This is a genomic window from Stenotrophomonas sp. TWI1183 (assembly GCF_039673115.1).
GTDB classification, from domain to species: domain Bacteria; phylum Pseudomonadota; class Gammaproteobacteria; order Xanthomonadales; family Xanthomonadaceae; genus Stenotrophomonas; species Stenotrophomonas maltophilia_AA.
The window spans coordinates 114266-169471 of record NZ_JBDJKZ010000007.1 but is presented as its reverse complement, the minus strand read 5'-3'; the positions used below and the strand labels follow the sequence as shown (position 1 = coordinate 169471).

Sequence of the window (55206 nt, the reverse complement as noted above, 5' to 3'; positions counted from 1 at the left end):
AGCAGGAGGTTCTTGGTCAAGTCGTTCATCCTCATTGGCTCCGGTGTTCCTCTAATTCCTGACGCGATTCGTATGGTTGAGCTTACTTGATCTGCGCGCGTTTTCCCTGCCCCAAGGCATACACCTCGGGCGAGCGCTTCCGGGACGCTTCAGGCTTGCGGATCACCACTTTGTCGTACCGGCGGCGCATTTCGCGCACGTAGTCGTCAAAGCCCACGCCCTGGAACAGCTTGATCAGGAACGCGCCACCGGGCTTGAGATGGTTGTCGGCAAAATCCAACGCCAACTCCGCCAGGTGCATCATCCGCGGTTGGTCCACCGCGTCCATTCCACTCTTATTGGGGGCCATATCCGAGAGCACAAGGTCCACCGGCTGATCGCCCAGCATGGCTTCGAACTCCGATAGGACGGTCTGCTCCCTGAAGTCCCCGTGAAGGAACTCCACGCCGGCCAGCGGCGGCATCTCCAGGATGTCCAGCGCCAGCACCCGGCCGGTGTCGCCGATCTGGCGGCGGACCTGCTGGGACCAGCCGCCCGGGGCGGCGCCCAGGTCGACCACGACCATGTGCGGCTTCAGCAGCCGATCCCGCTGCAGCAACTCCTCCAGCTTGTAGGCTGCGCGCGAACGCATGCCCTCGGCCTGGGCCTTCTTCACGAAGGGGTCGGCGAAGTGCTCTTTCAACCAGCGTTGACTGCTTTTGCTACGGGTTGCCATTGAGATGCGGGTCGGATGGGGAGGTCATGATACCCTGATCGCCCCAGTTAACCGCTTGTTCCTGAATGGCTATCGCCCTGACTTCTTCCCAAACCCGTTTCCTCCGCGGCCACGCGCATGATCTGAAAGCCCTGCTCCAGATCGGCGGCAAGGGGGTGACACCGGCCTTCCTGGCTGAACTGGAAGAGGTGCTGGAGCGCCACGAGCTGATCAAGGTCAAGGTCGCCGCCGAAGACCGCGAGGCCCGTGACGCCCTCATCGCCGAGCTGGTCAGTGCCAGCGAAAGCGCGCTGGTGCAGCGCATCGGCCACGTCGCCGTGCTGTACCGCCCGAGCAAGGAACAGCGCCAGATCGTCCTGCCGCGCGGCTGATCCCGGAACGCCCATGCAGCTGAGCCACGAAATCCCCGACTACGCCTACGCCCTGCGCGCCGCCGATGGCCGCAGCGCGAAGGTGAATGACCGGATGCTGGCCGCCAGTTTCATCCTGGCCCCGGACACGCTGATCGAAGCCTGGCCGGTGACCGACATCGCCCAGCTTACGCCCGAGCACCTGCAGCCGGTGCTGGCCTTGAACCCGGCGCTGGTCGTGCTGGGCACGGGCGACACCCAGGTGTTCCCGCCGGCCGCGGTCATGGCCGCCTGCCTGACCCGGGGGATCGGCCTGGAAGTGATGAACAACCCGGCCGCGGCGCGGACCTTCAACATCCTCGCCAGCGAGGGTCGCAAGGTGGCGGCCGCCTTCATCCTGAAGGGGTGAGACCGGGATTTCCGTTCAGAAAAGGCCGCCCTTGGGGCGGCCTTTTTCGTTCTTACTTCGGCGGCAGGTACAGCAGCGGATCGACCGGCTTGCCGTTATAGCGGATCTCGAAATGCAGCATGTCGCGCGCAGCACCCGTCCGGCCCATCTCGGCGATCTGCTCGCCAGCCTTGACGCTCTGGCCTTCGTTGACCAGACGCTTGCGGTTGTGGCCATAGGCCGACAGCCACTGGTCGCTGTGCTTGATGATGATCAGCTCGCCGAAGCCGACCAGGCCGGCACCGGAGTACACCACCACGCCGGCGGCCGTCGCGCGGACCGGCTGGCCACTGGCACCGGCGATGTCCACGCCCTGCTTGGTCGCTTCACCCGCGACGAAACGGCCGACGATCGCGCCGTCCGCCGGCCAGCGCCAGCTGATGTTGCTCTTGATCGCGGTGGTCGGCGCCGGGGTCGCGGCCGGTGCGGTCGTGCCCGGACGCGGCGCGGTGACCACGGTGGTCGGCGCGCGGCCGGGGCTGCCGCTGCCGCCCGGGTACAGGCGCAGCGACTGGCCGGGATAGATCGTGTACGGCTCGGCCAGCCCATTCCAAGCCGCCAGATCGCGCGGCGTGATGTTGTGGATGCGGGCCAGCGCATACAGCGTGTCACCGCGACGGACGACCGCCGTCTGGCCCGGTTTGGCCACCGAGCTCTGCGGGGTGCTGTGGGCCACGCCACCGCCCGAGCCCGAGGGCCGCACCACGGTGGCGGTGCCACAGGCGCTCAGCGCCGAGACCACCAACAGCAGCGCGCCGGTGCGCACTCCTTTGCTCAAACGATCAGCACTCATGCGAACTTCGACCTCCATACAAGCCAGGCCACCAGCACGACCACCAGCGCGGTCGCGATCCAGCCCAACGGTTCAATCCAACGGCGCAGCGCAGCTTCCGCGCGCGGCCCGCCAATACGAATGACCGCCGCCAGCACGTACACGCGCTTGCCACGGCCGATCAACATGCTCAGGAAATACTGTGGCAACGGCACGCCGACGATACCCGATGCCCATGTGAAGACCTTCATCGGGATCGGCATGAAACCGCCCAGCACCAGGAAGGTGAACACTGCCCACGGCGACTCGGCCATCTTGGCCTGCACGAGGGCGATGCCGCCTTCGATGCTGGTGAGCATGCCCAGCGCGGCGAAGACCGGCTTGAGCGCTTCGAAGGCGAAGTGACCCAGCGCATAGCCGACCAGCGCACCGGCCATCGAGCCGGACAGGCTGAGCGTGGCGAACCACCAGCCGCGTTTGGGCTGGGCAACGCACATCGGGGCGAGCATCACCTCGGGCATCACCGGGAAGATGATCGCCTCGATGAAGCTCAACACCGTCAGGTAGGTCGGCGCGCGCTCGTGCGCGGCCCACTTCATTGCCCGCTCGTACAGCGGACCGAAAATCTTCATGACGCAACGCTCCTTGGAATCAGTCCAGCATGCCAGACAGCAGCGGCACGAACGTGACCGGTGCCAGTACCTGCTGTTCGACACTGCCGTCATCACGACGGGTCAACTGGATCAGCGACTGCGCGCCCGGGCCGCCGACCGGTGCGACCAGGCGGCCGCCGACGGCAAGCTGCTCGACCAGCGCGTCGACCAGCGCCGGTGCCGCCGCAGTCACCACGATCGCATCGTACGGACCGTGCTCGGCCCAGCCGACGCGGCCGTCGTCATGCTTGCTGCGGATGTTCATGCCCAGGGCGCGGAAGCGCTTGCGCGCCTGGCGCAGCAGATCGCCGATGCGCTCGACCGTGTACACCTCCAGCCCGATCGCGCCCAGCACGGCGGCCTGGTAGCCCGACCCGGTGCCCACTTCCAGTACCGTCTTCGGCGCGGACTGCAGCACCGCTTCGGTCATGCGCGCCACCACCCAGGGCTGGGAAATGGTCTGGCCATGGCCGATCGGCAGTGCGGTGTCCTCGTAGGCACGCGAGGCCAGCGCTTCATCGATGAACAGGTGGCGCGGCACGACACGGATGGCATTGAGGGTGGCTTCGTCGGCGATGCCTGCATCGCGCAGGCGATCCACCAGGCGATCGCGGACCCGCTGCGAGGTCATGCCGATGCCGACGGCTTCGGGCTGCAGGCGCAGGCGTGGGCTCATGCCGGCCGGTCCAGTGCGGCAGTCAGCCCGCCGACCCAGCTGGCCACTTTCTCCAGCGCCTGGTAACGGGTGAGGTCGACCTGGATCGGGGTGATCGAGATGAAGCCGTTGCGCACTGCGTGGAAATCCGTGCCGGGGCCGGAGTCCTGCTCGCGCCCGGCCGGACCGATCCAGAACACCTGGTTGCCGCGCGGGTCGCGCTGCGCGATGCAGCCCTCGGCGCGATGGCGGTTGCCCAGGCGGGTCACTTCGAAACCACGCACCTCGCTCCACGGCAGGTCCGGCACGTTGACGTTGAGGATGGTGTCGGCCGGCAGCGGATCGGCCTTGAGGCGGGTCACGATCTCGACCGCGGCACGCGCGGCGGTCTCGAAATGACGGGGCTCGTGGTTGTGCGTGACCAGCGACATCGCCACGGCAGGCAAACCGAGGAACCGTCCTTCCATCGCCGCCGACACGGTGCCGGAGTAGATGACGTCGTCGCCGAGGTTGGCCGCGTTGTTGATGCCCGAGACCACCATGTCAGGCTCGTACTCGAGCATGCCGGTCAGGGCCAGGTGCACGCAGTCGGTCGGCGTGCCGGCCACTGAACAGGTGTAGTGGTCGATGCGTTTCATGCGGATCGGCAGGTCCAGGGTCAGCGAATTGCTGGCGCCGGAACGATCACGATCAGGAGCGACCACGGTCACTTCATGACCGGCGTCACGCAATACCGTGGCGAGCATCTTGATGCCCGGCGCATCGACACCGTCGTCGTTGCTGACCAGAATCCGCATCTGCGATTTAACCGCTTGATTTTTCAAGACTTCGATTCCATCACTTCCCACTGTTGGCGGCGGTGGCCCTGCCCCTCCCGGGACCGGACGACCGCGCAAGTGCGTCAGCTATTGTGCCGCAAGCAGACAGATCGTCCTACCCCGATAACGGTAGGCATCGCCCTTCCCGCCCATTAGGCTGTACGCATGTCACATCCTGAAGACGAAGATCCCGCGGCGCTGTTCCGGGCCGCCATCGGCGAGGTCACGCCGCTGCGCAAGGCGGTCACCCCGCCGCCGGCCGCGCCGCGGCCCAAGCCGCGTGCGCGGATGGCCGAACAGGATGAACAGGAGGCCCGCGGGGAATTCGCCCGGCTGCTGCGCGACAGCAGCCCGCTGGAGGCCGGCGATACCGCCAGCTACCGGCGCGACAACCTGCCACCGCGGATGTTCCAGCGGCTCAAGCGCGGGCAGTATTCGGTGCAGGACGAACTCGACCTGCATGGCGCGACGGTCGCGCAGGCCGAGGCACTGGTGCGGCAGTTCCTGGTGGAGGCGCATGCGCATGAGTACGGCTGCGTGCGCATCATCCACGGCAAGGGGCTGCAGTCCGACGGGGGTGCGCCGGTACTGAAGAATCTGGTCGATCGCCTGCTGCGGCTGCGCAACGACGTGCTGGCATTTCATTCCGCGCCCGCCCGGCAAGGCGGAACGGGCGCGGTACTGGTGCTGCTGGCAAACCGGTAGAGCCACCCCATGGGTGGCTGCCCGGGGTGCCGATCGTGCGGCAGCCACGCATGGCGTGGCTCTACGCCTCCGGTGCGGCCTGGCTGGCGTCTTCCACCGGGCCCAACTCGTGCAGCACCGCGGTGGCGTAGCAGCCTGGCGGCAACGCGAAGCTGAGTTCCAGCACATCCGCAGCCAGCCACTGGTGCTGCAGCATGGCCGGGCGCAGGCGCAGTGCGCGGCGCTCCTGCTTCAGGCGGGCGCTTTCCAGACCGGCCCGCAGCGCCAGCGATTGCGCGTCCGACACCGCGCCCAGTTCCAGTTCGGCGGCGGCACCGGTGCTGCGCAGCTCGCCCTCGCCCCACAACGGGCCGCTGGGATGGATGTCGAACCGGCCGAGGCGATCGGCCAGCAGATCCGTCCACGGCTCCGGGCCGAACACGCTGCGGCTGCCGTCGAGCATCCAGACCTCGCCGTCCAGCGGCGTGTCCCAGTTGCCCTGCTCCACGCGTGCCGCCAGCACCTGGTTGAACAGGGCTGAACGGGCCGCCGAAAGCAGCAGCGAACGCTGGTCGGGGCGCATGCGACGGCCACCGAACATCGCCAGCGCGGCCGGCACGTTGCCGCCATCGCGGCCGAAGCGCTGCTCACCGAACCAGTTCGGCAGGCCCCGCGAGGCGATATGGGACAGGCGCTCTTCGATGGCCGCGGGATCGCCCTGCACATCGCGCAGCACCAGCTTGAAGCGGTTGCCGGCCAGCGCACCGCGTTGCAGCTTGCGGTTGTGCCAGGTCGACTCCACCACCTCGATCTCGTCCGACGCCAGCAGCGCCGGGTCCGGTGCCACGCGCTTGGGCAGGTGCACGCTGAAGCGCTGCGTGGTGACCGCGTGGCGATCCTTCATGCCGGCGTAGCTGACCCCCATGTCCGGCAGCCCGGCCCACTTGGCCAGCACCTTGGCGACATGCACGGTATTGGCGCCGCGCTTGCGGAGGGTCAGCAGCAGGTGCTCGCCCTCCCCGCTCGGCTCGAACGCCGGCAGTTCGTCGACCTGGAAATCCTCGGGCGTGGTGCGGATCTTCGCGCTGAGCAGCGGCGCGCCGAACGCCAGCGGCAACGGGATCACAGCGTCACCAGCAGCACGCTGGCCTGGGCGGCGATGCCCTCGCTGCGGCCGGTGAAGCCCAGCTTCTCCGACGTGGTCGCCTTGACGCTCACGCAGTCCAGCGCAATGCCGAGCACGGCAGCGATGCGCTCGCGCATGGCCAGGGCGTGCGGGCCGACCTTCGGCCGCTCGCAGATCACGGTGATGTCGGTGTTGCCGACCTGCCAGCCGCGCGCGCGCAGCAGCCCGTTGCAATGGTCGAGCAGGTCCGCGCTGTCCGCGCCCTTCCAGCGCATGTCGGTCGGCGGGAAATGCACGCCGATGTCACCCAGCGCCAACGCACCGAGCATCGCATCGCACAGCGCGTGCAGGATCACATCGCCATCGCTGTGCGCGAGCACCCCGCAGCTGTGTTCGACGCGGATGCCGCCGAGCATGATGTGGTCGCCCTCGCCGAAGGCATGGACGTCGTAGCCCTGTCCGATGCGGAAGGGAGGAAACTGTGGCGTGGTCATTGCAAGAACCTGCGGTTGGGTGCGGCGCGTGCGGACGTCAGGGCGCGCGACGCGACAGCACGAATTCGAAACGGGACAGATCAGCCGGGGTGGTGACCTTGAAATTGTCTTCGCTGCCTTCCACCAGCAGCGGGCGCAGCCCCTGGCGCTCCATCGCCATGGCTTCGTCGGTGATGTCCACGCCGGCGTCGGCCGCCTCCTGCAGCGCGCGCGCCAACTGGTGCCGGCGGAACAGCTGCGGGGTCAGCGCGCGCCAGAGGCGCTCGCGTGGCTCGGTGGCATCGATGCCGCCGTCATCGCCGGCACGCTTGAGCGTATCGCGTACCGGTGCGGCCAGGATCGCCCCGACCGGGTCGGCACGCCCGACTTCCAGCAGGCGACCGAGATCGGCAGCGGCCAGGTTCGGGCGTGCGGCGTCGTGGACCAGCACGAAATCGTCGGCGCGTACGTCATCCGGCAAGGCATGCAGGCCGGCCAGCACCGAGCCGGCGCGGGTCGCGCCGCCGATGCAGGTCCGAATGGGTTTGTCCGCCAGCGACTGCCAGCCCGGCCAGTCGGCATCATTCTCGGCGATCACCACCATCACCCCGGCCACGACCGGGTGCGAAAGCAGTGCCTCGAGGGTATGGGCCAGCAGCACACGGTCGCCGGCGAGCAGATACTGCTTGGGCGTGGCCCCGCCGAAGCGGGTGCCACGGCCAGCGGCGGGAACCACCGCCCAGATGCCCGCCATCAGGGAATATCCTGATGCGGCGCGTCCGGGTCGGTGACCGCCGTCGGCGCACGCGGAGGCGGCACCGGCGCGTCTTCGACCACGCGGTAGAACTTCTCGCCGGGCTTGATCATGCCCAGCTCGCTGCGCGCGCGTTCTTCGATCGCTGCTTCGCCTTCCTTGAGGTCCTTGACCTCGGCAGCGAGCGCGTCATTGCGCTGCTGCAGCCCGGCGTTGTCCCGCTTCTGGTTCTCGACCTGGGCCTCGAGCATCATGACTTCGCCCGAGTTGCCCGGTCCAAACCAGAAACGGTACTGCAGCCATGCGAGCAGCAGCGCGAGCACCAGCAGCAGCCAGCGCCAGTTGCGCATGCGATCAGCGCTTCAGCGACACGAACGCGTCACGACCGGCGTAACGCGCGCCGGCACCGAGGGCTTCCTCGATACGCAGCAGCTGGTTGTACTTGGCCACGCGATCGCTGCGGCACAGCGAGCCGGTCTTGATCTGGGTGGCGGTGGTGGCCACGGCGATGTCGGCGATGGTGGTGTCTTCGGTCTCGCCCGAACGGTGCGAGACGATCGAGGCGTAGTTGGCCGCGTGCGCCATGGCGATCGCTTCCAGGGTCTCGGTCAGGGTGCCGATCTGGTTGACCTTGATCAGGATCGCGTTGGCGGTGCCGGACTCGATGCCTTCCTTGAAGATCTTCGGGTTGGTGACGAACAGATCGTCACCCACCAGCTGCACCTTGTTGCCGATGCGGTCGGTCAGCAGCTTCCAGCCGGCCCAGTCGTTCTCGGCCAGGCCGTCTTCGATGGTCACGATCGGGTACTGCGCGGCCCAGTCGGCCAGGAAGTCGACGAACTGCTCGGAGGTCAGGCGCTTGTTCTCGCCGACCAGGTTGTACTTGCCGTTCTCGTAGAACTCGCTGGAGGCCACGTCCAGGCCCAGCAGCACGTCTTCACCGGCGGTGTAGCCGGCCTTGCCGATCGCTTCCAGGATGGTGTCCAGCGCTTCGACGTTGCTGCGGAAGTCCGGCGCGAAGCCGCCTTCATCGCCCACCGCCGTGCTCAGGCCGTGGCCCTTCAGCACCGACTTCAGCGAATGGAAGATTTCGGTACCGGCACGCAGCGACTCGGAGAACGAGGTGAAGCCGACCGGCAGCACCATGAATTCCTGGAAGTCGACGTTGTTGTCGGCATGCGCGCCGCCGTTGATGATATTCATCATCGGCACCGGCAGGGTCACGTCACGGCCGTTGGCCAGGTGCTGCCACAGCGCCTGCTTCTTCGAGGCGGCCACGGCATGGGCATTGGCCAGCGAAACACCGAGCAGCGCGTTCGCGCCGAGGCGGCCCTTGTTCTCGGTGCCGTCCAGGTCGATCAGGCGGCGGTCGAGGCCTTCCTGGTCGGCGGCATCGAAGCCCTTCAGCGCGGTCGCGATGGTGGTGTTGACGTTGGACACGGCGTTGCGCACGCCCTTGCCCAGGTAACGGGTCTTGTCGCCGTCACGCAGTTCCACGGCTTCCTTGGTGCCGGTCGAGGCGCCCGAGGGCACCGCGGCACGACCGAACGAGCCGTCCTCGAGGATGACTTCGGCTTCCAGCGTGGGATTGCCACGGCTGTCGAGGATTTCACGGGCGTGGATGCTGCGGATCGTGGTCATAGCGGGCCGGTTACCAGTCAGAGGGGGGAGGCGCCGCCAACGCAGCGCCGAAAAATAGATGCCGCGTGATTATCCCTGCACACCCGTCACTTGCCAAATCGGCGTGGGCGCGGACCGCGCCCCAACCACGCTGGCGTTGCCCGGAACCAGCGACGGGATCACCAGCAGCACCAGCAGCAACGCCAGCAGGGCCAGCCCGACGCCGCCGCCAGCCGGTTGCCGGCGCAGCCGGAACGCGAGCACGCTGGCGGTGACGCAGGCCAGTGCGGCGGTGCCGGTCAGCGACAGCGTCGCCAACAGCATGGGCATTACCCCGCGCAGTGCGTTGTCGCCATCACCGGGCGAGCCCATGCTGGTGAACATCAGCACCACCATCAGGAACACCCCGCACCAGGCGGCGATCGCCGCGCCCAGCGCGATCCAGCCCCAGGCCCAGCCGCGCCAGCCGCGGCGCACCGCGGGTGACGCCGGAACGTCGGCCATCATGCGAAGCGCGAGAACCCGTGCTTCTTGGTGACCGCGTCGAGCTCCATCAGGGTTTCGAGCAGTTCTTCCATGCGGTCCAGCGGCCACGCGTTGGGACCATCGGACAGCGCCTTGGACGGATCCGGGTGGGTCTCGGCGAACAGGCCGGAGACACCGACTGCCACCGCTGCGCGCGCCAGCACCGGCACGAATTCGCGCTGGCCACCGGAGCTGTTGCCCTGCCCGCCCGGCAGCTGCACCGAATGGGTGGCATCGAACACGACCGGGCAACCGGTATCGCGCATCACCGACAGCGAGCGCATGTCGCTGACCAGGTTGTTGTAGCCGAAGCTGGCGCCGCGCTCGCAGACCATGATGTCCTGGTTGCCGGTGGCCTTGGCCTTCTCCACGACAGGCTTCATGTCCCACGGCGACAGGAACTGGCCCTTCTTGATGTTGACCGGCTTGCCGGCCGCGCACACCTTGGTGATGAAATCGGTCTGGCGCACCAGAAAGGCCGGCGTCTGCAGCACGTCCACCACCGAGGCCACTTCGTCCATCGGGGTGTATTCGTGCACGTCGGTGAGCACCGGCACGCCGATCTGCTTCTTCACTTCGGCCAGGACCTTCAGGCCCTCTTCCATGCCCGGACCGCGGAAGGCGGTGCCGGAGGTGCGGTTGGCCTTGTCGAAGCTCGACTTGAAGATGAAGTTGATGCCGAGGCGATCGGTGATTTCCTTCAACTTGCCAGCCACGTCCAGCTGCAGCTGCATCGACTCGATCACACACGGGCCGGCGATCAGGAACAGGGGCTGGTCCAGCCCGACGTCGAATCCACACAGTTTCATGGCGTTTCCTTGTTGTCCGGCGGACACTGGACAGGCCAGCCGCCGTGGGTGATTAGCGCTCTGCAATGGGGGCGCGCGGCCCCCACTGCAAGTGCGGCGTGCCGATCAGGCCGCTGCATCCTGGGCCAGCTTGCCACCGGCCTTGCGCTCGCGCGCGGCGCGGATGAAGCCGATGAACAGCGGGTGGCCTTCGCGCGGCGTGGACAGGAACTCCGGGTGCGCCTGGCAGGCCAGGAACCACGGGTGCTGGTCGCGCGGCAGCTCGATGACTTCCACCAGGGTGTCGTCCATCGACTTGCCGGCGATCACCAGGCCCGCATCCTCCAGCTGGGTGCGGTAGCGGTTGTTGAACTCATAACGGTGGCGGTGACGCTCGGACACCACGTCCTTGCCGTACAGCTCGCGGGCCAGCGTGCCCGGCTTCAGGCGCTGCTCCTGCAGGCCCAGGCGCATGGTGCCGCCCAGATCGCTCTTGTCGTCACGCTTCTCGACATCGCCGGTGGCGGTGCGCCATTCGGTGATCAGGCCGATCACCGGGTTCGGCGACTGGCGGTCGTTCTCGGTGCTGTTGGCGCCGTCCAGGCCGGCCACGTGGCGGGCGAAATCGACCACCGCGGCCTGCATGCCGTAGCAGATGCCGAAATACGGCACCTGATGCTCACGGGCGAACTGCGAGGTCAGCACCTTGCCTTCGAAGCCGCGGTCGCCGAAGCCGCCCGGCACCAGGATGCCGTCGACATCCTTGAGCGCGGCCAGGTCGCTGTCTTCCAGCTCCTGTGCTTCGAGCCACTTCAGGTTGACCTTGGTGCGCTGGCGCAGGCCGCCGTGCTTGAGCGCCTCGCCGACCGACTTGTAGGCGTCCTGGTGATCGACGTACTTGCCGACCACGGCGATGGTGACCTCGTCCAGCGGGTGCAGGGTGGCATCCACCGCGGCTTCCCACTCGGCCAGGTCGACCGGGCCGGCCTTGTCGCCGAGCTTGAGCTGGTTGACGACGATGTCGTCCAGGCCCTGCGCATGCAGGCCCATCGGGATGCGGTACAGCACGTCCACGTCCGGCACGCTGATCACCGCGCGCTCGGAGACGTTGGTGAACTGGGCGATCTTGCGGCGCTCCGAATCCGGCACGACCTGCTCGGAACGGCACAGCAGCACGTCCGGCTGGATGCCGATCGAGCGCAGCTCCTTGACCGAGTGCTGGGTCGGCTTGGTCTTCAGCTCGCCGGCGGCGGCGATGTACGGCACCAGGGTGAGGTGCATGAACAGCGCCTTCTCCGGGCCGCGCTCGGTGCGCACCTGGCGGATCGCTTCCAGGAACGGCAGCGACTCGATGTCGCCCACGGTACCGCCGATCTCCACCAGCGCCACGTCGAAGCCTTCGGTGGCCTCGTCCATGCAGCGGCGGATTTCATCGGTGATGTGCGGAATGACCTGCACGGTGGCGCCCAGGTAGTCGCCGCGGCGCTCCTTGCGGATCACGTTCTCGTAGATCCGGCCGGTGGTGACCGAATTCTTGCGGCTCAGGCGGGTGCGCACGAAGCGCTCGTAATGGCCCAGGTCCAGATCGGTCTCGGCGCCGTCGTCGGTGACGTAGACCTCACCGTGCTGGAACGGGCTCATGGTGCCCGGATCGACGTTGATGTACGGATCGAGCTTCATCATCGTCACCCGCAGGCCGCGGGCCTCGAGGATGGCGGCAAGCGACGCGGCGGCAATACCTTTGCCGAGCGAGGACACTACGCCACCGGTTACGAAGATCAAGGGAGTCATGGCTGGGGGTGTCCTGTCAGGAAGGGGGAAACGGCGCCGGCGCGCAGGGCGACGGACGACGTGACGGGGGAAATCGGGGCGATCCGGGCGGCTGCGGGGCGTTCACGCGCCAGGGCCGGGATCAGGGGGGAGACGGTGCGGGAGTGGGTCAGCGACGTCGGGTCAGCCGTGCCGGCCACTGTCTGGACCGTCACCTCCTGCCTACCCTGCTGGCGATCGCGCACGATCAGGCCAGTCCATTCGCTGATGGATGACACGCACTACTCCCGGAAAGCCATAGTTTACAGATTGCCGGCCTCCAGCCCAAGGGGCGGATGACGGTCTTCACATAAAAAGAAGAGCCCCGGCGCGATACCGGGGCTCATGGTGAGTACTTTTTCAGATTCCCAGGTCTCTCTGGTGGAGAGCCCCCTTGGAGTTCAAGGGGGCGCGCCGACAGGCGCGGGGATGTGGAGGAGAGGGTGAGCGGGGCCCACGGTTTGCCGCGCAAACCGTGGGGAAGCGTCAGCGCGAAGCGCTTATCGCTTCTTCCGCGCTTCTTCTTCCTCTTCCTTCTGCGGGGCCTGCTCGCCCCTGGCCTTCATTTCGGCCGTGGCGGCGGCGCGGCGCTTGGCCTTGGCGTCCGCCTCGGCCTGCGCCTTGTCGGCCTGTTCGCCCTGCTGCGGCGTGGGCTGGCCCTGTCCGGCGTTCTGGGCCAGTGCCATGGGCACGGCCACCACGGCGGCGGCGATGGCAACGATGGTCAGCAACTTCTTCATGGGGTGCTCCTCGCGGTATGGCATGGAATGGGTCGCCGGAGGGTCCGGTTTCCCATCCCAGACAGTCTATCGCGCCCCGGTCGGCCGCCCCCTGAACGTGTGGCGTGCAAAAAACCCGTCCAGACCGCAAACTTCGCCGTCGCATTGCGCTTTATGAAGACAGATGAACGCCCGCTATAACGCCGCCGATATTGAAGTCCTGTCCGGCCTGGACCCGGTCAAGCGCCGCCCCGGCATGTACACCGACACCGCGCGCCCGAACCATCTGGCGCAGGAAGTCATCGACAATGCCGTCGACGAAGCCTTGGCCGGACACGCCCGCACGGTCGAAGTCACGCTGTTCAAGGACGGCAGCTGCGAGGTCAGCGATGACGGCCGCGGCATGCCCGTGGACATCCACCCCGAGGAGAAGATCCCCGGCGTCGAACTGATCCTGACCCGCCTGCATGCGGGCGGCAAGTTCAACAACAAGAACTACACCTTCTCCGGCGGCCTGCATGGCGTCGGCGTCAGCGTGGTCAACGCGTTGTCCACCCTGGTCGAAGTGCACATCAAGCGCGACGGCAGCGAACACCGCATCACCTTCCGCAACGGCGACCGCGCCACTCCGCTGGAAGTGGTCGGCAGCGTCGGCAAGAAGAACACCGGTACCCGGGTGCGCTTCTGGGCCGACCCGAAGTACTTCGATACGCCCAAGTACAACCTGCGTGCGCTGCGCCACCTGCTGCGCGCCAAGGCCGTGCTGTGCCCGGGCCTGACCGTCAAGCTTCTCGATGAAGCCACCGGCGAGCAGGACACCTGGTACTACGAAGATGGCCTGAGCGATTACCTGAAGGCCGAGCTTGGCGAGCGCGAGATGCTGCCGGCCGACCTGTTCGTGGGCCACCTGAAGAAAGAAAACGAGATCGTGGACTGGGCCCTGGCCTGGATTCCCGAGGGCGAACTGGTCCAGGAAAGCTACGTCAACCTGATCCCGACCGCCCAGCACGGCACCCACGCCAACGGCCTGCGCACCGGCCTGACCGAGGCGCTGCGCGAGTTCTGCGACTTCCGCAACCTGCTGCCACGTGGCGTCAAGCTGGCCCCGGAAGACGTCTGGGACCGCGTGTCGTTCGTGCTGTCGCTGAAGATGACCGATCCGCAGTTCAGCGGCCAGACCAAGGAACGGCTGTCCTCGCGCCAGGCCGCGGGCTTCGTCGAGGGCGCAGCGCATGATGCCTTCAGCCTGCTGCTGAACCAGAACGTCGCCTTGGGCGAGCAGATCGCGCAGCTGGCCATCGAGCGCGCCAGTGCGCGCCTGAAGACCGAAAAGCTGGTGACCCGCAAGAAGGTCACCCAGGGCCCCGCCCTGCCCGGCAAGCTGGCCGACTGCATCAGCCAGGACCTGTCGCGCACGGAGCTGTTCCTGGTCGAAGGCGACTCCGCGGGCGGCAGTGCCAAGCAGGCCCGCGACAAGGACTTCCAGGCGATCCTGCCGTTGCGCGGCAAGATCCTCAACACCTGGGAAGTGTCCTCGGGCAGCGTGCTGGCCTCCGAAGAAGTGCACAACCTGGCGATCGCGATCGGCTGCGACCCCGGCAAGGAAGACATCGCCGGCCTGCGCTACGGCAAGGTCGTCATCCTGGCCGACGCCGACTCGGACGGCCTGCACATCGCGACCCTGCTGACCGCGCTGTTCCTCAAGCACTTCCCGGCGCTGGTCGATGCCGGCCACGTGTTCGTGGCGATGCCGCCGCTGTTCCGCGTCGACGTGGGCAAGCAGGTGTTCTACGCCCTGGACGAGGAAGAAAAGCGCACGATGCTGGACAAGATCGAGCGCGAGAAGATCAAGGGCCAGGTCAGCGTGACCCGCTTCAAGGGCCTGGGTGAAATGAACCCGCAGCAGCTGCGCGAATCCACCATCCATCCCGATACGCGCCGCCTGGTGCAGCTGACCATCGACGATGGCGAGCAGACCCATTCGCTGATGGATATGCTGCTGGCCAAGAAGCGCGCCAGCGACCGCAAGGGCTGGCTGGAAAAGAAGGGCGACCTGGCCTCGCTGGAAGTTTGATCGACCGGTTGTGACACTGGAAAAACCCGCCTCCCGGCGGGTTTTTTCTTGGGCGCGGGGACACGCCAGGCATGGCTACACGGGGCAGGAGCGGCTACCTTGGCCACACCTCGAGCACAGGAACCCGCATGCCGTTCGATCCCACCCTGCAACTGGAGAGCGCGCGCCTGGTGTTGACACCGATCCGCGCCACGGACGCGCAGGCGTTGTTCGCGATCCAGTCCGACCGTGCCGGCATGCGCTACTGGAACCATCCAGCGTGGACCGACCTCAAGCAGGCCTATCTGCAGATCCTCGACGATCTGGCCGCGCTGGATGCGGGCACGCAGTTGAAGCTGGCGATCCGGGAGCGTGTGGACGGGCCGCTGCTGGGGATCGTGGTGGTGTTCGCGATCGACGAGACGTCCCGGCGCGCGGAGATCGGGTATCACCTGGCGCCGTCGGCGCAGGGCAAGGGCTACATGCACGAGGCGCTGTCACGGTTCGTGGGGTACCTGTTCGATGAACTGCGCATGCGTCGGCTGGAGGCGGAGATCGATCCGCGCAACGTGCCTTCGGCGAAGGTGCTGAAGCGGCTCGGCTTCCAGCGCGAAGGGCTGCTGCGGGAGCGCTGGCGGGTCGCCGGCGAAGTATCGGATTCGGCGGTGTATGGGCTGCTCGCAAGGGAGTGGCAGAGGCCAGGCAGCGCAGTGCCGGGGTGACCATCGCACGAAACTCCCCCGGCCATTGCGGCCTCGGCATCCGCCTTGCCCCACGAAAAAGCCCGCCTTTCGGCGGGCTTTTCGATGTTCAACCGCGTGGACCGATCAGGCCCAGCCGAACATTTCGAACAGACGCAGGATCAGGTACGCACAGCCGCCGGCGGCCGGGATCGTCAGGATCCAGGCCCACACGATGCGCTCGATCACGCCGAAGCGCAGCGAACGCGGGTTCTTGGCGAAGCCCACGCCCATGATCGCGGTGGAGATGCTGTGGGTGGTGGAGACCGGCATGCCGAAGTGCGCCGCCACGGTCAGGATCGTGGCCGAGCTGGTTTCCGCGGCGAAACCGTGGATCGGGTGCAGCTTGACCATCTTGTGGCCCAGAGTCTTGATGATCTTCCAGCCGCCCGAAGCGGTACCGGCGGCCATCACCACGGCGCAGGTCAGCACGATCCACATCGCGATGCCGTCACCGGCGCTCGCGTCCGGGTGCATGAAGGCCAGCCAGGACGGCAGGTCGTTCAACGCACCGGTCGCCTCGGCACCGATCAGGGTCATGGCGATGATGCCCATGGTCTTCTGCGCGTCGTTGTGGCCGTGGGCGAAGCCCATGTAGGCCGCCGACACGATCTGGGCCTTGCCGAAGAACGCGTTGACGATGCGCGGGCGAGCCAGGCGGCCCAGGAAGCCACCGATCTTCGCCATGCCCGCGATCATGCCCCACAGCAGCAGCATCACCGCGATGCCGAGCAGGAAGCCGGCGATCGGCGAGGTGATCATCGGCAGGAACACCTTCCACAGCAGGCCCTTGTTCTGGGCCCAGGTGCCGATGCGCTCGGACCAGATCAGCGCGTCCCAGTTGTTGTGGGCCGCGGCCAGGCCGGCGCCGCACAGGCCGCCGATCAGGGCGTGCGAGGACGAAGACGGCAGGCCCTTCCACCACGTGATCAGATTCCAGATGATGCCGCCCAGCAGCGCGCACAGGATCACCTGCGGGGTCACATCGACCACGTTGGTGTTGAGCAGGCCCGAGGCGATGGTCAGCGCGACGGCGGTGCCGGTCAGCGCGCCGATGAGGTTCATGAACGCGGCGAGCATCACCGCCCAGCCGGGCGAGAGCACTTTGGTCGCCACCACCGTGGCGATGGAGTTGGCGGTGTCGTGGAAGCCGTTGATGAACTCGAAGACGAGCGCGGCCAGGATCACCACCAGGACAAGGGTCAGCATGCTGTGGCGTCCGTCAGCTGTTCTTCAAGACGATCTGGTACGCCACCACGCCGGCCTCGCGGCAACGATCGATGGCCTTTTCCAGGATCTCGAAGAATTCCTTGAGCAGGAACATCTGCAGGCTGTCCAGGCGGCCGGAATAGATGTCGCGGTACAGCTCGAGCATCAGGCGGTCGGCTTCGTTTTCCAGCGAACGCAGCTTCTCGTTGAGCGCGGTCATCCGGTCCAGGTTCATGTGGCGCAGGTCGTTGACCATCTCCACCACCACGTTGGCGGCCTGTTCCAGCATCGCCGCGCGCGGCGCGAAATCGATGTGCTCCAGATGCTGGGTGGCCAGCGAATAGCGATCGGCGAACTTCTCGATCTGCTTGGGAATCTTGTACAGCGCCGAACCCAGCGCTTCGATGTCTTCGCGCTCGATCGGGGTCATGAAGCTGTCGACCAGCGCCTGGCTGATCTTGTCCGAGGCCGCGCGCTCGCGCAGGCGGGCCAGCTTGAAGGCGTCCAGCGCCGGCTGGCGGTCCGCTTCGCGCAGCATGGAGTGCAGCGCCTTGGAGCTGTCCTGGGCGGCCTGGGCAGCCTCGTCCAGCAGGGTGTAGAACTGTTTGCCGGAGCCAAAAATGGTCTGCAGAGAGAACATTGAGAAACCTATTCGCCGTCGAGGAAGGACGGCACCGGGCGGAATTATGACGGTTTGATGTCCAATCCGGGTACTCCCTGTCATCTTCACGCTCTGACGGCCCTGCCTGAACGACCCTGATTGCACCCCTGCCCCGGCCTTTTGTTAAGATGCGCGGGCACCTTCGGGTGCACTCTATGGACGACGACCCTTACCCCCCGCCGCACCGCCGCGCTCACGCGCCCTCCGGTAGCCGACATCGCTTGAACACGCCCTCCCTGCCACCAACCGGGGATGCCGCCCGTGTTTGAACTGATTATTGTCCTCGCCCTGATCCTGCTCAACGGCTTCTTCGCCATGTCCGAGATGTCGGTCATGACCTCGCGCAAGAGCCGCCTCAAGCAGATGGCCGGCTCCAGCAAGCGCGCCGAGCGCGCCCTGGCGCTGTCCGAGAAGCCGGAGAACTTCCTCTCCACGGTCCAGATCGGGATCACCCTGATCGGCATCCTGACCGGCCTGTTCGGCGGTGAGGCCATCGGCCTGACCATCGCCGAGTGGCTGCAGGGCATGTTCCCGGCCTTTGCTTACTCGGGCGTGGTCGGCAAGACGCTGGCCGTGGCCCTGATCACCTTCCTGACGCTGATCTTCGGCGAACTGGTCCCCAAGCGGCTGGCCCTGACCCGTTCGGAGGACATCGCCGGCCTGGTGGCGCTGCCGATGAGCTGGCTGGCCCGCATCGCCGCGCCCGGCGTCTGGCTGCTGTCCCACTCCACCCGGCTGGTGCTGCGCGTGCTCGGCCTGGGCAAGGACGAATCGGCCTCGGTGACGGAAGAAGAGATCCGCATGCTGGTGGCCGAGAGCCACGAGGCCGGCGTGATCGACGCCCACGAGCGCGACATGATGAACCGCGTCATGCGCCTGGGCGACCGCACCGCCGACAGCCTGATGACCCCGCGCAACCGGATCGCCTGGCTGGATACCCAGGCCGATCCGGAGAAGAACATCGCGACCATGCGCGAGAACGAGTTCTCGCGGTACCCGGTGTTCCGCGACAACGACCAGGACATCGTCGGCGTGCTCGAGGTCAAGAGCCTGGTGACCCGCCTGGTGCGCGATGACCATTCGCTGTTCCAGAACCTGCGCGAGCCGCTGTACGTCTCCGAGTCCACCCATGCAATGAAGCTGCTGGAGATCTTCCGCGAGGAACAGCAGTCGATGGCGCTGGTGGTGGACGAGTACGGCGAGATCCAGGGCCTGGTCACCATCAGCGACCTGATGGGCGCGGTGGTCGGCCGCCTGCAGTCGGTGGAGAACGTGGACGAGGACGCGCTGGTTGTGACCCGTGAAGACGGCTCGTTCCTGGTCGACGGTTCGCTGTCGATCGAGGACCTGCGCGAACTGATGGGCAACGCCGAGCTGCCCGATGCCGACGATGGCGACTATTACACGCTGGCCGGCATGTGCATCCACTATTTCGGCCGCATCCCGCATGCGGGCGAGTACTTCGATTGGGCCGGCTGGCGCATCGAGATCGTCGATCTCGACGGTGCCCGGGTCGACAAGCTGCTGCTGCGTACCCTGAGCGAAGACGAGACCGATGACATCACCGGCTGAGCCGACGCCGCCGGACCCGACGCGGCCGCAGTACCGCAACGAGGGTATCCGTACCCTGCTGGCGATGTTCGACCACGGTGACCCGGAGCAACGGCTGCTGCTGGGCCAGATCCTGCAGGACCTGCAGCAGAGTGCGTTCGGTGTGTTCCTGTTCGTCGCGATCCTGCCCGCCTTCATTCCGATTCCCGGGATCGGCGGAGCGGTCAGCGGGCCGCTGGTGGTGCTGATCGGCGCGCAGATGCTGTGCGGCATGCGCCGGCCGTGGTTGCCGGGCTTCATCAGCAGGCGGGGTCCGAAGCGCGGGACCATGCATCGTTTCCTGGAGCGGATCGACGGTCCGCTGCGGCGGCTGGACCGCCTGCTCAAGCCGCGGATGCCCGGACTGCTGGTGCCGCTGCCGGCGCATGCGTTCAGCGGCCTGCTGCTGATCCTGATCGGCGTGCTGTTGTCGCTGCCGATCCCGCTCACCAATTACCTGTTCGGCTTCCAGCTGCTGCTGTTCGCCCTCGCGCTGCTGGAGCGCGACGGCGTGCTGATGCTGCTCAACTGGATCGGCGCCGTGGCCGCCGTGTTGTTCTTCGGCTTCAGTTCGGGGCAGCTGGTGGGCTATACGGTGGATCTGTTCCAGCGCTGGTTCTGACGTACCGACCAACGGTCGGTACCTACCGCATTGCTGACGGTCGGTACCTGTCGTTGAAGTACCGACCAACGGTCGGTACCTGCCGCTGAACTACCTACGCGCCGGGCTTGAGATCCACCGTGCCGGTATCGGACATTGCGCCCGGATCATCGGTGACCGCCGACAGCACGAAGTACAGCGCCTTGCCGAGCAGGCCGCCGGGGCCATCCCAGTACTCAGCCGATTCGGCGCTGACGTGGATCAGGCGCAGGTTCGGGTCGTCCTTGCCGCCGGGGAAGAAGATCTTCATCGCCGGTGACCACAGCTGCTCGATCTTGGCGCGGTCATTGACCACGCGGGCTGTACCCGAGACCGAGACATAGGTGTTGCCCGAGGGCGACGCATAGGCAACGTTGACGCGCGGATTGGCCGCGATCTCGGCGATCTTCGGGCTGTCGGCGCCGGTGGCGAACCACAGGTCGCCATCGAACTCGACTTCCTGCGTGCCCAGCGGTCGACTGAACAACCGGCCATCCGCGCCGACCGTGGTGAACATCGCGATGTCCACGTCGCGGATCAATCCGGCCAGTTGTTTGATGTGCTGCTGGCGATCGTGTTCGGCCATGAGGTGGCTCCTGTAAGGGGAGCCCCCATCACAGCCGATTGGCGGCTACGGCGACGTGAACCGCGCGGTCACACGCTCTTCGCATGCAGCGCCGGGGTCAGGCCTGCAACGCGCGCCATGCCTGCATTGCCAGGCCGAACGAACGCTTGCGTGCGGCATGATCGTAGATGTTGGCGGTGACCAGCACTTCGTCCGGCTTGTGCCGCGCCACGAAGGCGGCGAGACCGTCCTGCACCTGCTTCACGTCGCCGACCACCGCACAGGCCAGCGCGCTCTGCACACCGGCCTTTTCGTGCGGCTGCCAGAACGCTTCGATGTCGTCGATCGGCGGCGGAATCAGGCCCGGCAGGCCACGACGCAGATTGACGAAGCTCTGCTGCTGGGTGGTGAACAGCCGCTTGGCGTCGGCCTCGGAATCACTGGCGACCACGTTCAGGCCCAGCACCGCATACGGCGCCTGCAGATACTGCGAGGCGCGGAACTCGCGGCGGTAGACCGCCAGCGCTTCGTCCATCGCGTCCGGGGCGAAGTGCGAGGCGAACGCGAACGGCAGCCCCATCGCCGCCGACAGGCGCGCACTGAAGAGACTGGAGCCCAGCAGCCACACCGGCACCGGAATGCCCGCACCGGGCACGGCGCGCACGGCCTGCCCCTTCTGGGCCGGCTCGAAGTAGTGCAGCAGCTCGCGCACGTCCTGCGGGAACTGGTCGGCGCTGTCGAAGTAACGGCGCAGCGCGCGGGCGGTCGGCTGGTCGGTGCCCGGCGCGCGGCCCAGGCCGAGATCGATGCGGTCCGGGTACAGCGAGGCCAGGGTGCCGAACTGCTCGGCCACCTGCAGCGGCGAGTGGTTGGGCAGCATGATGCCGCCGGCGCCGACGCGGATGCGCTGGGTGCCGCCGGCCACATGACCGATCAGCACCGCGGTGGCGGCGCTGGCGATGCCGGGCATGTTGTGGTGCTCGGCCAGCCAATAGCGATGGAAACCCCAGCCTTCGGCGTGCTGGGCCAGGTCCAGCATGTTGGCGAAGGCCTGCGTGGTGTCGCTGCCCTCGCAGACCGGCGCCAGATCAAGAATCGACAGCTGCATCATGAATGCTCGTTCCAACCAGGAGATATCTCACTGAGATGGGGCTGTCCGCGCGGTTTGCCACCGCTCACAAGGCGCGGATGGCAAGACGCTGATTTCCGTCTCGGGACGATTCAGGACAATCAAGGCCGTGAAGACGGCTCAGGCAGCGTCGGCGTCCTGGTCGACCAGCGGTTGCAGGGCCGGGTCCAGCGCCACCCGCTCGTCGAACACGAAGCAGCGGCCGTCATAGCCCTCGCCGCCTACGGCCTCGAAATAGCCCAGGATGCCGCCGTCCAGCTGCAGGACGTTGTCCATGCCATCGTTGCGCATCCACAGCGCCGCCTTCTCGCAGCGGATGCCGCCGGTGCAGAAGCTGACCACCGTGCTGTCCTTGAGCGCCTCGCGGTGCGGGGCCAGGGCCTCGGGCAGGTCGGTGAACTTGGTGATCGGCAGCACCAGCGCGTCCTGGAAGGTGCCGTACTCGATTTCCTGGGTGTTGCGGGTGTCCAGCATCACCACCGGCTTGCCCGCGTCATCGTGCCCCTGGCGCAGCCAGCGCTGCACCGTGGCCGGATCGATCGAGGGTGCGCGCGGATAGGCCAGCGGCTGGCCGTCGTCGATGCGGAAACTGATGATCTCCGGCTTGACCTTGGCCTTGAGCCGGGCGAACGGCTGCATGTGGCTGTAGCTGGTCTTCACGCGCAGCCCGGCAAACCGCGGATCCGCCCACAGCGCGGCGTAGAAACCGTCGATCCCGGGCTCGGCGCCGGCCAGGAACAGGTTGATGCCCTCGCCCGCCACCAGGATCGTGCCGCGCAGCCGCGCGGCGGTTGCCCGCTCCAGCAGGGTCGCGCACAGCGCGTCCGGGTCGGCGACGGGAGTGAAGTGGTAGGCGGCGGTATTGGCGATCATCCCGCCATTTTAGCCGCTGGGCAGGCGCCGCGCCTGACCCGGCCGGGAATCAGCCGCGCAGCAGCACGAACGGCAGCAGCACCAGCGCGGTCGCGACGGCCATGCCGATCAGCACCGCGACCACGAACACCGGGCGGCGCCGGATCAGGCTGCCGAAGGTCTCGGCCGTGCCCTCGCGCAGGGCGGCCTCGCGCTCACCGCGGACGCGTTCACCGCGCGCCTGCTGGTACTCGGCCATCAGCGCCTTGGCCCGCGGGTGATCCTCGTTGTCGCGGACCCAGATCCCACCAAAGGAGATTCCCCAGGGGCTGGGCTCGGTGCGGTAATGGGCGATGCCCGCCTTGTCCAGCAGGGCAGTGACATCCTGGATTTCATCGTCCGCGACATTGCGCAGGTTGAGCAGCAGTTTCGACATGCGCCCATGATAGCGCCCGGCGATGCGCTACCCTTGCGTCCCCGTTTTTTGGATCCGGAGCCCGCCATGCGCCGTCTGCCGCGTTACCTGCTCGCCCCCCTGATGTTGTCGCTGCTGGCGGCCTGCACCCCGCCCGGCCCGCCGCCCGGTGGCAGCATCGCGCAGTTCGAGAAGATCGACACCCAGCCGGGCACCGGCGCCGAGGCCACGCCGGGCAGCAAGGTCACGGTGCATTACACCGGGTGGATCTACGACGAACGCACCGCCGACAAGCACGGCGACAAGTTCGACAGCTCCGTGGACCGTGGCGAGCCCTTCAGCTTCGATCTCGGCCAGGGCCAGGTCATCAAGGGCTGGGACGAAGGTTTCGCCGGGATGAAGGTGGGCGGCAAGCGCACGCTGATGATTCCCGCCGAGTATGGCTATGGCGCGCGCCGCGCCGGCCCGATCGCACCGAACTCCTCGCTGGTGTTCGATGTCGAGCTGCTCGACGTCAAGCCGCGTTGATCCTGCCTGCATGAGCATTGCCCTGACTACCCCACGCCGGGTCGCGATCATCGGCGGCGGTCCCGCCGGCCTGATGGCGGCGGAAACCGTGCGCGCTGCCGGCCACGTCGTCGATCTGTACGAGGCCAAGGGATCACCCGGCCGCAAGTTCCTGATCGCCGGCAAGGGCGGCCTCAACCTGACCCACTCCGATGCGCGCGACGTGTTCGTCTCGCGTTATCGCGAGCGGGCGGAAGCGGTGGGCGGCTGGCTGGCCGATTTCGATGCCGAGGCGCTGCGCGCCTGGGCGCTGGCATTCGGGGTGGAGACCTACGTGGGCAGTTCGGGGCGCGTGTTCCCGGTCGACCGCAAGGCCGCGCCGCTGCTGCGCGGCTGGGTGCGGCGGCTGAAGGAACAGGGTGTGCGCTTCCATGTGCAGCATCGCTGGAGCGGTTGGGATGACGCGGGCGCGCTGTGTTTCCAGACCCCTGAAGGCGAGACCACCGTGACTGCCGACGCCGTGGTGTTCGCGCTCGGCGGCGGCAGTTGGCCGGAACTGGGGTCGGATGGCGCGTGGGTCTCTCCCATGACCGCGCGCGGCATCGACATCGCCCCACTGAAGCCGGCCAACTGCGGCTTCGACATCGGCTGGACGCCCTACTTCAGCGAGCGCCAGGCCGGTGCCCCGCTCAAGCCGGTGGTGGCGCACTGGACCGACCTGCAGGGTCAGCCGCGTTCGCTGCAGGGCGAATGCGTGATCACCGCGACCGGCATCGAAGGCAGCCTGATCTATGCGCTGTCGGCCGATCTGCGCGACGGACTGGCCCGCGATGGCCGGGTGGACCTGCAGCTGGACCTGTTGCCGGGCCAGACCGAAGCACAGGTACTGGAGAAGCTGCAGAAGCCGCGCCAGGGCCGCAGCTTCGGCGAGTTCCTGCGTCGCCAGCTCGGCCTGGGCGGGGTCAAATCCGCACTGCTGTTCGAGGTGCTGGGCCGCGAGGCCGGACAGCTGCCGCAGGACCGGATCGCGCACGCACTCAAGCGCCTGCCGCTGGCACTGCAGGCACCGCGGCCGATCGATGAAGTGATCAGCACCGCCGGTGGCGTGCGGCTGGAGGCGATGGACCCGCAGTTGATGCTGCACGAGCGCCCCGGCACGTTCTGCGCCGGCGAGATGCTGGACTGGGAAGCGCCGACCGGCGGTTACCTGCTGACGGCGTGCTACGCCAGCGGGCTGCGCGCCGGGCGTGGCGTGGTGGCCTGGTTGGCGCAGGCATAGATCGCGAGGTGCCGACCAGCGGCCGGCACTACCAGTGACGCGCCCTGACGCGCGCAGCATCGAGGGAGTGCCGGCCGCTGGCCGGCATCACCGTGTGCGCTGCATGCGCACCGAGGCGAGCGCTACCCCGCTGGGATGCGGATAGCGTTCCTCGCGCAGGGCCTCGAAGCCACAACGGGTGTAGAACGGCACCGCGTTGAGCGAAGCCGAGAGCACCAGCGGACGCGCCGGATCGGCCAACGCCTCCATCGCCTGCATCAAGGTCAGGCCGATGCCACGGCCACCGCAGTCGGGATCGACAAACAGCGCGTCGATCTCATTGCCGTCCCGATCGATCACCCCATACCCCAGCAGGGCGCCGTCGCTGTCTTCGGCGACCACGCAGCCACCAGCCGCCAACAGCGCGCGATAGTGCACCGGCGGTGGCGTGGCCGACCAGGGCGCGATGACCTCCGGCGGATAGGCCGCGCTGCACAGTTCGCGCACGCAGCGCGTGCGCAGCACCCACAGGGCGTCGGCCTCATCGGCACGTCCCACACGCAGTTGAACGGTACGCTCTCCACTCATCGCGATTTGCTCGTCCGCAGCGCCTGGATGCGCGCCGGGGGCTGGAAGGAATCGCTGCGCGCATCGGCCCAGTAATCGTGGAAGACGGCATGGTCCGGCACCTTGCGCAGCAGCTCGCCCGGGGCGAGATACCGGTACAGCGACGCCAGCGAACGGATCTCCACCGGCGAGACACGGCGCAGGATGTGTTCCGGCCCCAGCTCCGACGGATCATGGAGGCCGGCCGCGCACAGCAGGTCGCGCAGCGCACGCAGCGTGTTCTCGTGATAGCTGTGCACGCGCGTGGCCTTGTCGGTCGCGTCCAGGTGGCGCCAGCGATGCGGGTTCTGCGTGGCGATGCCGGTCGGGCATTTGTCGCTGTGGCAGCTCAGCGACTGGATGCAACCCAGCGCGAACATGAAGCCCCGCCCGGCATTGCACCAGTCCGCGCCCAGCGCGATGGTGCGGGCGATCTCGAACGCGCTGGTCACCTTGCCGGCCGCGCCGACCCGGATGCGATCGCGCAGGTCCAGACCAACCAGGGTGTTGTGCACCAGCAGCAGGGCTTCATGCATCGGCACGCCGACATGATCGATGAACTCGGCCGGTGCCGCGCCGGTACCGCCCTCGGCCCCGTCGACCACGATGAAGTCCGGCAACAAGCCGGTCTCCTGCATCGCCTTGGCGATGCCGAACCACTCCCAGGGATGACCGATGGCCAGCTTGAAACCGACCGGCTTGCCGCCGGACAACTCCCGCAGCCGCGCCACGAACTGCAGCAGCTCGACCGGCGTGTTGAACGCGCTGTGCTTCGACGGCGAGACGCAATCCACGCCCATCGGCACACCGCGGGTGATCGAGATTTCCTCGCTGACCTTGGCCGCCGGCAGCACGCCGCCGTGGCCGGGCTTGGCACCCTGCGAGAGCTTGATCTCGATCATCTTGACCTGATCGTGGTTGGCGTTGGCGACGAACTTCTCTTCGCTGAAGCCACCCGCATCGTCACGGCAGCCGAAGTAGCCCGAGCCGATTTCCCAGACCAGGTCGCCGCCCATCTCACGGTGATACGGTGAGATCGACCCTTCGCCGGTGTCGTGGTAGAAACTGCCGCGCCGTGCGCCTTCGTTGAGTGCGCGGATCGCATTGGCCGACAGCGAGCCGAAGCTCATCGCGGAGATGTTGAACACACTGGCCGAATACGGCTTGGCGCAGTTCGGGCCGATCAGGATGCGGAAATCGTGGTGGCCGATCTCGGTCGGCGCGAGCGAATGGTTGATCCATTCGTAGTCCACGGCGTACGTGCTACGCAGCGTGCCGAACGGCACCACGTCCATTTCATTCTTCGAGCGCTGGTAGATCAGGGCGCGCTGCTGCCGCGAGAACGGCACGTCCTCCAGATCGCTCTGCACGAAATACTGGCGGATCTCCGGGCCGATCGATTCCAGCCCGTAGCGGAAGTGCGCCAGCACCGGGTAGTTGCGCCGCAGCGTGCTGCGTTTCTGTAGCAGATCCCAGGTGCCCAGCACCGCCAGTGCGGCCGTCACCCCCACGCCCCAGTACCAGGCGGGCCAGATCGTGGCCAACCACAGGCAGACCGGGAACAGCAGGATGGCGAGCAGATACGCGAGATAGCGATGCATGGCTTTCCTCAATCAAGAGCTGCCCCGAGTCTACAGGCGGTCGTCCACCACTTCCCGGGGCCATACGGATTTGACGTCGTACACCACGCCACCGGGCGCGAGCAGCGCGCGCACCTGCGCCGCGTCGAAGGCGCGGAAACGCTCATGCGCTACCGCCAGCACCACGGCGTCATAGCCGGCCGCCGCCGGTGCCTCGACCCAGTGCACCCCCGCATCGGCAAGCGCGGCCGGCCCGACCCACGGGTCCTGCACGTCCACGCGCGCGCCACTGGCCTGCAGCCGCTGCGCCAGCTCCAGCGCACGGCTGTTGCGCAGGTCCGGGCAGTTCTCCTTGAAGGTCACGCCCAGCACCAGCACGCGCGCCTGTGCGACGGCGATGCTGCGCGAAGCGAGCAGCGCCAGCACCCGCTGTGCGACGTGCTCGCCGACCCGGTTGTTGACCTGGCGCGCGGTGTGGATCAGATCGGGGTGATACCCCACGCTCTCGGACTTGTGCAGCAGGTAATACGGGTCCACGCCGATGCAGTGGCCACCGACCAGGCCGGGGCGGAACGGCAGGAAGTTCCACTTGCTGCCGGCGGCGTCCAGCACATCCTGGGTGTCGATGCCGAGCCGATCGAAGATCAGCGCCAGCTCGTTGACCAAGGCGATGTTGACGTCGCGCTGGATGTTCTCGATCACCTTGGCCGCTTCGGCCACGCGGATCGAGGGCGCCGGCCAGGTGCCGGCGGTGATGATGCCCTTGTACAGCGCGTCGACCACCGCGGCGACCTCGGGCGTCGAGCCGGAGGTGATCTTGCGGATATCCGGCAGCCGGCGTTCGCGGTCGCCCGGATTGATCCGCTCGGGGCTGTAGCCGCAGTAGAAATCGACGTTGAAGCGCAGTCCCGATCCTGCTTCCAGCAGCGGCACGCACACTTCTTCGGTGGTGCCGGGATAGACCGTGGATTCGTAGATCACGATATCGCCCGGGGTGAGCAGGCCGGCGATCAGGGTACTGGCACTGCGCAACGGCGCCAGGTCGGGCTGCTCGTGCGCGTCGATCGGGGTCGGCACGGTCACGATGTACACATTGCATTCGGCAAGATCCGACGGATCGGCGGTGTAACGCGCGTGCACCGCGGCGGCGAGTTCGTCCGCCTCCAGTTCCAGGGTGTGGTCCACCCCACGCTGCAGCTCGGCCACGCGCGCGTGGTCGATGTCGTAGCCGATCGTGGCGTGTTTTCCGCCGAAGGTCACCGTCAACGGCAGCCCGACGTAGCCGAGCCCGATGACGCCGATGCGCGGGGCGAGCGCGGCGGAGATGGCCTGCGTCATCGAGCGGCTCCGCACCGCGGAACCGGGCCGGCCATCAGGCGGGGCATCATCAGGGAATACGTCATGCGCTACGGAACCGGGGGTGCAGGTGATGCAAGCCTAACGCGCCGGACCCTGCCCCACAAAGAACAAAGCCGCCGCCCGCGGAGAGTACGGACGACGGCCAAAGGAATAATGGTCCAGCTGCGGTTACTACCCTTTCAGACAGCCTCCAAGGGCAAACCCCGCAAGACTGGTCACAGCTGGTAGAAACATACTAGGCGCTGAGCCGTGATCATTCTGTTACGGCCAGCGTTGTTTTGCGTTACGACCCCAGCGTCACCGCCGCCGGTTCCAGTTCCCCGGAGACACCGGTCCAGGCAGCGAGCAGATACCCGAAGCCGACCAGCGTGTCACCACCAGCCACAGGCCGCGACTGGAATCCCTGCCACGGCGCATCCGCGATGCGCGCCAGTGCCGTCGGGTCGACCGCTGCCGATGCCATCGTCCAGCGCGGGAAATGACGCGCGTCCACCGGACCACGCGCGAGTTCGCGAAGATTCGTATGGATGCGCGCGTTGAACACGCGCTGGAACACCGAGTCGACGCCGTCCTCCGGCCCTTCGAAGTACTGCAGGAAGCGCTGGCCGTCGAACATCAGCACGCCGGTCACGCCCGCCACTTTGTTGAATCCCACTGCTGCCTGCAGAATCTGATCGATATCAGATGTTTCGATTCCTTCGATAGCGTCGCTGACATAAGCGACCGCATGCAGCGGCATGAAGTATTTCCTTGATGAACTTGAGCTGACTATGCCACGAAGTATTCGCACTGGGTAGACGCCCCGCCATCGCACTCATTCCGGCACCAGGACCTCGTAGCCCCGGGCCCGCAGCTGATCGGCATAGCCACCGGGCGTGACCATTGAGGTCACCGGCACGGTGGCGAAGGTCACCGCATTGCGACGCAGCGCAGCGCTGGCCATGTCCATCCATTTGCGATGCGCCTGGGCATCGACGTCGGCCAGCCCACGCCGCCGCCCGAACTCGCTGGTCGCCACCGCATCCACGCACGCCAGATACTGCCCTTTCACCGCCAGGCTCTCCAGCGCCGCGATGTCGCCGACCGACCAGGCATTGGCCCGCTCGGCCAGCAGCGGCAGGCCATGCTCGACCACGTCCAGCGTGCGGCGGAAGCACTCCACGTCCTGCAGTGCGGTGCCGCGTACTTCCTTGAGCGCTTGCCGCGGGTCGGCGATCTTGATCGTCACCCGCGTCGATACCGGTGTGAGGCCGTGGGCCTTGCTGGCCTTCTCCACCACCTTGGACACCGGCGAGGAATGCCCCAGGCCGACATCCTTGAGGGCGGCCGCATACAGCTCCCCTGCGGCGACCAGCGGCCGGTCCTTCTCGATACCCTTGTCGCGCCCGATATGACGCTGCTTGAGTACCTCCCAGCGCGCGTAGAGATCGGGTGGCAGGCGCTCGCGCAGCGTGCGCCCGTCCGGGTCACGCGCGGCCTTCATCGCCGAGGGCAGCAGGGTCAGTCCGCGGAAGAAACCCACATCGGCGTCCAGCGTCCAGCCGGGTGAGCCAAGCACCTCCTGCGCGCTGGCGATCACGGCCCGCACCTCGTCGGCGCGCCATTCCAGCTTGGCGGGCAGCGGCGACACGGTACCGAGAATCCACAGGGTGTGGCCCTGCGCGTCGCGGACCTGCCACATGCCGGGCCCGGGCTGCTCGCCCGAGACCAGCACCGGCGCGAGGTCGATCACCTCGCCCGCAGCTTCCTTCGGCGCCGGCAGCAGCGTCGGATCCTGGGCGTGGGCGGCGCCGCCGAGCAGCAGCGCGACGCTCCACACCAGTGCTTTCCCTGCACATGCTGCGTTGCCATGAGGCCTGTCCGGGGTGGGTTGCTGCGCAGCCTACGGTGGCGCGCGTCCGGCTGCGTAAAGTTTGCGTTGCGCGCGATTTCAAAGAACCTTGGTGCCCGGGGCCGGAATCGAACCGGCATGGGGTTGCCCCCGGCGGATTTTAAGTCCGATGCGTCTACCAGTTTCGCCACCCGGGCAACGGCGCGCATAGGGTGCCTGATCACGCCGGGTTTTGGAATGCACGCGCGCCGATGCGCCCCTGCTCAGATCGCGCGCGAGTACCGCACCGGCTGGTCCGGCTGGGCCAGATAGCGGTCGAAACACATCGCCAGCAGCCGCAGCAGCGGACGTCCACGCTCAGTGACCCGCACCACGCCCTGCGTGTACTCGGCCAGGCCGTCGGCCTGCAGTGCGGCCAGCGCGCGCAGCCCGTCGGCGAAATACGTCTCGAAGTCCACCCCGTGCCGTGCCGCAAACGCCCTGCCATCCACGTCGCCCTGGCACATCAGCTGGCCGATCAGCTCGGCACGCAGCACGTCGTCCGGGTCCAGCGCCAGGCCGCGCCAGACCGGCAGCCGCCCCGCATCCACCGCCGCTTCCCAGGCCGGCAGCTCGCGCGGATTCTGACTGTAGGTGGTGCCGATGTGGCTGATCGCGCTGGCGCCAAGGCCGACCAGATCGGTATCGGAATGCGTGGTGTAGCCCATGAAGTTGCGGTGCAGTTGACCCGCGCGTTGTGCGCGCGAGAGGTCTTCCTCCGGCAGCGCGAAGTGGTCCATGCCGATGTACTGATACCCCGCCTCGGAGAGCCGTTGCACCGCCAGGCCGAGCAGGGCGAGTTTCTGTTCGGGGCTGGGCAGATCCGCATCGGCGATCTGGCGCTGCGCACGGAACAGATGCGGCAGGTGCGCATAGCCATACACCGCCAGGCGATCCGGCCGCTCGCGCAACACCGTTTCCAGCGTCTGCGCGAACCCGGCCAGCGTCTGTTTCGGCAGCCCATAGATCAGATCGACATTGACCGAGCGCAACCCGTACTCGCGGCATGCACGCAGGATATCCAGCGTGGCTTCCACGCCCTGCTCGCGGTTGATCGCCTTCTGCACATCGGGATCGAAGTCCTGCACGCCCAGGCTGGCGCGATTGAAGCCCAGTTCGGCCAGCACCGCGATGTCGGCGCGCGTGACGAAGCGCGGATCGAGCTCGATGGAAAAGTCGCGCGAGGCCGCCGTGCTGAACGTGAAGCGCTGACGCAGCCCCTCGATCAGCTCGCGCATCTGTGCCGGCGCGAGGAAGTTCGGCGTGCCACCGCCGAGGTGCAGCTGGATCACCTCCCGCGCCGGATCGAACTGCGGCGCCATCAGGTCCGCCTCGCTCAGCACCCGCGCGACATAGGCGATGCCCTTGCCGTGATCACGGGTGATGACCCGGTTGCAACCGCAGTAGAAGCACGGGCTGCTGCAGTACGGCACGTGGACGTACAGCGACAACGGTCGCCCGAGCCGGTTGCTGTCCACGATGGCTCCGCGCAGGGCCGCTTCACCGTACCCGTCATGGAAGTGCGGCGCGGTCGGATAGGAGGTGTAGCGCGGGCCGGGCCGATCATGGCGGCGCAGCAGCTCGGGGTCGAAGTGCCAGGCGAGCCCGGCGGCGGCAGGCGAGAAGGTATCCATGTCGCCAGCGTGCGCGTACATGGGCGCGCGCGCATTGCGTCAGATCAATTCAGGCCCGGGCGCCCCGCCATCGGCAGGCTGGGCCAGCGCAGCATCTGGAAGCGGCGCCAGAACGTATCGGCGATGCGCTCGGCGACATCATCGGCCAGCCGCTGCATCGGCAGGTTGCCGCATTCGGCAGTGGTCTGCCGGAACAGCGCCAGCCAGCGGTCGAAAAGATCGCGGTCGAGCTCGTCCATGGCCATGTGCTTGGGCATCGGCGCGCCTTTGAAGCGACGCGTGCCACGCAACATCGCCGACCAGAAATCGACCAGCTGGGCCAGGTGCGCATCCCAGTCGTGGATCCGCGCGGCGAACACCGGCGCCAGGCGCGGCTCCTCGCGGACACGCGCGTAGAAGTCGTGCACCAGGCGGGTGACCTCGTCCTCGCTGCACAGGTCCAGCGCCGGGAGCGGCAGCGTGTTGTCGGTGGGATCGGCCATGAACATCCTCGGGCGGCACCGCCCAGCGTCGTCGGCAGGGCCCGCCGCTGCCTTGATCAGGATCAATGAAGCCGGTGGCGAAGCCTTCTAGTCTGGGAGCTCGACAGGAAGCGCGCACCCGCGATCCCGGCCCCCGGTCGGCGCGAAGTATAGCCCCGCCCTGCCCCCTCCTCCTGAGCGTGGCCGCAATGAACGACCTGCACGACCCGCCCGACGGCAGCCGCCGACGGCTGATCCAGCAATGGGGCGCCATCCTGTGGCCCAGCTTCATCGCCGCCGGCCTGGCCAGCGTGGTGTTCTTCGCCTTCGTCGACCCGTTGCGCCTGCGCGACATCAGCTTCCCGCAGCACGAGATCAGCCGCGAGCTCGGCTATACGCTGGGCTTTTTCATGTTCTGGGCGGTCACCGCCGCCGCCAGTGCGATCACCGGGTACCTGCTGCGGCCGATGCCCGGCGACGACGACGATCTGCCGCTGGGGTGACCATGTCCAATCGCCTGACCCTGCACCTGGTCGATACCCCGCCGGCGTCCCCGCCAGCGGAGCCGCACACGCCGCTGCGCTGGCGTCCGCTGTTGTCCGCGCTGCTGCTGGCCGGGTTCTACGCGCTGCCGTGGCTGCGCTGGGACGGCCGCCAGGCGCTGCTGTTCGACCTGACCGCGCGCCGCTTCGATCTGTTCGGCTGGACGCTCTGGCCGCAGGACGTGGGCCTGCTGTTGGGGCTGGCCGCCGTGCTCGGCACCGCGCTGGTACTGCTCACCAACCTGGCCGGGCGGGTGTGGTGCGGCTACGGCTGCCCACAGACCCTGTGGAGCCGGCTGTTCCGCTGGATCGAACAGGGCATTGCGCGCCGGGTGCCGGCCGCGGGTGCGGCGCGCGCGATCAAGCACCTGGCGTGGATGCTGGTGGCGGCATGGACCGGTATCACCTTCGTCGGCTTCTTCAGTCCGATCCACGGGCTGGTCGGCACGTCATGGCCGCCGCTGTGGAGCGGATGGGAAACCTTCTGGATCGTGTTCTATGCGGCGGCCACCTGGGGCAATGCGGGCTTCCTGCGCGAGCATGTCTGCCGCGAGCTGTGCCCGTATGCGCGCATCCACGGCATGTTCTGCGACAGCGACACCCCGCGGATGCACTACCACGCGCGCCGCGGCGAACCACGTGGAGCGCGCGTGCCGGGGTTGGGCGGTGTCGAGGCGCGTGGCCGCGGGCTGCTCGACCCCACCAGCGCCCGCGATTACGCTTTCCGCGCCGCGCATGAAGACATCGCCGGCCCGATGCCGCGTTTCAGCGCCGACCGCCTGGGTGATTGCCTGGATTGCGGCGCCTGCGTCAGCGTCTGTCCGATGGCGCTGGACGTGCGTGCCGGGCCACACGCGGACTGCATCGGCTGTGGCGACTGCCAGGATGCGTGCGATGCGCGGATGCGCGCCGCGCAGTTCCCGATCGGGCTGATCCGGTACACCAGCACGGCGGCCATGCAGCAACGTCCCGCGCGCTGGCTGCGCCCGCGCACGCTCGCCGCGGCCGGCACGCTGCTGGCGCTGCTGGGTATCGGTCTTCATCACGTGTCGTAGCGCCGCGCTGGCGGTGTTCCCCTGCGGATTCCCGGTCCCCCGACCCGGACTCAGCGTGCGCGTGTCCGCGCACTACGCGGCGGCACCAACTGCGCCCGCCGCACGATCCCCAGCTGTTCGATGATCAACGCCAGCTCATTGGTGACACGGGTTCGCGCGGTGCCCTGCGCGGGTGGGACCAGGCGCTCGAGCACGCGCTGGTAGGTGGACCAGAATTCCGGGCCGCAGCCATGTTTCACGTAGCTGGCTTCCAGCTCGGTTCGCACTCCGTCAGCCAAGTCATGTTCGCCGTATTCCATACGACCTCCGTGGGACTTGCTTGCTTCAGGGACGACAAAACCCCCTCAGGGGCGGATTCACTTCGGGTTCACTTAAAATTTGCACGGGCGTTGCATTAAGTCAATTATCCGACCGGCAAACGCAGACGCGATGATGAACCGTTCATATTGCGTGGCCGCCCGCACCTGCATGATGCGGGTGCTGTATTGACAGCAATATGTCAGTGGCGGCACCCCGGATAATCCGGGACCGTCCGGCCTCACTCCCCCGGGAAACGTCACGGGAGGCACGCTCACTTGGCGGACGAGCGGGTCTCCTGGACCCCGGCGCGCTCGGGCAGGTGCGGCGCGACGAACCGCATCAGCCGTTCCATCGCACTGTCCACCGGCGGGCCGCCCAGGCTGCGATCGGCGAACGCCTCCCAGTCACCGGCCGACAACTCCGCGATCAGGGTCGGTTCCACGCCCAGCCAGCGCATGCTCCAGTACGGAAAATAACGCTGCGGCACGCGTGCATGGCCGAGTTTGTGGATGGCCCGATGGCTGCGCGCCTGCAGCACGCGCTCATGCACGGCCGACACCCCGTCATCCGGACCTTCGAAGTACTGCAGGAACCGACTGCCATCGCAGAGCAGTACACCGGTGACCCCAGCCAGGCTGTTGAAGCGGATGGCATCTTCGACAAGAGCATCGAGATGCGCCGCAGACAACGGACCCGCAACGTCGCTGACATACGCGATCGCGCACAGGGGCATGGGTAAACTCCGACAATTTCAAACCACTATGCTGGCACTTTCAGGTACCTAAATAAAGCCGTTGCCTGAAGCGTTCAGAACAGGGCGGATTTACTGCCGTGGGGCAATCGAACTGCGCACCGCCTCACTGAAGGCATCGAGCAGGAACGGCTTGGCGATCATCGCCATGCCGTTGTCGAGAAACGCCGAACGCTCCTGCGCTTTCTCCGCGTAGCCGGTCATGAACAGCACGGGCAATGCCGGGCGCGACTGCCGCGCGATTTCCGCCAGCTGTCGTCCGTTGAGGCCCGGCAGCCCGACATCGGTGATCAGGAGGTCGATTTTCTTCGACGACCCCAGGATCGGGATGGCGCCGTCGGCATCGCCGACCACTTCGGCGGTATACCCGAGATCTTCGAGCACCACGGTCACCAGCATGCGCACCTGCTCGTCATCCTCCACCACCAGGATCGACTGCCCGGCGCCGAGCGACACCGGCGGCGCGTTGGGGGCGTCGTCGTCTTCGGTGACCTCGTGCACCACCGGCATGAACAGCGACACCGTGGTGCCCTGCCCCGGCGCGGAGTCCACGGTGATGTGGCCGCCGGACTGCTGCATGAAGCCGTAGACCATCGACAGGCCCAGCCCGGTGCCCTTGCCGATCGGCTTGGTGGTGAAGAAGGGTTCGAAGATGCGTTCCACCACCTCCGGGGGCATGCCGGTGCCGGAATCGGAGACGGACACCACCGCATACTCGCCGGCCGGAATGGTCGGCAGCTCGCCGTCGGCGACGTGGACGTGCAACGTGCGCAGCTGCAACTTACCGCCATCGGGCATCGCATCACGCGCATTGATGGCCAGATTCAGCAGCGCGCTTTCGAACTGGTTACTGTCCAGGTTCGCGCGCAGCGGCGTCTCGCTGATGGCCATCTGGATGCGGATCGTTTCGCCCAGGGTGCTGCGCAGCAGGTCCTGCACCGAACCGACCAGCTCATTGAGTTCCATCGTCCTGGAATCCAGCGATTGCCGGCGCGAGAACGCCAGCAGCCGCTGGGTGAGCGCCGCCGCACGCTGGCTGGAGGCGGTCGCCGCATCCAGGAAGCGCTCCAGCCCATCCATGCGCCCCATGTCCAGGCGCATGCGCACGATATCCAGCGAGGACAGGATGCCGGTCAGCATGTTGTTGAAGTCGTGCGCGATACCGCCGGTCAACTGCCCGATCGCATCCATTTTCTGCGACTGGCGCAGGGCCGCTTCACTGGCCTCGCGCGCAGCCATCTGGCGCTCCAGTTCGGCGGTGCGCTCGGCCACCATCGCCTCGAGGTCCAGCGCGTGCTGCTGGCTGGTCTCCAGGGCGAGTTTGGACGCGGTGATATCGGTGACGAATACATGGAAACCGTCCGGCGCGCCATCCGCGTTGAAACGCGGCGAGTAGCGGATTTCACTGTCGCGTCGGCGGCCGTCACTGAACGGCCAGTTCGCTTCGAACACGATGTGCTCGCCCTTCAGCGCACGCTCGATCAACAGGTGGCGACTGCTCCAGACGTCCGGCCCGAACACCTCCGGCACGCGCTTGCCGATCACTTCCGACACGGGCCGCCCGAACCAGGCTTCATAGGCCTTGTTCGCGAAGCGGTAGTGCAGGTCGCGGTCGATGAAGGCGATCAGCACCGGCATGGCATCGGCCACCAGGCGCAGCTCGGCCTCGCTGCGCTCCAGTGCGGCCCGTCCATCGGCCAGCGCCTGCATCTGGTCGCGCACCAGGAACTGCTTGTCGCGCGCCCTCAGGGCGCTCTGCACGGAGCTGAGCAGCGAACTGCTGCCCAACGGCCGATCCAGTTCGATGATGTTGATCGCCAGCTGCAGGCCGGGATTGGCCAACGGGCGCTTCTGCGAGCGCGGCGAGCGCAGCAGGATGAAGGGGATGTCCGACCAGGAGGGCTGTCGGGCCAGCGGCTCCAGCAGGGCGCCCGCACCTTTGGTCACCGCCTCTTCGGTGACGACCACGGCGCCCACGCCATCGTCGAGCGCGTCGCCCAGCCGCGACAGGCTGTCGTGGATCGTGGTGTTCAGTCCGGACGCGTGGAGCACCGAAGCGATGCTCTCCGCATCGCGCCCGAATGGCGCAAAGATGTGGATCGCCCCGGACACGCCATCATTCCGCACTGGCGAGGCCCAGCAGATGCGCCGTGTTGCCAACGAACTCCGGCGTGCCGGTCAGGATGCCCTTGAATTCATCCAGGGGTGCACTGAGCGAAATGCCCTTGCCGTCGATCTTCAATTCCCGGATCGTGTTTTCGTGCGCACCGCCGCGGTTCTTGATGACCGAGATCGCCTTGCGGATGCGGCCCTGCGATTCGAAGAAACGGAACAGCACGACCGAGTCGGCGATATAGGAAACGTCGAGGTTGCCGGTCGACATCGTTCCGACCAGGCCATGTTGCGGATTGATCAGGAGCGTCGCCACGCCCTTCTGGTTGAGATACGAGAGCATCTCATGCAGCTGCAGCATGAGCTGCTTTTCCTGCGGCATCGCGGTGACGTAGCCGATGAGGCTGTCGATCACCAGCAGCTGGCAGTGACGTTCCTCGACCGCACGCTGCAGGTTCCAGGCGAACTCGCCCGGCGAGATTTCCGCCGGATCGACCTGCTGGATTTCCAGCAGTCCCGACTCGAGATGCTTGCTCAGATCGATGTCCAGCGATTCCGCGCGGGCGAGAAGCGTGCCGATGCGCTCATCGAACTCGAAGATGCAGCAGTGCTCGCCGCGCTCGCACGCCGCCCAGACGTACTGCAGCGCCACGTTGGTCTTGCCGCTCCCAGCGGGGCCGGTCAGCAGCGTACTGGTGCCACGCAAGGGTCCGCCACCGAGCAGGCTGTCGATCTCACCCACCCCGCTGCTGATGGGCGTACCCACGAACTTGGCGTGGTGATCCAGCGCGATCAACCGCGGGAACACGACCAGGCCGCCCTCGCGGATGGTCATGTCGTGGTAGCCGGCGGTGAAGTTCACCCCGCGCAGTTTCTGCACATGCATGCGGCGGCGCGCCGGGCCGAAATCCAGCGTCAAGCGCTCCAGCGACACCACGCCATGACACAGACTGTGCAGCTGGCCATCGCGCTCTTCGCCGGAGGCGGTCATGTCATCGACCAGCACGACCGTCGCGCTTTTGGGCGCGAAGAACTGCTTGAGCGAGAGAATCTGGCGACGGTAACGCAGCGGGTCCTGTGACAGCAGCCGCAGTTCGGACAGCGAATCGAAGACCACGCGATGCGGCTTGATGCGCTCGACCTCGCGAAGGATCAGCTTGACCGTTTCGTCCAGCTCCACTTCCCAGGAGTGCAGGACGGACTGCAGCCGCCCATCGCCGAGTGCCTCTTCGGCCGAGGCCAACTCGAACAGCTCCAGCCCCTCCAGCGACCAATCGTGGGCATCGGCGACCTCGCGCAGTTCGTCTGCGGTCTCCGAGAGCGTGATGTACAGGCAGCGCTCCCCCTTGCTCAATCCATGCAGCAGGAACTGCAGGGACAGCGTGGTCTTGCCCGATCCGGGGGGCCCCTCCAGCAGGTACAGCCGCCCTTGGGGAAAGCCTCCGCCAAGAACGCTGTCGAGCCCTTCGATCCCGGTTGCTACGCGCGCTTTTTGTGTCTGCATAAGGTTGCCAATGTGGACGGCTGCAGCATACGAAGCGCCCTGTGTAGGCCCCGTCGGCTATGCCCGCCAACCTGAATGGAGACCCACAACGCACAAAGCCCGCTTTCGCGGGCTCTGGGCTTGTTTCTATTTGGAGGCCTGGGTCGGAATTGAACCGGCGTACGCGGATTTGCAGTCCGCTGCATGACCACTCTGCCACCAGGCCGGTGACCCTACGATCATCGAAGGCGTGTTGCGTGCCCCGATAAAACAAGACCCCGAGAACGGGGCCTGGTCAGGATTTGGAGCGGGAAACGAGACTCGAACTCGCGACCTCAACCTTGGCAAGGTTGCGCTCTACCAACTGAGCTATTCCCGCAAAATCAAGCGTGCATATTACCGAAACCACTCGAAACACGCCAGCTTTTTCACACCTTTTTTCACATCCCGGTCGATGCTGCCGGACCGGATGCCCGCGTGCCACCGCGGAGAAAAACAAGGCCCCAAGGGGGCCCTGTCGAAATCTGGAGCGGGAAACGAGACTCGAACTCGCGACCTCAACCTTGGCAAGGTTGCGCTCTACCAACTGAGCTATTCCCGCAGACTTTCGCTTGCCCCGACCGCACCGCGCCCTGGGGCGCTGGAGGCTGTCGGCCCCTCGACCTGCGTCGAAGGAGCGCTATTCTGTCGGAATTCCTTCACGTCGTCAACATCCTTTTGGCGGCATTTCCGTGCGTTGCGCCGGGCCGCCCCGGGGCGCTTGCCGGCCTTGCCCTGCCCCTCCCCGGTCAATCCATGAATCACCGCATGCCACGCCCTCTCCGCATTGCCAGCCTCGCCATCGCCGCCCTGATCGGCGCCCTCGCCATCGTCGGCGCGACCACCCACGTCGTCTCCAATGCCTGGATGATGCTGACTGACAGAAGCAACGTGATTCCGGCCGAATCATCGATCCTATGGTTCGAGCCCTACGTGATCAACCAGGGCTCATCGAACTATTGGCTGTACGGCAAGGACCGCACGAACTATTACCACTTCGCGCACACGGAGCAGGCGCTCTACGTGTACCTGCCCATCGAAAACAGCTGTCCCGGGTTCGACCGCGGGAACATCCGCACGTGGTGCAACGTCCGGATCGGAACGCGCCACTGACCGCAGACACGCGCATACGAAAAAAGCGACCCGGAAGGTCGCTTTTTTCGGCGTTTCCGTTCGCGACGGATCGCGATGGAAACAGTATCTGGAGCGGGAAACGAGACTCGAACTCGCGACCTCAACCTTGGCAAGGTTGCGCTCTACCAACTGAGCTATTCCCGCTTGGGAGGCGAAATTCTACAGCCAAATGCAGGGCTGTCAACAGCCTTTTACGCATTCTTTTTCGCCTTGGCGCTCTCACGCGCGAGGCGCTCGTCTTCGCGCAGGCTCGGCCAGGCCGCGTGCAGGTACTGCAGGCCCGACCACAGCGTCAGGATCGAGGCGATCGCCAGGGTCCAGTCGCCGATATGGAAGACCTGGATGCCCATCCAGATGTCCTGCATCGGGGTGTGCGGTGCGACCGAATACAGCAGGCACAGCAGCGCGACCATCTGCGCGGTGGTTTTCACCTTGCCGATCACGGCCACGCGCACCTTGGCGCGCTGGCCGATTTCCGCCATCCATTCGCGCAGTGCGGAGACGGCGATTTCACGGCCGACGATCACCGCCGCCCAGACCGCCATCCACGCCGTGGGATGACCCTGCACGATCAGGAACAGCGCCACCGCCACCATCAGCTTGTCCGCGACCGGATCCAGGAACGCGCCGAACGCGGACTGCAGGTCGTAGCGGCGGGCGATCCAGCCGTCGAGCCAGTCGGTGAGCGCGGCCAGGCCGAAGATCGCCGCGGAGGCGAAATTGGTCCACTTGTAGGGGAGATAGAACACCAGCACCAGCACGGGGATCATCACGATCCGCAGCAGGGTCAGCCAGGTGGGGAGGGTCAACTTCATTGCGTCTCTCTACTCGCCCGCCGCGTCGGGCGTGGGCAGTCCATGAAGGTTAGCGTAGATACGCGCAGCGAGGGCGTCATTGATGCCTTCCACCTTCGCGATTTCCGCTTCGCCGGCGGCTTTCAGGCCGACCAGGCCGCCGAAATGTTTGAGCAGGCTGGCACGCCGGCGCGGGCCGATGCCGGGGATATCTTCGAGTTTGCTGGTCATCCGGGCCTTCTGGCGGCGCCCGCGGTGGCCGGTGATGGCGAAGCGATGGGCCTCGTCGCGCACCTGCTGGATGAACTGCAGCGCCGGTGAGGCCGCGCCCGGGCGCAGCTCGCGGCCGTCCGGCATCACCAGGGCTTCATGCCCTGCCCTGCGCTCCACGCCCTTGGCCACGCCGACCAGCATCACCCCTTCCACGCCCAGATCGGCCAGCGCGGCCTGCGCCTGGGCCAACTGGCCGGCGCCACCATCGATCAGCAGCAGATCGGGCAGCACGCCATCCTCTTCGACCGCACGGCGGAAGCGCCGTTCGATCGCCTGGCGCATGGCGGCATAGTCATCGCCCGGTTCGATCCCGCTGATGTTGAAGCGGCGGTACTGGCTGCGCACGGGCCCGGCGGCATCGAACACCACGCACGAGGCCACGGTGGCTTCGCCCATGGTATGGCTGATGTCGAAACACTCGACCCGCTTGACCTGCTCGGTGAGGCCGAGCATCTGGCGCAGGTCTTCGCTGCGCGCGTGCTGCGCGGTGCGGCTGCCCAGTTCGGTCACCAGGGTGATCTGCGCATTGCGCGCGGCCAGCTCGACATACCCGGCGCGCTCGCCACGGACATTCCACCGCAGCTGCACCTTGTGCTCGGCGGAGGCACTCAGCGCCGATTCGATCAGGCTGGCATCGGGAATCTCGCGGTCGAGCAGGATCTCGCGCGGAGGGGCGTGCTCGGCGTAATACTGGGACACGAACGCGCCCAGCACCTCGTCGGCACTCTCTTCGCCATTGGTGCGCGGGAAGAACGGCCGCGTGCCCATGTTGCGGCCATCACGGAAGGCCAGCAGCAGCACACAGGCACTGGCGCCCTGGGTGGCGCAGGCGAGCACGTCCAGGTCGGCAGCGCGGCCGTCCACGTACTGACGGGTCTGCATGCTGCGCAGCGAGGCGATCAGATCGCGCAGGCGCGCGGCCTGCTCGAACTCCAGCGCTTCGCTGGCGGTCTGCATCTGGGTGCCGAGCTCGCGCGCGAGCTGGTCGCTCTTGCCTTCCAGGAACATCGAGGCGCGGCGCACGGATTCGGCATAGTCCTCGGCCGCCACCAGGTCCACGCACGGCGCGCTGCAGCGGCCGATCTGGTACTGCAGGCAGGGCCGCGAGCGGTTGCGGAACACGCTGTCTTCGCAGCTGCGCAGCTTGAACAGCTTGTGCATCAGGTTGAGCGTTTCGCGCACCGCGGTGACGCCCGGGTACGGCCCGAAGTACCGCCCCGGCACCGCCCGCGGGCCACGGTGCAGCGCGATGCGCGGCCATTGCTCGCGGGTCAGCAGCACGTGCGGATAGGTCTTGTCGTCACGCAGGGAGACGTTGTAGCGCGGCGAGAGCGACTTGATCAGCTGGTTTTCCAGCAGCAGCGCCTCGGCTTCCGAGCGGGTCACGGTCACGTCCATGCGCGCGACCTGCGACAGCATCGACATGATCCGCGTGGTCTTGGGCGTGCCGTTGAAATAACTGCCCACGCGGTTGCGCAGCGCACGCGCCTTGCCGACGTACAGCAGGGTGTCGTCGGCAGCGTACATGCGGTACACGCCGGGGGCGGTGCTCAGGTGGGCCGCAAATGCCTTGCCATCGAAGGCGGGGGCGGAAGAAACAGTCATTCGTTGATCGGCACGTCGCTCAGGACACCACTGACGGGGTCGAAACGGAGGACGGCATGGGCGTCGGTCTCCGCGATCCAGACCGCACCGCCGCCCAGCGCCAGGCCGGCCGGGCCATGCAGGCGGCGCGGCAGCTCCAGCGTGCTCAGCTCGCCCCCGCCGAGGCGCAGCGTGCGCAGGCGGCCGTTGCCGGCATCGGCGATCCACAGCAACGGGGCATCCGGACTCAGCGCGATCGCCTGCGGGTACTGCAGCAGCGCCGAGGCCCGCGGGCCATCCTGTTCGCCGAAGGTCCACAGGCCCTGCCCGACCAGTGTCTGCACCAGATCGCCGCGCAGCTGCATGGCGCGGATCGACGAGCCGAGTGCATCGCAGACGTACAGCACCTGCTGGACCGCCGCGACCGAGCACGGCTGCGCGAACGCGGCCAGATGACCGCTACCGTCGCGCGCGTCGATCGCACCGCTGCCGGCGCGCCACTGCAGGCTGCGCTGGCCGAGGTGATAGCTCCAGATGCGGTTGTCGCCGGCCATCGCGATATGGATCTGGTTGTCGGCGACCGCCAGGCCCTGCGGGTGGTTGAGCGCGGTACGGCGCGGATCGGCCACCGGCCCTTCGATCGGCTCGCCGGGGCGGCCGGTGCCGCACAGCGTATCGACCTGGCCGGACAGCAGATGGATGCGGCGCAACGCATGATTGCCGGTGTCGGCGACGTACAGCCATTCGCGCTCCAGCGCGAGGCCCTGCGGGTGGTGGAAGGCTGCTTCGGCCTGGCCCCCGTCCATGAAATCAGCGGTGCCCATGCCGAACTGGCGCAGCACCCGGCCACCGTGGCTGCATTCCAGCACGCGGTGATGCCCGGTATCGGCGATGTACAGGCGCTCGGTGGTCACCGCAAGCCCGGTCGGGAAGCGCAGCGCGAGGCGCGGTTCGGGGCTCAGTTCGCGGGCGCCGTGCAGGTCCTCATCGGACGGCCGCGAACTGCCTTCGCAGAGCGCCGTGAGGGCGCGCTCCAGTTCGCCGCCGAGGCCGACCAGCCGTTCGCGCTCGCGCCCCTGGGCATCCAGCAGGACCAGGGTCGGCCACGCGGTCACGCCGAAGCGGCGCCAGCCGTCCCACTCCGCATCCAGCAGCGCCGGGGCGTTCAGGCCCTGGCGCCGGAGCAGCTTCAGCGACTGCGCGGGATCGCGCTCACCATCGAAACGCGGCACCTGCAGCACCAGCAGCTGCAGCTTGCCCGGGTTGCGCGACTGCCACTGGGCCAGCTCGGCCAGCCGCTGCGCGCACCACACCGAGGCGGCATTGACGAAGGCCAGCACCACCGGCCGTCCCTGCAGCTCGGCGAGGGTGGTCGGCGGGGCGTTGAGCCAGGTGGCGAATTCGGGCAGATCCTGGACGGGCTGGACGTTCATGCCCCGATTATGCCGGACTCGGCGTCATGCATCCGTCGTGCCACGGTCATCCGGTGGTCCATCGCCTGCGGCGGAGGTCGCCGCGGCGGACGACCGCCCCGGTCACGGGTGCGCGGCCCACCACGCCTCTGCGCGCTCCAGATCCTCCGGCGTATCGATGCCGGGCGGGAACTCGGACGGGGTCAGCGCCACGCTGATGCGGTGCCCCGCTTCCAGCACGCGCAGCTGCTCCAGCGATTCCAGCTGCTCCAGCGTGCCGGGCGGCAACGCGGCGAACTGGCGCAGGAAACCGGCGCGGTAGCCGTAGATGCCGATATGGCGCAGCCAGTGCGGGCCGGCCAGGGTGTCGTGCGAGCGCGCGAACGCATCGCGGTGCCACGGGATCGGCGCGCGGCTGAAGTAGAGCGCGTCCAGGTTCTGCCTGCGCACGACCTTGACCACGTTCGGGTCGAACAGGGTTTCGGCATCCTCGACCGGGGTGGCCAGCGTGGACATCTCCGTACCGCTGTAGACCAGGGCTTCGGCCACTGCGCGGATGCCTTCGGCCGGGGCGAACGGCTCATCGCCCTGCAGGTTCACCACCAGCGTGTCATCCGCCCAGCCGGCCTGCGTTGCGCACTCGGCCAGGCGATCGGTGCCGGAGGCATGCGCGGTGGAGGTCATCGCCACGCGCACCTCGGCCAGCCCCTGCAGGGCATCGGCGATGCGCTGATCATCGGTGGCGACCCAGACTTCGCGCGCACCGGCAAGCAGGGCGCGTTGCGCCACGCGTAGCACCAGCGGCTCACCACCGAGCAGGCGCAGTGGCTTGCCCGGCAGTCGCGAGGCGGCATAACGGGCGGGAATGGCGACGACGAACTCGACGGAAGCGCTCATGGGGGACGACCTGTACGGAAGGAATGCAGTCAGGGCCTCAGTGTGCCGCACGCGGCACCGGGCCCGTCAACGCTTGCCGAGTTTCTCGACGCGGTCCAGCAGCGTGATCCAGAACGCTGCCGGCAGTTCGGCCGACAGCGGCACGGCGAAGTGCCATTCGGTCGCGAAGGCCTTGCACTTGACCGCGTCCTTCTCGGTCATCAGCACCGGCAGTTCGCTGCCGAAGCGCAGATCGGCCGGCTGGTAGGCATGGTGATCGGCGAAGGCATGCGGCACCACGCCGATGCGATGCGCACGCAGCATGTCGAAGAAGCGCTGCGGGTTGGCGATACCGGCCACCGCATGCACGCGCTGCCCCTGGAAATGCGCGAGGCGCCGCGCGCGGCCGCCCTGCAGCGGCTGGGCGCTGTCGATGCGCAGCTGCATCGGCCATTCGCCGAAACCGCAGGCGGTCTGCGCTTCGGTGCCATCGCTGGCCTGGCCCATGTTGACCACCCGGAAGTCGCAGTCGCGCGCACGGCTGGCCGGCTCGCGCAGCGGCCCGGCCGGAATCAGCCGGCCATTGCCGTAGCGACGCTGGGCGTCGACCACTTCGATCTCGATGTCACGCGCCAGCCGGTAATGCTGCAGGCCGTCGTCACAGACGATGATGTCGCAGCCCGCCTCGACCAGTGCCTTGCCGGCCGCGACGCGGTCCGCATCCACCCGGACCGGCACGCCGGTTTTCCAGGCGATCAGCACCGGCTCGTCGCCGCCGATCGCGGTATCGGTCGTGGCCAGCACCCAGCGTGGCGTGCCCGCGTCCTCGCGGCCATAGCCACGGCTGGCGACGCCCGGCTTCCAGCCGGCCTCGCGCAGCCGGTTGACCAGCGCGATGGTCAGCGGGGTCTTTCCGGTGCCACCGGCGGTGATGTTGCCGACCACCACCACTGGCACCGGCAGCGGATGCCGCTTCAGCCAGCGGCGGCGATACGCCATCCGCCGCAGCGCGATGGCCGCGCCGTACAGCGGTGACGCCAGGCGTGCCAGGAACGGAATCGCGGTGCCGTCATACCAGTACGACGGCGTGTTCGTACCCTTGCCGGCCATCAAGGCTGCCTTTCGCGGAACTGCATCTTGTGCAGGTGCTCGTAGAGCCCACCCAGCGCCAGCAGTTCAGTGTGCGTGCCACGCTCGACGATGCGGCCGTGATCCATCACCAGCACCTGGTCGGCATGCTCGATGGTGGACAACCGGTGCGCGATCACCAGCGTGGTGCGCTCGGGCATCAGGCGCTGCAGGGCATCCTGCACCAGGCGCTCGGATTCGTTGTCGAGCGCGGCGGTGGCTTCATCCAGGATCAGGATCGGCGCGTCGCGCAGGATCGCGCGGGCGATCGCCAGACGCTGGCGCTGGCCGCCGGAGAGCAGCGCACCGTTCTCGCCGACCGGCGTCTGCAGCTGTTGCGGCATGCGCGCGATGAACTCCCAGGCATTGGCCGCTTCGGCCGCCGCGCGGATCTGTTCTTCGGTGGCGTCCATGCCGTAGGCGATGTTGGCGCCCACGGTGTCATCGAACAGCATCACCTTCTGTCCGACCATCGCGACCTGGCGGCGCAGGTCGGCCAACGGATAATCATCCAGTGCCACGCCGTCGAGCGTGATGCGGCCACCGCTGGGTTCGTAGAAGCGCGGCACCAGACGGATCAGGCTGGTCTTGCCGCTGCCGGAGCGGCCGACGATCGCCGTCACCGTGCCCGGCTTGGCCACGAAGCTGATGTCATCCAGCGCGATGCCGGTGTCCTCGCGGTAGCGCAGCATCACGTGTTCGAACGCGAGCTCGCCACGTGCGCGGCCGATCCGCTGGATGCCTTCGTCGCGCTCGACCGGCATGTCCAGAATCCCGAACAGGCGCTCGGCGGCGGCCACGCCGCGCGAGATCGAGGTCTGCACGCTGGTCAGGCGACGCAGCGAGGGAATGATCGCCATCATCGAGGTCATCAGGCCCATGAACTGGCCTGCGTTGAGCTTGCCGGCCAGCGCCTCGCGGGTGGAGACCCACACGATCACCGCCAGCGCCAGCGCGGCCAGGAACTGCACCGTGCTGGAGGCCAGCGCGCGCGTGGTCTCGACCTTCATGTTCAGGCCGAGCATGCGGTTGGCCAGACGCGAATAGCGCGAGATCTCGTGCGCCTGGGTGCCATGCACCTTCACTTCCTGCTGCGCGGCCAACGACTGCTCGGCGGTCTGCGCCATGCCACCCATGCCGTCCTGGATGCCGCGGCTGATGCGGCGGTAACGCTTGCCGACGACCGAGACGATCACGCCGATCAGCGGCACCACGACCAGCATCGCCATGGTGACCTTGACGCTCATCTGCAGCATCACCACCAGCATGGCGATGATGGTGAGGGTGTCGGCCACCAGGGTCTTGAGCGCATCGGCGCTGGCCTGGGTAACCTGCTCGGTATCGAAGTTCAGGCGGCTGACCATCACCGGCGTGGCTTCGGCATCGAAATGCGAGGACGGCAGGTGCAGGTACTTCTCCAGCACCTGCTCACGCAGGTCGCGCACCACGCTGCGCCCGGTGCGGGCGAGCGCGTAGTCGCTGACCAGGGTGGCCAGGCTGCGCATCATGAACAGCCCGAGGATGGTCAGCGGCAGGATCACCGCCATGCGCGGCTCCGGGTTGACGAACCCCCGGTTGACCAGCGGCTCCATCAGCTTGGTGAAGCTGTAGCCGGCCAGGGCCTCGACCACCATCGCGACCACGGCGGCGACCATGAACACCCAATAGGCACCGGTATACCCGAGCAGGCGCTTGTAGATCGGCCAGACGGGGGAATGTTTCTTGCTCATGGACGCACCTCCGGCGCGGTAGCGATGGCGATGCGGCGGAAGCCCAGCTGGCCCAGGGCATCCTGGGCCGTGACGACTGCCTGGTAAGGCGTACGCGCGTCGGCGCGCAACAGCACGGTCTGTTCGCGATCACTGCCGGCCACGGCGGCGATCGTCTGCTTGACCGACTCCACGTCGGTACGCAGCACTTCCTGGTCGTTGATGAAGTAACGCCCTTCGGCATTGACCAGCACGCTCAGCGAACGCGGCGGCTCGGTGGTGTCCTGCTGGCTCGCGGTCGGCAGCTGCAGCTGCAGCGTGGAGCGCGCATCGAAGGTGGTGGTGACCACGAAGAAGATGATCAGGACGAGGATCACATCGATCAGGGGAACCAGATCGATATGCGGCTCGTCCTGGATCCGGTCATTGCGGATGCGCATCCGTCAGCCCTTGACCGTCACGGGTGCGGCGCCGGCCGAAGCACCGGCGGCGCGCGGGGCGTTGTTCATCACGCCCGGGCGGCCATCGAGCGCGTCCAGCAGGGCCGAGGCCTCCTGCTCCATGTCGATCACGTAGCCGGCGATGCGGCCCTTGAAGTAGCGATGGAACATCAGCGCGGGGATTGCCACGATCATGCCGGTGGCGGTGCAGACCAGCGCCTTGCCGATACCGCCGGCCAGCTGGTTCACATCGCCCACGCCGTGGTCGAGGATGCCCATGAACATCTGGATCATGCCGACCACCGTGCCGAGCAGGCCGAGCAGCGGGCCGGCCGAGGCGATCGTGCCCAGGGCGTTCAGGAACCGCTCCATGCGGTGAACCAGGTGCCGGCCGGCATCTTCGATGCGCTCGCGGATCTGGTCGCGCGGGCGATTGCGTGCTTCCAGCGCGGTGGCCAGCAGCGCGCCCAGCGGCGAATTGCCGCGCAGCGACTGGATGTGGCTCGGATCGAGCTTGCCGCGCGCGGCCCAGTTGCGCACTTCCTGGCCCAGCCCGGGGGGCAGGACTTCATTGCGGCGCAGGGTCCAGAAACGCTCCAGGACAATTGCCAAAGCCAGTACGCCCAACAGCAGCAGCGGCAGCATCGGCCAGCCACCGGCCTTGACCAGTTCCCACACGTTTCAATCCTCCGGCCCAGCGGCCGCCTGTTTGATCGCCGATAGGATAGCAGCCGGCCGGCTCCGCTCCGCGGCATCCCACCAACGCCGCTCGAAAACCCGTTGTTCACGCACCTGCAGGCCTTCACGCCCGAGCCAGGCCCGCACCGCGCCGCTGTCGGCGGTGGTGAGCACTTCGGCGCCCACCGCCTGCCAGCGCTCCACCACCTCGGCACGGGGATGACCGAAGCGGTTGCGGTGGCCCGCCGAGACGATCGCCAGCCGCGGCGCGACCGCCGCCACCCACGCCGGCGTGGACGAACCGGCGCTGCCGTGGTGTGGGACGACCACCGCTTCCGCCGCCAGGCGTGCGCCCGCCTGCTGGACCAGCAGGGCTTCGCTGCGCTTTTCGATGTCGCCGGCCAGCAGGATCGCACCCTGCGGCGTCTCCAGCCGCAGCACGCAGCTGCTGTCGTTGGTGGACTGCGGTTCGTCGCGCGGCGGATGCAGCACCCGGAACGTCACCCCGTCCCACTGCCAGGATTGCCCGGCATGGCAGGCCGAGGCCCGACCGCGCAGTGCATCGGGCGGCGCCTGCAGCATCGCGCCCGGAAAGCTGCGGCGGACCCCGCGCAGCCCGCCGGTGTGGTCGCGGTGATCGTGGCTGATCATGATCCGGTCCAGACCGCCCTGCCCCAGCGCACGCAGGGTGGGCACCACGATCCGCTCGCCCGCGTCGAAGCCATCGTCGACCCCGGGCCCGGTGTCGTACAGCAGCGTGTGCCGGCGCGTACGCACGGCTACCGCCAGGCCCTGCCCGACATCCATCACGATCAGCTCCACCTCGCCCTCGCCCGGGTCATGCCGCGCCGGCCACAACAGCGGCAGACACAGCAGCAGGGCCGGCACGCGGCCACCACTGCCGCGCGGCAGCAGCAGCCAGAACACACCGGACACGGCCGAGATCAACGCCCAGCGGTTGGCCTGCGGCAGCCACCACAGCGACAGCTCGCTGCGCGCGGCATACCCGAACAGCCACCAGCTCGCCTCGAAGCACCACGCCGCCAGCTGCCACGGCCAGCGCCCCGCCCCGTCGATCAGCGCCTCCAGCGCGGTGCCGAGCAGCGCCAGCGGCACCACCACCATCGTCCACCACGGAATCGCCACCAGATTCACCAGCGGCCCCGCACGCGAGGCCTGGCCGAACAGCGCCACGGTCAGCGGCAGCAGCGCCACGGTCGCCACGCCCTGCGCACCCAGAAAACCACGCAGCCAGCCCTCCTCACGCCCCGGCAGGCACCAGATCAGCCACAGCACGCCGGCAAAGCTCAGCCAGAAACCGGGGGCGAGCACGGCGAGCGGATCGAACAGCAGCATCGCCAGCGCGGCCAGCGCCAGCGATTGCGCCACGGTCGCCCGGCGCCGGCTGCAGCGCGCAGCGGCCACCACCGCGATCATCAGCACGGTCCGCACCGTGGGCAGCGCGAACCCGGCCGCCGCCGCGTACAGCGCCGCGCCCGCGACGGCGGCTACCGCGGCGCCCATCGGCCGCGGCCAGTGCAGGCCGAGCATCGGCAGGCAGCGCCAGAGCCCGCCCGCCAGCACGGCGGCAACGCCGGCCACCACACCGACATGGAAGCCGGAGATCGCCACCAGGTGGGTCACCCCCAGCGCGCGCAGATCGTCCCAGTCGGCCGGGCTCAGGCCGCGGGTGTCACCCAGCGCCAATGCCTGGACGAAGCGGCGGCCGTCGCTCTCGACCGCCGTGGCGATCGCGTCGGCCATCCGCTCGCGCCACGCAGGCAATCCCGTGGGCGCGGCCAACGCAGCCGCCTGGGCCGGTTCCCGCACGTAGCCACTGCCGGCAACACGCTGCCGGAGTGCGTAGCCCTCGGCATCGAACCCGCCAGGATTCACCCGGCCGCGCGGGGGCCGCACGCGCACGCCGAGCGACCAGCGCTCGCCCGCGCGCAGCGTGCGCCGGCGATCATCGGCCGCGCCACGGAATCCGTCATACCAGCCCAGGGCCAGGTCGCGGCCACGCAGTTCGGCTGGCATCGCCGGATCATCGTCCACCCGAAAGCCGAAGCGGGTGCCGCCGGGGCCGTGCACCGGCAGGCTGGTCACCCGTCCCTGCACGACGTGGTCCACCGGCGCGCTGCCGGCGGGAAGCTGCTGCGCGAGCCCGGCATGGCCGTGGAAGGCGGCCCAGCCGAGGCCGAAAAGGGCGGCGCCGAGGAGGCGCAGACGGGAGGGCAGGATCCAGATTGCCAGCCCTGCCGCGAGCGAAGCCCACATCCAGTGAGGCGGCAAAAGAAAGGGTGCGAATACCGTCGCGCTCACGCCGGTCAGAAGAGCCGCCGCACAGGCCTTGCCGAGCATGGGCAACGACGTGCGTTCGGAGGTAGCCAAGCGGCGCGGGGACATGCCTGTCGCACCCGATGAAAATCCAAGCCTCTCCCGCACGCCGCACAATCACCATCAGGCGAAGCCGTGGCGAGCTGTCAGGCAATCGTGGCTGGGTAGCGCACCCTGTTTCGGAAGCGCAGTGCCTTCACATCGGCGACAGGAGGGGATGCAAAGCAGCAACGACAAGACGCAGGACAATATGTGACGCAGTTCAAACTAAGCCCTTCGCCGCGCCAAGGAACAGCGCCATCGACGAAAACACAACACTCCGCCACGCCATTGCACGCGGCAGCGTTGCCCGATAGTGTCCAAGCTGCGCCGGGCTGTTGTTCCAGCCCGTGGTCACCACAGGGAAAAGGGGGTGTACGTGCAGCGGGAATGGTTGAAAAAGGAGTTTCACCTCAATCTGCGCATCTCTTCCAGTGGCGTAGTGCTGGCGCTGGTCTACGCGATGCTGTTCTGGGCAACGCGGCAGATGTCGGTGGACCAGTTCTACCTGCCTGCCGGACTCCGCGTCGCTGCGCTGCTGTTGTGCCCGCCGCGGACATGGCCTTACCTGATCGTTGGTGAGTGGGCTTTCTTCGCGCAGGCACGTTTCCACCTCATCGATCAGTACGGCCTCGCGTGGTTCGTACTTGCATCCGCGCTGCTGATGCCGACGGTCGCAGCGATCGTGTCTCTACACCGCCGCCGATTGGCGGCGGGCAACCCGGCCTGGCTGCTGTCCATCGCAGCACTTTCCGCCGTCGCGATCACGGCGCTCAATCAGGGCCTGGCCTATCTGCTGATGCCCACGCTGCACGACGCCGTCTCCTGGATGGGCGTCGCGAAATACATCATCGGCGACTACCTGGGCATCCTGATTTTCGCGCCGGCCGCGCTGCTGTGGAAACACCGTCACCATCTGCCACGCCCTACCGCTGGCACAGGGATGATGGCCGTGGCGACATTGACGGTGATCGGCGTGCTTGGCGTGACGGCGATGCAGCTTCCCGCCGATGACCTGCTGGCAAAGAGCAGCCTGCGCATCGCGATGCTGCTGCCGGCGGCCGCGCTCACCTGCATGTATGGATGGCGCGGCGCCGCCATCAGCGTAGCGGGATTGAACCTCACCATCGGGCTGACCCTGGAAAGCTCCGGATTGCCCGGGTCGTTCGATCCGGCCGCCTTCATGGCGCAGCAGGTCCTGGCGGTCACCGGCACCGCATTGCTGCTGCTGGGCTCCACGATTTCCCGTTACTACCGGCAGTTCAATGCACACGACCGGCTGGGCAGACAGGCTGCCTCGCTCGTCCGCACGGCCCACCTCGCCAGCGAAGAAAGCCGCAAGGAACAGGCGCTGCGCATGCAGACCATTGGGGAAGATATCGACCGCTCGCTCCAGATGGCAGCCGATCTCCTCAAGCAACGAGGGTATCTGGCGCCGGCGATGGACATGCTTCGCCGTGGCGCATCGCAATCGCGCCTGTTCCGCGAGCAGATCAGCATGGTCTACCCAAGCGACATCGAATACGCAGGTCTTTACGTCGCCCTGCAGTCGGGCGGTGTCGCCGGCGCCTGGGACGCGACCGATCGCGTGGCGCGCCCTCGGTTCAGTGGCGACCCCTGCCAGCTGAGCCTCGGGCTGCAACTGGCGGCCTACCGCAGCCTGGTCGACGCTGTCGGCGTGATGCTCAAGCACGAGTCGGGATTCCTGCGTGTCCGCGCTCACTGCGGTCGTCGTGGCGACTCCCAGGGCATCGTCATCACCGTCGCACTGCTGGATCCGCAGCGCACACTGACCGCGCAGACCGTTGCGCGTGCCAACGAGGTGCTCGGCGGACGGGCCTTGGCTTACGGCGGCAACCCACGTTGCCGCCGTAACCGTCTCCGCCTGGTGCTTGTCGAGACCCGGCAGCCTTACCGCGTGCCGTCAGGGCTTTCGATCGACCAGATCACGCCCCGCGCCGTGCTGTAAGCCACCAGCCACAGCCCCGGCTTGCGATACACGACTTCCCGGCCGGCACCTGCCGGAATTTCCAGGATCCGCCCCGGCAGCGAGACGCGGTCGGCATCCACACCGCCCGGCAGCGTCCAGAACACCGTGTCGATGTTGCCGATGATCGCGCGGACCTGATCATTGCGGTCATTGACCTGGATGTACCAGACGCCGTCCCGCTTGAACTCGAAGGCATGCCAGCCCGCTGCTTCGCTGACGTCCAACGCCAGCGGCGCGGACTCCCCGAGACCCTTCGCTGCGATGTAGCTTCCGTGCGGCTCGCTGACACAGCAGGACGCTGCCTGTGCCGATGGGACCGCGAGAATCGCCGTCGCGAAAGCCGCGGCCGCGTATGCCAAAACCGTAAGACGATGCGTCGTTGCCATTTTGCCTCCTTCCATTGGGATTAGGTCACAGGACCGGTTCCGGCCGGCCGCAGGTCTGGCCAACCGGCCTCGCGACGCTAACACACGGGATCAAGGAGACAGCCTCGACATGCCCGCACCCACGGCCCATGGGAAGGGCGAGGCGCAGAGAACGAAAGGAAAAACGCCGAAAACGAAAAAGCCGGCCTGATGGCCGGCTTCGTCTTGTTCCACCTGTTCCCGTGGCTTCCCAGGTACTGAAGTGGTGGGCGGTACAGGGTTCGAACCTGTGACCCCTACCATGTCAAGGTAGTGCTCTACCGCTGAGCTAACCGCCCGTCTTGCTTTCCTGCCCCGCTGCGAATGCGTCGGTGCAGGCCGCGTATATTACGGACGGCCCCTGGAAAGCGCAACACTTTTGTGAAGATATTTCACAACGCGTTGTTCAGCCCAGACTGGCCTCCTTCAACTTGCGGATCTGGTCGCGGACGCGGGCGGCATCCTCGAACTCCAGATCACGTGCGTGCTGGTACATCTGCTGCTCCAGCGCCTGCAGGCGCTTGGCGATCTGGGCCGGCTCCATCGTGCGGTAATCGGCCGCCTCTTCGGCCACGCGGCCGCCCTTGCCCTTGCCCTTCCCTTTGCCGCGCGACTCCTTCTCGGCCGCTTCCGATCGCGCGCCTTCCAGCACATCGGTGATCGGCCGGAGCACCGACTTGGGCACGATGCCATGCAGTTCGTTGTACTCGACCTGCTTGGCGCGACGGCGGTCGGTCTCGTCGATGGCCGCCTGCATCGAGCGGGTCATCTTGTCCGCATACAGGATCGCCTTGCCACGCAGGTTGCGGGCGGCGCGGCCGATGGTCTGGATCAGCGAGCCGGTCGAGCGCAGGAAGCCTTCCTTGTCGGCATCCAGGATTGCCACCAGCGACACTTCGGGCATGTCCAGGCCTTCGCGCAGCAGGTTGATGCCGACCAGCACATCGAACTTGCCCAGTCGCAGGTCGCGGATGATCTCCACGCGCTCGACGGTGTCGATATCCGAGTGCAGGTAACGCACGCGGATGCCGTGCTCGGTCAGGTATTCGGTCAGGTTCTCGGCCATGCGCTTGGTCAGCGTCGTGACCAGCACGCGGTCGCCAAGCTTGATGCGTTCGTTCACCTCGGACATCAGATCGTCGACTTGGGTACCGACCGGACGGATCTCGACCACCGGATCGATCAGGCCGGTCGGACGCACCACCAGCTCGGCAATCTCGCCCTCGGTCTCGCGCAGCTCATACGGCCCCGGCGTGGCCGAGACGTAGATGCTGCGCGGGCACCGTTCTTCCCACTCTTCGAACCGCAGTGGACGGTTGTCCAGCGCCGACGGCAGGCGGAAACCGAACTCGACCAGAGTCTCCTTGCGCGAGCGATCGCCTTTGAACATCGCGCCGATCTGAGGAATGGTCACGTGCGATTCGTCGATCACCAGCAGCGCGTCCGGCGGCAGGTAATCGAACAGGGTCGGCGGTGGATCGCCGGCATTCTTGCCGGTGAGATGCCGCGAGTAGTTCTCGATGCCGTTGCAGTAGCCGACCTCGGCCATCATCTCCAGATCGAACTGGGTGCGCTGCGCCAGGCGCTGCGCTTCCACCAGCTTGTTCTGCTCGTACAACTGCTCCAGGCGGACCTTCAACTCCGCTTTGATCGTATCCACCGCCGACAGCACGCGCTCGCGCGTCGTGGCGTAGTGGGTCTTCGGATAGATCGTGTAACGCATCATCTTGCGCAGGCTCTCGCCGGTCAGCGGATCGAACATGCTGATCTGCTCGACCTCGCCTTCGAACAGCTCGATGCGCACCGCCTCGCTGTCCGACTCGGCCGGGAACACGTCCACCACTTCGCCACGCACGCGGAACGTACCGCGATGCAGCTCGAACTCGTTGCGGGTGTACTGCAGCTGGGTCAGGTGCTTGATCAGGTCGCGCTGGTCGATCCGCTCGCCGGTGGAGAGGATCAGGCGCATCGACAGATAGTCCTCGGGCGCGCCGAGGCCGTAGATCGCCGACACCGTCGCCACCACGATCGCATCCGGGCGCGACAGCAGCGTCTTGGTCGCCGCCAACCGCATCTGCTCGATGTGCT

At 67.2% G+C, this 55206-nt stretch carries 56 protein-coding genes, 6 tRNA genes and 1 pseudogene (2 of these 63 only partly in view); 13 read left to right on the top strand and 50 right to left on the bottom strand.

Going from position 1 to position 55206, the window contains the following annotated elements; all coding sequences use genetic code 11:
• Together ftsH and rlmE are read right to left on the bottom strand one after the other, a co-directional pair.
• Positions 1-29 carry the 5' end (the start) of an ATP-dependent zinc metalloprotease FtsH gene (ftsH, locus tag ABE434_RS09270; RefSeq protein ID WP_176989639.1) on the bottom strand. Its footprint begins 1915 nt before the window's first position, so only the first 29 of its 1944 coding nucleotides appear in the window; it begins with the start codon at positions 27-29; its stop codon lies off the left edge, out of view.
• A 53-nt stretch (positions 30-82) separates the two neighbouring features.
• Positions 83-715: a 23S rRNA (uridine(2552)-2'-O)-methyltransferase RlmE gene (gene rlmE, locus ABE434_RS09265; RefSeq protein WP_176989638.1), complete on the bottom strand. Its 633-nt coding sequence runs from the start codon at positions 713-715 to the stop codon at positions 83-85.
• A 65-nt stretch (positions 716-780) separates the two neighbouring features.
• Between rlmE and yhbY the strand changes: the two genes are divergently transcribed.
• Positions 781-1086: a ribosome assembly RNA-binding protein YhbY gene (gene yhbY / locus ABE434_RS09260; RefSeq protein ID WP_019183325.1), complete on the top strand. Its 306-nt coding sequence runs from the start codon at positions 781-783 to the stop codon at positions 1084-1086.
• Between the two features lie 13 nt (positions 1087-1099).
• Positions 1100-1474: an Mth938-like domain-containing protein gene (locus tag ABE434_RS09255; protein WP_346478614.1), complete on the top strand. Its 375-nt coding sequence runs from the start codon at positions 1100-1102 to the stop codon at positions 1472-1474.
• A gap of 52 nt (positions 1475-1526) precedes the next feature.
• On the opposite strand, the gene ABE434_RS09250 is transcribed toward ABE434_RS09255, so the two are convergent.
• Genes ABE434_RS09250 through surE form a run of 4 tightly spaced genes read right to left on the bottom strand, consistent with a single transcriptional unit; the run spans position 1527 to position 4390 of the window.
• On the bottom strand, positions 1527-2306 hold the full coding sequence (locus ABE434_RS09250) for a peptidoglycan DD-metalloendopeptidase family protein (RefSeq protein WP_346478613.1): 780 nt from the start codon (positions 2304-2306) through the stop codon (positions 1527-1529).
• Complete coding sequence (locus tag ABE434_RS09245; protein WP_176989635.1) at positions 2303-2917, bottom strand: YqaA family protein; 615 nt, start codon at positions 2915-2917, stop codon at positions 2303-2305. The genes ABE434_RS09250 and ABE434_RS09245 overlap by 4 nt, the downstream gene beginning before the upstream one ends.
• Before the next feature lie 19 nt (positions 2918-2936).
• A complete protein-coding gene (locus ABE434_RS09240; protein WP_176989634.1) occupies positions 2937-3614 on the bottom strand; it encodes a protein-L-isoaspartate(D-aspartate) O-methyltransferase in 678 nt (225 codons plus the stop codon).
• Complete coding sequence (gene surE, locus ABE434_RS09235) at positions 3611-4390, bottom strand: 5'/3'-nucleotidase SurE (protein WP_176989896.1); 780 nt, start codon at positions 4388-4390, stop codon at positions 3611-3613. Before surE ends, ABE434_RS09240 begins: the two co-directional genes overlap by 4 nt.
• 186 nt (positions 4391-4576) lie before the next feature.
• On the opposite strand from surE, the gene ABE434_RS09230 reads away from it, so the two are divergent.
• The gene (locus ABE434_RS09230; RefSeq protein ID WP_346478612.1) at positions 4577-5116 is read left to right on the top strand and encodes a Smr/MutS family protein; all 540 of its coding nucleotides are present in this window, start codon (positions 4577-4579) and stop codon (positions 5114-5116) included.
• 61 nt (positions 5117-5177) lie between these two features.
• On the opposite strand, the gene truD is transcribed toward ABE434_RS09230, so the two are convergent.
• From truD to ABE434_RS09180, 10 genes are all read right to left on the bottom strand, one after another.
• Positions 5178-6221 (bottom strand): tRNA pseudouridine(13) synthase TruD, encoded by a 1044-nt coding sequence (gene truD / locus ABE434_RS09225; protein ID WP_346478611.1) that lies wholly within the window; start codon positions 6219-6221, stop codon positions 5178-5180.
• A complete protein-coding gene (gene ispF, locus ABE434_RS09220) occupies positions 6218-6715 on the bottom strand; it encodes a 2-C-methyl-D-erythritol 2,4-cyclodiphosphate synthase (RefSeq protein ID WP_346478610.1) in 498 nt (165 codons plus the stop codon). The genes truD and ispF overlap by 4 nt, the downstream gene beginning before the upstream one ends.
• Before the next feature lie 37 nt (positions 6716-6752).
• Positions 6753-7451, bottom strand: a complete 699-nt coding sequence (ispD, locus tag ABE434_RS09215) for a 2-C-methyl-D-erythritol 4-phosphate cytidylyltransferase (protein ID WP_346478647.1) — start codon at positions 7449-7451, stop codon at positions 6753-6755.
• Positions 7448-7798: a cell division protein FtsB gene (ftsB, locus tag ABE434_RS09210; protein ID WP_176989630.1), complete on the bottom strand. Its 351-nt coding sequence runs from the start codon at positions 7796-7798 to the stop codon at positions 7448-7450. Before ftsB ends, ispD begins: the two co-directional genes overlap by 4 nt.
• A gap of 4 nt (positions 7799-7802) precedes the next feature.
• Positions 7803-9089: a phosphopyruvate hydratase gene (eno, locus tag ABE434_RS09205; protein ID WP_121041757.1), complete on the bottom strand. Its 1287-nt coding sequence runs from the start codon at positions 9087-9089 to the stop codon at positions 7803-7805.
• A gap of 69 nt (positions 9090-9158) precedes the next feature.
• Complete coding sequence (locus ABE434_RS09200) at positions 9159-9575, bottom strand: hypothetical protein (protein WP_346478609.1); 417 nt, start codon at positions 9573-9575, stop codon at positions 9159-9161.
• Positions 9572-10402 carry a 3-deoxy-8-phosphooctulonate synthase gene (gene kdsA / locus ABE434_RS09195; RefSeq protein WP_019183338.1) on the bottom strand — a complete coding sequence of 277 codons (831 nt, stop codon included), beginning with the start codon at positions 10400-10402 and terminating at the stop codon, positions 9572-9574. The genes ABE434_RS09200 and kdsA overlap by 4 nt, the downstream gene beginning before the upstream one ends.
• A gap of 105 nt (positions 10403-10507) precedes the next feature.
• Positions 10508-12172: a CTP synthase gene (locus tag ABE434_RS09190; protein WP_176989628.1), complete on the bottom strand. Its 1665-nt coding sequence runs from the start codon at positions 12170-12172 to the stop codon at positions 10508-10510.
• Positions 12169-12429, bottom strand: a complete 261-nt coding sequence (locus ABE434_RS09185) for a hypothetical protein (RefSeq protein WP_346478608.1) — start codon at positions 12427-12429, stop codon at positions 12169-12171. Before ABE434_RS09185 ends, ABE434_RS09190 begins: the two co-directional genes overlap by 4 nt.
• A gap of 261 nt (positions 12430-12690) precedes the next feature.
• Positions 12691-12930 carry a hypothetical protein gene (locus ABE434_RS09180; RefSeq protein WP_176989627.1) on the bottom strand — a complete coding sequence of 80 codons (240 nt, stop codon included), beginning with the start codon at positions 12928-12930 and terminating at the stop codon, positions 12691-12693.
• 163 nt (positions 12931-13093) lie between these two features.
• On the opposite strand from ABE434_RS09180, the gene parE reads away from it, so the two are divergent.
• Together parE and ABE434_RS09170 are read left to right on the top strand one after the other, a co-directional pair.
• Entirely contained in the window at positions 13094-14983 is a 1890-nt protein-coding gene (gene parE / locus ABE434_RS09175; RefSeq protein ID WP_179459261.1) for a DNA topoisomerase IV subunit B, read from the top strand.
• A 128-nt stretch (positions 14984-15111) separates the two neighbouring features.
• Complete coding sequence (locus tag ABE434_RS09170) at positions 15112-15684, top strand: GNAT family protein (RefSeq protein WP_346478607.1); 573 nt, start codon at positions 15112-15114, stop codon at positions 15682-15684.
• 105 nt (positions 15685-15789) lie between these two features.
• On the opposite strand, the gene ABE434_RS09165 is transcribed toward ABE434_RS09170, so the two are convergent.
• Both ABE434_RS09165 and ABE434_RS09160 read right to left on the bottom strand, forming a co-directional pair.
• On the bottom strand, positions 15790-16911 hold the full coding sequence (locus ABE434_RS09165) for an inorganic phosphate transporter (RefSeq protein WP_176989624.1): 1122 nt from the start codon (positions 16909-16911) through the stop codon (positions 15790-15792).
• A 13-nt stretch (positions 16912-16924) separates the two neighbouring features.
• A complete protein-coding gene (locus ABE434_RS09160; protein WP_176989623.1) occupies positions 16925-17551 on the bottom strand; it encodes a DUF47 family protein in 627 nt (208 codons plus the stop codon).
• Between the two features lie 282 nt (positions 17552-17833).
• Between ABE434_RS09160 and ABE434_RS09155 the strand changes: the two genes are divergently transcribed.
• Together ABE434_RS09155 and ABE434_RS09150 are read left to right on the top strand one after the other, a co-directional pair.
• Entirely contained in the window at positions 17834-19144 is a 1311-nt protein-coding gene (locus tag ABE434_RS09155; RefSeq protein ID WP_176989622.1) for a hemolysin family protein, read from the top strand.
• Positions 19128-19784 carry an exopolysaccharide biosynthesis protein gene (locus ABE434_RS09150; protein ID WP_176989621.1) on the top strand — a complete coding sequence of 219 codons (657 nt, stop codon included), beginning with the start codon at positions 19128-19130 and terminating at the stop codon, positions 19782-19784. The genes ABE434_RS09155 and ABE434_RS09150 overlap by 17 nt, the downstream gene beginning before the upstream one ends.
• A 94-nt stretch (positions 19785-19878) precedes the next feature.
• Here the strand turns inward: ABE434_RS09150 and ABE434_RS09145 are convergent, their stop codons facing one another.
• The 4 genes from ABE434_RS09145 to ABE434_RS09130 all read right to left on the bottom strand — a co-directional run bounded on the left by ABE434_RS09145 (position 19879) and on the right by ABE434_RS09130 (position 22784).
• Positions 19879-20388, bottom strand: coding sequence for a pyridoxamine 5'-phosphate oxidase family protein (locus tag ABE434_RS09145; protein WP_346478606.1), 510 nt, complete (start codon positions 20386-20388; stop codon positions 19879-19881).
• 97 nt (positions 20389-20485) lie between these two features.
• Positions 20486-21478 (bottom strand): LLM class flavin-dependent oxidoreductase, encoded by a 993-nt coding sequence (locus ABE434_RS09140; protein WP_179459265.1) that lies wholly within the window; start codon positions 21476-21478, stop codon positions 20486-20488.
• Between the two features lie 138 nt (positions 21479-21616).
• On the bottom strand, positions 21617-22369 hold the full coding sequence (locus tag ABE434_RS09135; RefSeq protein WP_346478605.1) for a sulfurtransferase: 753 nt from the start codon (positions 22367-22369) through the stop codon (positions 21617-21619).
• Positions 22370-22418: 49 nt separating this feature from the next.
• Positions 22419-22784 carry a DUF6164 family protein gene (locus ABE434_RS09130; RefSeq protein ID WP_176989617.1) on the bottom strand — a complete coding sequence of 122 codons (366 nt, stop codon included), beginning with the start codon at positions 22782-22784 and terminating at the stop codon, positions 22419-22421.
• A 66-nt stretch (positions 22785-22850) separates the two neighbouring features.
• Between ABE434_RS09130 and ABE434_RS09125 the strand changes: the two genes are divergently transcribed.
• A complete protein-coding gene (locus ABE434_RS09125) occupies positions 22851-23291 on the top strand; it encodes an FKBP-type peptidyl-prolyl cis-trans isomerase (RefSeq protein ID WP_019183352.1) in 441 nt (146 codons plus the stop codon).
• Between the two features lie 10 nt (positions 23292-23301).
• On the top strand, positions 23302-24549 hold the full coding sequence (locus tag ABE434_RS09120) for a TIGR03862 family flavoprotein (protein WP_346478604.1): 1248 nt from the start codon (positions 23302-23304) through the stop codon (positions 24547-24549).
• 87 nt (positions 24550-24636) lie between these two features.
• Here the strand turns inward: ABE434_RS09120 and ABE434_RS09115 are convergent, their stop codons facing one another.
• The 8 genes from ABE434_RS09115 to ABE434_RS09080 all read right to left on the bottom strand — a co-directional run bounded on the left by ABE434_RS09115 (position 24637) and on the right by ABE434_RS09080 (position 32065).
• Positions 24637-25116, bottom strand: a complete 480-nt coding sequence (locus tag ABE434_RS09115) for a GNAT family N-acetyltransferase (RefSeq protein ID WP_346478603.1) — start codon at positions 25114-25116, stop codon at positions 24637-24639.
• Entirely contained in the window at positions 25113-26735 is a 1623-nt protein-coding gene (locus tag ABE434_RS09110) for an FMN-binding glutamate synthase family protein (RefSeq protein ID WP_346478602.1), read from the bottom strand. The genes ABE434_RS09115 and ABE434_RS09110 overlap by 4 nt, the downstream gene beginning before the upstream one ends.
• 30 nt (positions 26736-26765) lie before the next feature.
• Complete coding sequence (locus tag ABE434_RS09105; RefSeq protein ID WP_346478601.1) at positions 26766-28052, bottom strand: nucleotide sugar dehydrogenase; 1287 nt, start codon at positions 28050-28052, stop codon at positions 26766-26768.
• 304 nt (positions 28053-28356) lie between these two features.
• Complete coding sequence (locus tag ABE434_RS09100) at positions 28357-28812, bottom strand: BLUF domain-containing protein (RefSeq protein WP_346478600.1); 456 nt, start codon at positions 28810-28812, stop codon at positions 28357-28359.
• A gap of 75 nt (positions 28813-28887) precedes the next feature.
• Complete coding sequence (locus tag ABE434_RS09095; protein WP_346478599.1) at positions 28888-29892, bottom strand: TraB/GumN family protein; 1005 nt, start codon at positions 29890-29892, stop codon at positions 28888-28890.
• Positions 29893-30014: 122 nt separating this feature from the next.
• Positions 30015-30101: transfer RNA gene (locus ABE434_RS09090), tRNA-Leu, on the bottom strand.
• 66 nt (positions 30102-30167) lie between these two features.
• Positions 30168-31577, bottom strand: coding sequence for an oxygen-independent coproporphyrinogen III oxidase (gene hemN, locus ABE434_RS09085; protein ID WP_346478646.1), 1410 nt, complete (start codon positions 31575-31577; stop codon positions 30168-30170).
• A 44-nt stretch (positions 31578-31621) separates the two neighbouring features.
• Positions 31622-32065, bottom strand: a complete 444-nt coding sequence (locus tag ABE434_RS09080; RefSeq protein ID WP_176989609.1) for a group III truncated hemoglobin — start codon at positions 32063-32065, stop codon at positions 31622-31624.
• Positions 32066-32247: 182 nt separating this feature from the next.
• Between ABE434_RS09080 and ABE434_RS09075 the strand changes: the two genes are divergently transcribed.
• Entirely contained in the window at positions 32248-32541 is a 294-nt protein-coding gene (locus tag ABE434_RS09075) for a hypothetical protein (protein ID WP_346478598.1), read from the top strand.
• A 2-nt stretch (positions 32542-32543) separates the two neighbouring features.
• Positions 32544-33635, top strand: coding sequence for a 4Fe-4S dicluster domain-containing protein (locus ABE434_RS09070; protein ID WP_346478597.1), 1092 nt, complete (start codon positions 32544-32546; stop codon positions 33633-33635).
• 50 nt (positions 33636-33685) lie between these two features.
• Here ABE434_RS09070 and ABE434_RS09065 read toward each other — a convergent pair whose 3' ends face one another.
• The 7 genes from ABE434_RS09065 to ABE434_RS09035 form a co-directional block, all read right to left on the bottom strand.
• Positions 33686-33934 carry a hypothetical protein gene (locus tag ABE434_RS09065; RefSeq protein ID WP_346478596.1) on the bottom strand — a complete coding sequence of 83 codons (249 nt, stop codon included), beginning with the start codon at positions 33932-33934 and terminating at the stop codon, positions 33686-33688.
• 272 nt (positions 33935-34206) lie between these two features.
• On the bottom strand, positions 34207-34668 hold the full coding sequence (locus tag ABE434_RS09060) for a BLUF domain-containing protein (protein ID WP_346478595.1): 462 nt from the start codon (positions 34666-34668) through the stop codon (positions 34207-34209).
• Between the two features lie 90 nt (positions 34669-34758).
• On the bottom strand, positions 34759-36798 hold the full coding sequence (locus ABE434_RS09055; RefSeq protein ID WP_346478594.1) for an ATP-binding protein: 2040 nt from the start codon (positions 36796-36798) through the stop codon (positions 34759-34761).
• 4 nt (positions 36799-36802) lie between these two features.
• Positions 36803-38314 carry an ATPase domain-containing protein gene (locus tag ABE434_RS09050; protein WP_346478645.1) on the bottom strand — a complete coding sequence of 504 codons (1512 nt, stop codon included), beginning with the start codon at positions 38312-38314 and terminating at the stop codon, positions 36803-36805.
• Between the two features lie 119 nt (positions 38315-38433).
• Positions 38434-38507 (bottom strand) — tRNA-Cys (locus tag ABE434_RS09045).
• A 77-nt stretch (positions 38508-38584) separates the two neighbouring features.
• Positions 38585-38660: transfer RNA gene (locus tag ABE434_RS09040), tRNA-Gly, on the bottom strand.
• A 146-nt stretch (positions 38661-38806) separates the two neighbouring features.
• Positions 38807-38882 (bottom strand) — tRNA-Gly (locus ABE434_RS09035).
• A 206-nt stretch (positions 38883-39088) separates the two neighbouring features.
• Here ABE434_RS09035 and ABE434_RS09030 point away from each other — a divergent pair.
• A complete protein-coding gene (locus ABE434_RS09030) occupies positions 39089-39433 on the top strand; it encodes a hypothetical protein (RefSeq protein WP_346478593.1) in 345 nt (114 codons plus the stop codon).
• A gap of 89 nt (positions 39434-39522) precedes the next feature.
• Here the strand turns inward: ABE434_RS09030 and ABE434_RS09025 are convergent.
• The 10 genes and pseudogenes from ABE434_RS09025 to ABE434_RS08980 form a co-directional block, all read right to left on the bottom strand.
• Positions 39523-39598, bottom strand: a tRNA-Gly gene (locus ABE434_RS09025).
• Positions 39599-39645: 47 nt separating this feature from the next.
• Positions 39646-40269: a CDP-diacylglycerol--glycerol-3-phosphate 3-phosphatidyltransferase gene (pgsA, locus tag ABE434_RS09020; RefSeq protein WP_176989601.1), complete on the bottom strand. Its 624-nt coding sequence runs from the start codon at positions 40267-40269 to the stop codon at positions 39646-39648.
• A 9-nt stretch (positions 40270-40278) separates the two neighbouring features.
• On the bottom strand, positions 40279-42126 hold the full coding sequence (uvrC, locus tag ABE434_RS09015; protein WP_179459282.1) for an excinuclease ABC subunit UvrC: 1848 nt from the start codon (positions 42124-42126) through the stop codon (positions 40279-40281).
• Positions 42123-43538 carry a hypothetical protein gene (locus ABE434_RS09010; RefSeq protein ID WP_346478592.1) on the bottom strand — a complete coding sequence of 472 codons (1416 nt, stop codon included), beginning with the start codon at positions 43536-43538 and terminating at the stop codon, positions 42123-42125. The genes uvrC and ABE434_RS09010 overlap by 4 nt, the downstream gene beginning before the upstream one ends.
• A 102-nt stretch (positions 43539-43640) precedes the next feature.
• Complete coding sequence (gene kdsB, locus ABE434_RS09005; protein WP_346478591.1) at positions 43641-44414, bottom strand: 3-deoxy-manno-octulosonate cytidylyltransferase; 774 nt, start codon at positions 44412-44414, stop codon at positions 43641-43643.
• A gap of 66 nt (positions 44415-44480) precedes the next feature.
• Positions 44481-45503, bottom strand: coding sequence for a tetraacyldisaccharide 4'-kinase (gene lpxK, locus ABE434_RS09000; protein ID WP_346478590.1), 1023 nt, complete (start codon positions 45501-45503; stop codon positions 44481-44483).
• Positions 45503-47251: a lipid A export permease/ATP-binding protein MsbA gene (gene msbA / locus ABE434_RS08995; RefSeq protein ID WP_176989596.1), complete on the bottom strand. Its 1749-nt coding sequence runs from the start codon at positions 47249-47251 to the stop codon at positions 45503-45505. Before msbA ends, lpxK begins: the two co-directional genes overlap by 1 nt.
• On the bottom strand, positions 47248-47670 hold the full coding sequence (locus ABE434_RS08990) for a biopolymer transporter ExbD (protein WP_019183376.1): 423 nt from the start codon (positions 47668-47670) through the stop codon (positions 47248-47250). The genes msbA and ABE434_RS08990 overlap by 4 nt, the downstream gene beginning before the upstream one ends.
• Before the next feature lie 3 nt (positions 47671-47673).
• Positions 47674-48348, bottom strand: a complete 675-nt coding sequence (locus ABE434_RS08985; protein WP_346478589.1) for a MotA/TolQ/ExbB proton channel family protein — start codon at positions 48346-48348, stop codon at positions 47674-47676.
• A pseudogene (locus ABE434_RS08980) lies at positions 48239-50754 on the bottom strand (DNA internalization-related competence protein ComEC/Rec2). The gene ABE434_RS08985 and the pseudogene ABE434_RS08980 overlap by 110 nt, the downstream one beginning before the upstream one ends.
• A gap of 286 nt (positions 50755-51040) precedes the next feature.
• On the opposite strand from ABE434_RS08980, the gene ABE434_RS08975 reads away from it, so the two are divergent.
• Positions 51041-52693, top strand: coding sequence for an MASE1 domain-containing protein (locus ABE434_RS08975; RefSeq protein WP_346478588.1), 1653 nt, complete (start codon positions 51041-51043; stop codon positions 52691-52693).
• Here ABE434_RS08975 and ABE434_RS08970 read toward each other — a convergent pair.
• From ABE434_RS08970 to uvrB, 3 genes are all read right to left on the bottom strand, one after another.
• Positions 52636-53100, bottom strand: coding sequence for a hypothetical protein (locus ABE434_RS08970; RefSeq protein ID WP_346478587.1), 465 nt, complete (start codon positions 53098-53100; stop codon positions 52636-52638). The genes ABE434_RS08975 and ABE434_RS08970 overlap by 58 nt on opposite strands.
• Positions 53101-53342: 242 nt before the next feature.
• Positions 53343-53417: transfer RNA gene (locus ABE434_RS08965), tRNA-Val, on the bottom strand.
• A 107-nt stretch (positions 53418-53524) separates the two neighbouring features.
• Positions 53525-55206: the 3' portion of an excinuclease ABC subunit UvrB gene (gene uvrB / locus ABE434_RS08960; protein WP_346478586.1), read on the bottom strand. 349 nt of this gene lie beyond the right edge of the window; the window shows 1682 of its 2031 coding nt (coding positions 350-2031); its start codon lies off the right edge, out of view — the gene reads right to left on this strand; its stop codon occupies positions 53525-53527.

What these genes read in the sequence shown, in the direction of transcription:
- ABE434_RS09010 (WP_346478592.1), bottom strand. Translation starts at nt 43,538, where the DNA reads ATGAACGTCCAGCCCGTCCAGGATCTGCCCGAATTCGCCACCTGGCTC.
- ABE434_RS09145 (WP_346478606.1), bottom strand. Translation starts at nt 20,388, where the DNA reads ATGGCCGAACACGATCGCCAGCAGCACATCAAACAACTGGCCGGATTG.
- ABE434_RS09160 (WP_176989623.1), bottom strand. Translation starts at nt 17,551, where the DNA reads ATGTTCTCTCTGCAGACCATTTTTGGCTCCGGCAAACAGTTCTACACC.
- ftsB (WP_176989630.1), bottom strand. Translation starts at nt 7,798, where the DNA reads ATGCGCAACTGGCGCTGGCTGCTGCTGGTGCTCGCGCTGCTGCTCGCA.
- msbA (WP_176989596.1), bottom strand. Translation starts at nt 47,251, where the DNA reads ATGAGCAAGAAACATTCCCCCGTCTGGCCGATCTACAAGCGCCTGCTC.
- ABE434_RS09130 (WP_176989617.1), bottom strand. Translation starts at nt 22,784, where the DNA reads ATGTCGAAACTGCTGCTCAACCTGCGCAATGTCGCGGACGATGAAATC.
- ABE434_RS09125 (WP_019183352.1), top strand. Translation starts at nt 22,851, where the DNA reads ATGCGCCGTCTGCCGCGTTACCTGCTCGCCCCCCTGATGTTGTCGCTG.
- pgsA (WP_176989601.1), bottom strand. Translation starts at nt 40,269, where the DNA reads ATGAAGTTGACCCTCCCCACCTGGCTGACCCTGCTGCGGATCGTGATG.
- eno (WP_121041757.1), bottom strand. Translation starts at nt 9,089, where the DNA reads ATGACCACGATCCGCAGCATCCACGCCCGTGAAATCCTCGACAGCCGT.
- rlmE (WP_176989638.1), bottom strand. Translation starts at nt 715, where the DNA reads ATGGCAACCCGTAGCAAAAGCAGTCAACGCTGGTTGAAAGAGCACTTC.
- hemN (WP_346478646.1), bottom strand. Translation starts at nt 31,577, where the DNA reads ATGGATACCTTCTCGCCTGCCGCCGCCGGGCTCGCCTGGCACTTCGAC.
- ABE434_RS09255 (WP_346478614.1), top strand. Translation starts at nt 1,100, where the DNA reads ATGCAGCTGAGCCACGAAATCCCCGACTACGCCTACGCCCTGCGCGCC.
- ABE434_RS09075 (WP_346478598.1), top strand. Translation starts at nt 32,248, where the DNA reads ATGAACGACCTGCACGACCCGCCCGACGGCAGCCGCCGACGGCTGATC.
- ABE434_RS09150 (WP_176989621.1), top strand. Translation starts at nt 19,128, where the DNA reads ATGACATCACCGGCTGAGCCGACGCCGCCGGACCCGACGCGGCCGCAG.
- ispF (WP_346478610.1), bottom strand. Translation starts at nt 6,715, where the DNA reads ATGACCACGCCACAGTTTCCTCCCTTCCGCATCGGACAGGGCTACGAC.
- ABE434_RS09120 (WP_346478604.1), top strand. Translation starts at nt 23,302, where the DNA reads ATGAGCATTGCCCTGACTACCCCACGCCGGGTCGCGATCATCGGCGGC.
- ABE434_RS09190 (WP_176989628.1), bottom strand. Translation starts at nt 12,172, where the DNA reads ATGACTCCCTTGATCTTCGTAACCGGTGGCGTAGTGTCCTCGCTCGGC.
- ABE434_RS09065 (WP_346478596.1), bottom strand. Translation starts at nt 33,934, where the DNA reads ATGGAATACGGCGAACATGACTTGGCTGACGGAGTGCGAACCGAGCTG.
- ABE434_RS09100 (WP_346478600.1), bottom strand. Translation starts at nt 28,812, where the DNA reads ATGCCGCTGCATGCGGTCGCTTATGTCAGCGACGCTATCGAAGGAATC.
- ABE434_RS09165 (WP_176989624.1), bottom strand. Translation starts at nt 16,911, where the DNA reads ATGCTGACCCTTGTCCTGGTGGTGATCCTGGCCGCGCTCGTCTTCGAG.
- ABE434_RS09245 (WP_176989635.1), bottom strand. Translation starts at nt 2,917, where the DNA reads ATGAAGATTTTCGGTCCGCTGTACGAGCGGGCAATGAAGTGGGCCGCG.
- ABE434_RS08970 (WP_346478587.1), bottom strand. Translation starts at nt 53,100, where the DNA reads ATGGCAACGACGCATCGTCTTACGGTTTTGGCATACGCGGCCGCGGCT.
- ABE434_RS09230 (WP_346478612.1), top strand. Translation starts at nt 4,577, where the DNA reads ATGTCACATCCTGAAGACGAAGATCCCGCGGCGCTGTTCCGGGCCGCC.
- ABE434_RS09170 (WP_346478607.1), top strand. Translation starts at nt 15,112, where the DNA reads ATGCCGTTCGATCCCACCCTGCAACTGGAGAGCGCGCGCCTGGTGTTG.
- ABE434_RS08990 (WP_019183376.1), bottom strand. Translation starts at nt 47,670, where the DNA reads ATGCGCATCCGCAATGACCGGATCCAGGACGAGCCGCATATCGATCTG.
- kdsB (WP_346478591.1), bottom strand. Translation starts at nt 44,414, where the DNA reads ATGAGCGCTTCCGTCGAGTTCGTCGTCGCCATTCCCGCCCGTTATGCC.
- ABE434_RS09240 (WP_176989634.1), bottom strand. Translation starts at nt 3,614, where the DNA reads ATGAGCCCACGCCTGCGCCTGCAGCCCGAAGCCGTCGGCATCGGCATG.
- ABE434_RS09200 (WP_346478609.1), bottom strand. Translation starts at nt 9,575, where the DNA reads ATGATGGCCGACGTTCCGGCGTCACCCGCGGTGCGCCGCGGCTGGCGC.
- ABE434_RS09135 (WP_346478605.1), bottom strand. Translation starts at nt 22,369, where the DNA reads ATGATCGCCAATACCGCCGCCTACCACTTCACTCCCGTCGCCGACCCG.
- ABE434_RS09105 (WP_346478601.1), bottom strand. Translation starts at nt 28,052, where the DNA reads ATGACGCAGGCCATCTCCGCCGCGCTCGCCCCGCGCATCGGCGTCATC.
- ABE434_RS09180 (WP_176989627.1), bottom strand. Translation starts at nt 12,930, where the DNA reads ATGAAGAAGTTGCTGACCATCGTTGCCATCGCCGCCGCCGTGGTGGCC.
- kdsA (WP_019183338.1), bottom strand. Translation starts at nt 10,402, where the DNA reads ATGAAACTGTGTGGATTCGACGTCGGGCTGGACCAGCCCCTGTTCCTG.
- ABE434_RS09115 (WP_346478603.1), bottom strand. Translation starts at nt 25,116, where the DNA reads ATGAGTGGAGAGCGTACCGTTCAACTGCGTGTGGGACGTGCCGATGAG.
- lpxK (WP_346478590.1), bottom strand. Translation starts at nt 45,503, where the DNA reads ATGGCCGGCAAGGGTACGAACACGCCGTCGTACTGGTATGACGGCACC.
- ABE434_RS09080 (WP_176989609.1), bottom strand. Translation starts at nt 32,065, where the DNA reads ATGTTCATGGCCGATCCCACCGACAACACGCTGCCGCTCCCGGCGCTG.
- ABE434_RS09140 (WP_179459265.1), bottom strand. Translation starts at nt 21,478, where the DNA reads ATGATGCAGCTGTCGATTCTTGATCTGGCGCCGGTCTGCGAGGGCAGC.
- uvrC (WP_179459282.1), bottom strand. Translation starts at nt 42,126, where the DNA reads ATGACTGTTTCTTCCGCCCCCGCCTTCGATGGCAAGGCATTTGCGGCC.
- yhbY (WP_019183325.1), top strand. Translation starts at nt 781, where the DNA reads ATGGCTATCGCCCTGACTTCTTCCCAAACCCGTTTCCTCCGCGGCCAC.
- parE (WP_179459261.1), top strand. Translation starts at nt 13,094, where the DNA reads ATGAACGCCCGCTATAACGCCGCCGATATTGAAGTCCTGTCCGGCCTG.
- ABE434_RS09110 (WP_346478602.1), bottom strand. Translation starts at nt 26,735, where the DNA reads ATGCATCGCTATCTCGCGTATCTGCTCGCCATCCTGCTGTTCCCGGTC.
- ABE434_RS09250 (WP_346478613.1), bottom strand. Translation starts at nt 2,306, where the DNA reads ATGAGTGCTGATCGTTTGAGCAAAGGAGTGCGCACCGGCGCGCTGCTG.
- ABE434_RS09070 (WP_346478597.1), top strand. Translation starts at nt 32,544, where the DNA reads ATGTCCAATCGCCTGACCCTGCACCTGGTCGATACCCCGCCGGCGTCC.
- surE (WP_176989896.1), bottom strand. Translation starts at nt 4,390, where the DNA reads ATGCGGATTCTGGTCAGCAACGACGACGGTGTCGATGCGCCGGGCATC.
- ABE434_RS09060 (WP_346478595.1), bottom strand. Translation starts at nt 34,668, where the DNA reads ATGCCCCTGTGCGCGATCGCGTATGTCAGCGACGTTGCGGGTCCGTTG.
- ABE434_RS09030 (WP_346478593.1), top strand. Translation starts at nt 39,089, where the DNA reads ATGCCACGCCCTCTCCGCATTGCCAGCCTCGCCATCGCCGCCCTGATC.